The sequence below is a fragment of the Mesorhizobium sp. AD1-1 genome (genome assembly GCF_020164655.1).
GTDB classification, from domain to species: Bacteria; Pseudomonadota; Alphaproteobacteria; order Rhizobiales; family Rhizobiaceae; genus Mesorhizobium; species Mesorhizobium ciceri.
Window position 1 is genome coordinate 113,214 of record NZ_JAIUGP010000004.1, and the last position, 57,671, is coordinate 170,884.

At 63.2% G+C, this 57,671-nt stretch carries 49 protein-coding genes and 1 riboswitch (2 of these 50 cut by a window edge); of the genes, 17 read left to right on the plus strand and 32 right to left on the minus strand.

Annotated features, from left to right (window positions below; translation table 11 throughout):
• Both LB519_RS10245 and LB519_RS10250 read left to right on the plus strand, forming a co-directional pair.
• On the plus strand, positions 1 to 960 hold the final stretch of the coding sequence (locus tag LB519_RS10245; RefSeq protein WP_224619764.1) for a DUF1989 domain-containing protein. It extends 1,410 nt beyond the left edge of the window; 960 of the gene's 2,370 nt are visible here — the last part of the coding sequence; the start codon falls outside the window, past its left edge; its stop codon occupies positions 958 to 960.
• 390 nt (positions 961 to 1,350) lie between these two features.
• Positions 1,351 to 3,060, plus strand: a complete 1,710-nt coding sequence (locus LB519_RS10250) for an APC family permease (RefSeq protein WP_013532912.1) — start codon at positions 1,351 to 1,353, stop codon at positions 3,058 to 3,060.
• Positions 3,061 to 3,128: 68 nt separating this feature from the next.
• On the opposite strand, the gene LB519_RS10255 is transcribed toward LB519_RS10250, so the two are convergent.
• The 4 genes from LB519_RS10255 to LB519_RS10270 form a co-directional block, all read right to left on the minus strand.
• Positions 3,129 to 6,275: an efflux RND transporter permease subunit gene (locus tag LB519_RS10255; protein WP_013532913.1), complete on the minus strand. Its 3,147-nt coding sequence runs from the start codon at positions 6,273 to 6,275 to the stop codon at positions 3,129 to 3,131.
• Between the two features lie 199 nt (positions 6,276 to 6,474).
• A complete protein-coding gene (locus LB519_RS10260) occupies positions 6,475 to 7,626 on the minus strand; it encodes an efflux RND transporter periplasmic adaptor subunit (RefSeq protein WP_013532914.1) in 1,152 nt (383 codons plus the stop codon).
• Between the two features lie 56 nt (positions 7,627 to 7,682).
• Positions 7,683 to 8,288 carry a TetR family transcriptional regulator gene (locus tag LB519_RS10265; RefSeq protein ID WP_013532915.1) on the minus strand — a complete coding sequence of 202 codons (606 nt, stop codon included), beginning with the start codon at positions 8,286 to 8,288 and terminating at the stop codon, positions 7,683 to 7,685.
• A gap of 455 nt (positions 8,289 to 8,743) precedes the next feature.
• Positions 8,744 to 10,384 carry an acyl-CoA synthetase gene (locus LB519_RS10270; RefSeq protein WP_224619766.1) on the minus strand — a complete coding sequence of 547 codons (1,641 nt, stop codon included), beginning with the start codon at positions 10,382 to 10,384 and terminating at the stop codon, positions 8,744 to 8,746.
• Between the two features lie 191 nt (positions 10,385 to 10,575).
• Here LB519_RS10270 and LB519_RS10275 point away from each other — a divergent pair, with 191 nt between their 5' ends.
• Both LB519_RS10275 and LB519_RS10280 read left to right on the plus strand, forming a co-directional pair.
• Positions 10,576 to 11,541: a sugar-binding transcriptional regulator gene (locus LB519_RS10275; protein ID WP_013532917.1), complete on the plus strand. Its 966-nt coding sequence runs from the start codon at positions 10,576 to 10,578 to the stop codon at positions 11,539 to 11,541.
• Positions 11,542 to 11,632: 91 nt separating this feature from the next.
• Positions 11,633 to 13,687, plus strand: coding sequence for a bifunctional aldolase/short-chain dehydrogenase (locus LB519_RS10280; protein ID WP_024502581.1), 2,055 nt, complete (start codon positions 11,633 to 11,635; stop codon positions 13,685 to 13,687).
• Positions 13,688 to 13,740: 53 nt separating this feature from the next.
• Here the strand turns inward: LB519_RS10280 and LB519_RS10285 are convergent, their stop codons facing one another.
• The 4 genes from LB519_RS10285 to LB519_RS10300 all read right to left on the minus strand — a co-directional run bounded on the left by LB519_RS10285 (position 13,741) and on the right by LB519_RS10300 (position 18,378).
• A complete protein-coding gene (locus tag LB519_RS10285; protein WP_224619768.1) occupies positions 13,741 to 14,586 on the minus strand; it encodes an acyl-CoA thioester hydrolase/BAAT C-terminal domain-containing protein in 846 nt (281 codons plus the stop codon).
• Between the two features lie 101 nt (positions 14,587 to 14,687).
• Entirely contained in the window at positions 14,688 to 15,740 is a 1,053-nt protein-coding gene (locus tag LB519_RS10290) for a substrate-binding domain-containing protein (RefSeq protein ID WP_013532920.1), read from the minus strand.
• A 51-nt stretch (positions 15,741 to 15,791) separates the two neighbouring features.
• A complete protein-coding gene (locus LB519_RS10295; protein WP_224619770.1) occupies positions 15,792 to 16,787 on the minus strand; it encodes an ABC transporter permease in 996 nt (331 codons plus the stop codon).
• 79 nt (positions 16,788 to 16,866) lie between these two features.
• Complete coding sequence (locus LB519_RS10300; protein ID WP_013532922.1) at positions 16,867 to 18,378, minus strand: sugar ABC transporter ATP-binding protein; 1,512 nt, start codon at positions 18,376 to 18,378, stop codon at positions 16,867 to 16,869.
• A gap of 135 nt (positions 18,379 to 18,513) precedes the next feature.
• Here LB519_RS10300 and mtnK point away from each other — a divergent pair, with 135 nt between their 5' ends.
• Both mtnK and mtnA read left to right on the plus strand, forming a co-directional pair.
• Positions 18,514 to 19,788, plus strand: coding sequence for an S-methyl-5-thioribose kinase (mtnK, locus tag LB519_RS10305; RefSeq protein WP_127370734.1), 1,275 nt, complete (start codon positions 18,514 to 18,516; stop codon positions 19,786 to 19,788).
• Positions 19,785 to 20,879 carry an S-methyl-5-thioribose-1-phosphate isomerase gene (mtnA, locus tag LB519_RS10310; protein WP_013532924.1) on the plus strand — a complete coding sequence of 365 codons (1,095 nt, stop codon included), beginning with the start codon at positions 19,785 to 19,787 and terminating at the stop codon, positions 20,877 to 20,879. Before mtnK ends, mtnA begins: the two co-directional genes overlap by 4 nt.
• Positions 20,880 to 20,889: 10 nt before the next feature.
• On the opposite strand, the gene LB519_RS10315 is transcribed toward mtnA, so the two are convergent.
• Positions 20,890 to 21,429 carry an Lrp/AsnC family transcriptional regulator gene (locus tag LB519_RS10315; RefSeq protein WP_013532925.1) on the minus strand — a complete coding sequence of 180 codons (540 nt, stop codon included), beginning with the start codon at positions 21,427 to 21,429 and terminating at the stop codon, positions 20,890 to 20,892.
• A 49-nt stretch (positions 21,430 to 21,478) separates the two neighbouring features.
• Between LB519_RS10315 and LB519_RS10320 the strand changes: the two genes are divergently transcribed.
• The 3 genes from LB519_RS10320 to fba all read left to right on the plus strand — a co-directional run bounded on the left by LB519_RS10320 (position 21,479) and on the right by fba (position 24,638).
• Entirely contained in the window at positions 21,479 to 22,648 is a 1,170-nt protein-coding gene (locus LB519_RS10320) for an MFS transporter (protein ID WP_063167605.1), read from the plus strand.
• Between the two features lie 66 nt (positions 22,649 to 22,714).
• Positions 22,715 to 22,857, plus strand: a riboswitch (FMN riboswitch).
• A gap of 77 nt (positions 22,858 to 22,934) precedes the next feature.
• Entirely contained in the window at positions 22,935 to 23,408 is a 474-nt protein-coding gene (locus tag LB519_RS10325; protein WP_224619772.1) for a 6,7-dimethyl-8-ribityllumazine synthase, read from the plus strand.
• A 165-nt stretch (positions 23,409 to 23,573) separates the two neighbouring features.
• Positions 23,574 to 24,638: a class II fructose-bisphosphate aldolase gene (gene fba, locus LB519_RS10330; protein WP_013532928.1), complete on the plus strand. Its 1,065-nt coding sequence runs from the start codon at positions 23,574 to 23,576 to the stop codon at positions 24,636 to 24,638.
• A gap of 57 nt (positions 24,639 to 24,695) precedes the next feature.
• Here the strand turns inward: fba and ftsZ are convergent, their stop codons facing one another.
• The gene (ftsZ, locus tag LB519_RS10335; protein ID WP_224619773.1) at positions 24,696 to 25,730 is read right to left on the minus strand and encodes a cell division protein FtsZ; all 1,035 of its coding nucleotides are present in this window, start codon (positions 25,728 to 25,730) and stop codon (positions 24,696 to 24,698) included.
• Positions 25,731 to 26,213: 483 nt separating this feature from the next.
• Between ftsZ and LB519_RS10340 the strand changes: the two genes are divergently transcribed.
• Complete coding sequence (locus LB519_RS10340; protein WP_013532930.1) at positions 26,214 to 27,569, plus strand: glutamine synthetase family protein; 1,356 nt, start codon at positions 26,214 to 26,216, stop codon at positions 27,567 to 27,569.
• Positions 27,570 to 27,575: 6 nt separating this feature from the next.
• Here the strand turns inward: LB519_RS10340 and LB519_RS10345 are convergent, their stop codons facing one another.
• The 4 genes from LB519_RS10345 to LB519_RS10360 form a co-directional block, all read right to left on the minus strand.
• On the minus strand, positions 27,576 to 28,373 hold the full coding sequence (locus tag LB519_RS10345; protein ID WP_224619775.1) for an aspartate/glutamate racemase family protein: 798 nt from the start codon (positions 28,371 to 28,373) through the stop codon (positions 27,576 to 27,578).
• Positions 28,370 to 29,641: a dicarboxylate/amino acid:cation symporter gene (locus tag LB519_RS10350; RefSeq protein ID WP_263484662.1), complete on the minus strand. Its 1,272-nt coding sequence runs from the start codon at positions 29,639 to 29,641 to the stop codon at positions 28,370 to 28,372. Before LB519_RS10350 ends, LB519_RS10345 begins: the two co-directional genes overlap by 4 nt.
• A gap of 92 nt (positions 29,642 to 29,733) precedes the next feature.
• Complete coding sequence (locus LB519_RS10355; protein ID WP_224619780.1) at positions 29,734 to 30,573, minus strand: substrate-binding periplasmic protein; 840 nt, start codon at positions 30,571 to 30,573, stop codon at positions 29,734 to 29,736.
• A 206-nt stretch (positions 30,574 to 30,779) separates the two neighbouring features.
• Complete coding sequence (locus tag LB519_RS10360; RefSeq protein ID WP_224619782.1) at positions 30,780 to 31,469, minus strand: SDR family NAD(P)-dependent oxidoreductase; 690 nt, start codon at positions 31,467 to 31,469, stop codon at positions 30,780 to 30,782.
• Positions 31,470 to 31,842: 373 nt separating this feature from the next.
• Here LB519_RS10360 and LB519_RS10365 point away from each other — a divergent pair, with 373 nt between their 5' ends.
• Positions 31,843 to 32,958: an anhydro-N-acetylmuramic acid kinase gene (locus LB519_RS10365; RefSeq protein ID WP_224619783.1), complete on the plus strand. Its 1,116-nt coding sequence runs from the start codon at positions 31,843 to 31,845 to the stop codon at positions 32,956 to 32,958.
• Here LB519_RS10365 and LB519_RS10370 read toward each other — a convergent pair.
• The 3 genes from LB519_RS10370 to LB519_RS10380 are packed head-to-tail and all read right to left on the minus strand — an operon-like array spanning position 32,955 to position 36,720.
• Complete coding sequence (locus LB519_RS10370) at positions 32,955 to 33,377, minus strand: GNAT family N-acetyltransferase (RefSeq protein ID WP_063167597.1); 423 nt, start codon at positions 33,375 to 33,377, stop codon at positions 32,955 to 32,957. The genes LB519_RS10365 and LB519_RS10370 overlap by 4 nt on opposite strands.
• Positions 33,374 to 34,765, minus strand: a complete 1,392-nt coding sequence (locus LB519_RS10375) for a sigma-54-dependent transcriptional regulator (protein WP_063167596.1) — start codon at positions 34,763 to 34,765, stop codon at positions 33,374 to 33,376. The genes LB519_RS10370 and LB519_RS10375 overlap by 4 nt, the downstream gene beginning before the upstream one ends.
• Positions 34,762 to 36,720 carry a sensor histidine kinase gene (locus LB519_RS10380; protein ID WP_063167595.1) on the minus strand — a complete coding sequence of 653 codons (1,959 nt, stop codon included), beginning with the start codon at positions 36,718 to 36,720 and terminating at the stop codon, positions 34,762 to 34,764. The genes LB519_RS10375 and LB519_RS10380 overlap by 4 nt, the downstream gene beginning before the upstream one ends.
• Before the next feature lie 169 nt (positions 36,721 to 36,889).
• Between LB519_RS10380 and LB519_RS10385 the strand changes: the two genes are divergently transcribed.
• Positions 36,890 to 38,218, plus strand: a complete 1,329-nt coding sequence (locus tag LB519_RS10385; RefSeq protein ID WP_063167594.1) for a dicarboxylate/amino acid:cation symporter — start codon at positions 36,890 to 36,892, stop codon at positions 38,216 to 38,218.
• A gap of 67 nt (positions 38,219 to 38,285) precedes the next feature.
• Here LB519_RS10385 and LB519_RS10390 read toward each other — a convergent pair whose 3' ends face one another.
• From LB519_RS10390 to LB519_RS10445, 12 genes are all read right to left on the minus strand, one after another.
• Positions 38,286 to 39,314 (minus strand): ROK family protein, encoded by a 1,029-nt coding sequence (locus tag LB519_RS10390; RefSeq protein WP_024502565.1) that lies wholly within the window; start codon positions 39,312 to 39,314, stop codon positions 38,286 to 38,288.
• Positions 39,311 to 40,033: a ribulose-phosphate 3-epimerase gene (locus LB519_RS10395; protein WP_013532941.1), complete on the minus strand. Its 723-nt coding sequence runs from the start codon at positions 40,031 to 40,033 to the stop codon at positions 39,311 to 39,313. The genes LB519_RS10390 and LB519_RS10395 overlap by 4 nt, the downstream gene beginning before the upstream one ends.
• Positions 40,030 to 40,863: an alpha/beta fold hydrolase gene (locus LB519_RS10400; protein ID WP_224619785.1), complete on the minus strand. Its 834-nt coding sequence runs from the start codon at positions 40,861 to 40,863 to the stop codon at positions 40,030 to 40,032. Before LB519_RS10400 ends, LB519_RS10395 begins: the two co-directional genes overlap by 4 nt.
• Complete coding sequence (locus LB519_RS10405; RefSeq protein WP_224619787.1) at positions 40,863 to 41,681, minus strand: sugar phosphate isomerase/epimerase family protein; 819 nt, start codon at positions 41,679 to 41,681, stop codon at positions 40,863 to 40,865. Before LB519_RS10405 ends, LB519_RS10400 begins: the two co-directional genes overlap by 1 nt.
• Positions 41,681 to 42,757 (minus strand): Gfo/Idh/MocA family protein, encoded by a 1,077-nt coding sequence (locus tag LB519_RS10410; protein ID WP_224619789.1) that lies wholly within the window; start codon positions 42,755 to 42,757, stop codon positions 41,681 to 41,683. The genes LB519_RS10405 and LB519_RS10410 overlap by 1 nt, the downstream gene beginning before the upstream one ends.
• An 11-nt stretch (positions 42,758 to 42,768) precedes the next feature.
• Complete coding sequence (locus LB519_RS10415; protein WP_224619791.1) at positions 42,769 to 43,590, minus strand: sugar phosphate isomerase/epimerase family protein; 822 nt, start codon at positions 43,588 to 43,590, stop codon at positions 42,769 to 42,771.
• A 63-nt stretch (positions 43,591 to 43,653) separates the two neighbouring features.
• Positions 43,654 to 44,496, minus strand: a complete 843-nt coding sequence (locus LB519_RS10420) for a carbohydrate ABC transporter permease (protein ID WP_013532946.1) — start codon at positions 44,494 to 44,496, stop codon at positions 43,654 to 43,656.
• Positions 44,497 to 44,501: 5 nt separating this feature from the next.
• On the minus strand, positions 44,502 to 45,398 hold the full coding sequence (locus LB519_RS10425; protein WP_023764771.1) for a carbohydrate ABC transporter permease: 897 nt from the start codon (positions 45,396 to 45,398) through the stop codon (positions 44,502 to 44,504).
• A gap of 138 nt (positions 45,399 to 45,536) precedes the next feature.
• Entirely contained in the window at positions 45,537 to 46,784 is a 1,248-nt protein-coding gene (locus LB519_RS10430; protein WP_024502559.1) for an ABC transporter substrate-binding protein, read from the minus strand.
• Between the two features lie 110 nt (positions 46,785 to 46,894).
• Positions 46,895 to 48,040 carry an ABC transporter ATP-binding protein gene (locus LB519_RS10435; RefSeq protein WP_224619793.1) on the minus strand — a complete coding sequence of 382 codons (1,146 nt, stop codon included), beginning with the start codon at positions 48,038 to 48,040 and terminating at the stop codon, positions 46,895 to 46,897.
• Between the two features lie 89 nt (positions 48,041 to 48,129).
• Entirely contained in the window at positions 48,130 to 49,080 is a 951-nt protein-coding gene (locus LB519_RS10440) for a PfkB family carbohydrate kinase (RefSeq protein ID WP_024502558.1), read from the minus strand.
• Between the two features lie 3 nt (positions 49,081 to 49,083).
• Entirely contained in the window at positions 49,084 to 49,884 is an 801-nt protein-coding gene (locus LB519_RS10445) for a class I fructose-bisphosphate aldolase (protein ID WP_224620040.1), read from the minus strand.
• Between the two features lie 162 nt (positions 49,885 to 50,046).
• Here LB519_RS10445 and LB519_RS10450 point away from each other — a divergent pair, with 162 nt between their 5' ends.
• From LB519_RS10450 to LB519_RS10460, 3 genes are all read left to right on the plus strand, one after another.
• Positions 50,047 to 50,808, plus strand: a complete 762-nt coding sequence (locus LB519_RS10450; protein ID WP_013532952.1) for a DeoR/GlpR family DNA-binding transcription regulator — start codon at positions 50,047 to 50,049, stop codon at positions 50,806 to 50,808.
• 267 nt (positions 50,809 to 51,075) lie between these two features.
• Positions 51,076 to 52,224: a Gfo/Idh/MocA family protein gene (locus LB519_RS10455; RefSeq protein WP_013532953.1), complete on the plus strand. Its 1,149-nt coding sequence runs from the start codon at positions 51,076 to 51,078 to the stop codon at positions 52,222 to 52,224.
• A gap of 10 nt (positions 52,225 to 52,234) precedes the next feature.
• Complete coding sequence (locus LB519_RS10460) at positions 52,235 to 53,188, plus strand: alpha/beta hydrolase (protein ID WP_224619795.1); 954 nt, start codon at positions 52,235 to 52,237, stop codon at positions 53,186 to 53,188.
• On the opposite strand, the gene LB519_RS10465 is transcribed toward LB519_RS10460, so the two are convergent.
• Positions 53,185 to 54,219 (minus strand): LacI family DNA-binding transcriptional regulator, encoded by a 1,035-nt coding sequence (locus tag LB519_RS10465; protein ID WP_224619797.1) that lies wholly within the window; start codon positions 54,217 to 54,219, stop codon positions 53,185 to 53,187. The genes LB519_RS10460 and LB519_RS10465 overlap by 4 nt on opposite strands.
• A gap of 339 nt (positions 54,220 to 54,558) precedes the next feature.
• Here LB519_RS10465 and rsgA point away from each other — a divergent pair, with 339 nt between their 5' ends.
• Positions 54,559 to 55,599, plus strand: coding sequence for a ribosome small subunit-dependent GTPase A (rsgA, locus tag LB519_RS10470; RefSeq protein ID WP_024502554.1), 1,041 nt, complete (start codon positions 54,559 to 54,561; stop codon positions 55,597 to 55,599).
• A gap of 19 nt (positions 55,600 to 55,618) precedes the next feature.
• On the opposite strand, the gene LB519_RS10475 is transcribed toward rsgA, so the two are convergent.
• Entirely contained in the window at positions 55,619 to 56,152 is a 534-nt protein-coding gene (locus LB519_RS10475) for a sterol desaturase family protein (protein WP_027163878.1), read from the minus strand.
• A gap of 173 nt (positions 56,153 to 56,325) precedes the next feature.
• On the opposite strand from LB519_RS10475, the gene LB519_RS10480 reads away from it, so the two are divergent.
• Positions 56,326 to 56,796 (plus strand): NUDIX domain-containing protein, encoded by a 471-nt coding sequence (locus tag LB519_RS10480; RefSeq protein WP_224619798.1) that lies wholly within the window; start codon positions 56,326 to 56,328, stop codon positions 56,794 to 56,796.
• 10 nt (positions 56,797 to 56,806) lie between these two features.
• Here the strand turns inward: LB519_RS10480 and pobA are convergent, their stop codons facing one another.
• A protein-coding gene (gene pobA / locus LB519_RS10485) for a 4-hydroxybenzoate 3-monooxygenase (protein ID WP_224619799.1) crosses the window boundary here: on the minus strand, positions 56,807 to 57,671 show its 3' portion. It continues 308 nt past the right edge of the window; only the last 865 of its 1,173 coding nucleotides appear in the window; its start codon lies beyond the right edge, outside the window; its stop codon occupies positions 56,807 to 56,809.

Genomic DNA, 57,671 nt, shown 5'->3' on the forward strand with positions numbered 1-57,671 from the left:
GATTCCGAAGCGCTGCTGCAATACACGCTGACCCGCGACGTCAAGAAGCTCGGCGTTGGCCAGGTGGTCTATTCGGCCATGTGCTACGAGCATGGCGGCATGATTGATGACGGCACCCTGCTGCGGCTGGGCAAGGACAATTTCCGCTGGATCGGCGGCGACGATCTGTCTGGCGAGTGGCTGCGCGAGACGGCGACAAAACTCGGCCTCAATGTCCTTGTGCGTTCCTCCACCGACCAGATGCACAATGTCGCCGTGCAGGGACCGAAGAGCCGCGACATCCTCAGGGAGGTGATCTGGACCTCGCCGCTGCAGCCGTCGATCGACGAACTCGATTGGTTCCGCTTCGCCGTCGCCCGCATTGGTGGCGGCAACGGCATTCCGGTCGTCGTCTCGCGCACCGGCTATACCGGCGAGCTCGGCTACGAGATCTGGTGCCATCCGCGCGACGCCGAAAAAGTCTTCGACGCCATCTGGGAAGCCGGCCAGCCTCACGGGCTGAAGCCGATGGGACTGCAGGCGCTGGACATGGTGCGCATCGAGGCCGGGTTGATCTTCGCCGGATACGAATTTTCCGACCAGACCGATCCGTTCGAGGCCGGCATCGGCTTCACCGTGCCGCTGAAGAGCAAGACCGACGATTTCGTCGGCCGCGAGGCGCTGATCCGCCGCAAGGAGCACCCGCAGACGAAGCTGGTCGGTCTCGACATCGACGCCAATGTCGACGTCGGCCATGGCGATTGCGTGCATGTCGGCCGTGCCCAGATCGGCGTGGTCACGTCAGGCATGCGCTCGCCGGTGCTGAACAAGACCATCGCGCTGGCCAGGCTCGATGTCACCCATTCGGCTGTCGGTACCGAGGTCGAGATCGGCAAGCTCGACGGCCATGCCAAGCGGCTGCCGGCGCGAGTCGTCGCCTTCGCCCACTACGATCCGCAAAAGACCAAACCGCGTTCCTGACGGCCCTTCCCTCCCAAGACAGTGAGGCCGTGCTGCAGTTCGTGATAGGAATTTTTTCTTGACCTGCTGAGGGCAGCTATGCTACATATTCGTCCATGGTGCTGATTTGCGCCGCGACCCGCCTCCGGCGGGTTTTTCGCTTCCTGACCCTTGGTCCTTTTCCGAACAATCCCACCGCGGCAGTGTGAAGCCGACATGTTTCGCAAGCGTGATGTGCACGGCGCGACAAATCGCTTGACCTGAAAGCGCGCCGGATCAATCTTCACTGTTAAGAAAAAAATGCGACTGAGTGGAAACACCGACAGCCGCCCAAAGCATGCGTCGATGATGAAGCCTCGCGAAGTCGCGGCCGTCACGAACGGGGAACATCAAAATGGGGAACAAAGACATATGAGCACGATAACGACTGTCCTGGAGCCGCTTGCCGAAGGCAAGTTGCACCGAAATATCGACTGGCGCGGCGCCTTCTGGGTGGCGAGCGGCGTGCCGGCCCTGGTCCTGTTCTCGATCGGCGGCATTGCCGGCACGACCGGCACGCTGGCCTTCGCGATCTGGATCTTCTCCATGATCATGGGCTTCCTGCAATCCTTCACCTATGCCGAAATCGCCGGCCTGTTTCCGAACAAGTCGGGCGGCGCGTCGATCTACGGCGCCACCGCCTGGCTGCGCTATTCCAAGTTCATCGCGCCGCTGTCTGTCTGGTGCAACTGGTTCGCCTGGTCGCCGGTGCTGTCGCTCGGCTGCTCGATCGCCGCCGCCTACATCCTCAATGCGCTGGCGCCAGTGCCGCTGTTCACCGAAACCTCACCCGATGTCGTCGCCTATATCGCCGCGCATGCCGGGACGAGTGCCGCCGACGCCATCACAGCGGTGACCGCGGCGGCGACGCCGGCAATCCGCAACTGGACGCTTTACAGCCACACGCTGGGACCGGTCTCGTTCACCTTCAACGCGACCTTCTTCATCGGCGCAGTGCTGATGCTGATCATCTTTGCGATCCAGCATCGCGGCATTCTCGGCACCGCCAATGTGCAGAAATATATCGGCCTCTTGGTCATCATCCCGATGCTGATCGTCGGCGTGGTGCCGATCGTCACCGGCCAGATCAACTGGGCGAATTTTTCGCCGCTGGTGCCGCTGGCCGCAGCCTACGCGCCCGAGCCCGGTGCCTGGAACATCGCCGGCTGGACGCTGGTGCTTGGTGGTATGTTCATCGCCGCCTGGTCGACCTACGGCTTCGAGACCGCCGTCTGCTACACATCCGAGTTCAAGAACCCCGGCACCGACACGTTCAAGGCGATTTTCTATTCCGGCCTTCTGTGCATGCTGCTGTTCATCCTGGTGCCGTTCACCTTCCAGGGCGTGCTTGGCCTCAACGGTATGCTGGCGACGCCGATCGTCGACGGCTCCGGGGTCGCCGACGCGCTGGCCGGCATGGTCGGCGGCGGCGCGCTAGTCCACAGCCTGTTGGTGATGCTGATGATCCTGGCGCTGGTGCTGTGCATCATGACGGCCATGGCCGGCTCTTCGCGTACGCTCTACCAGGGCTCGGTCGACGGCTGGCTGCCGCGCTATCTCAGCCATGTCAACGAACATGGTGCGCCGACACGGGCAATGTGGACCGATCTCGTCTTCAATCTGATCGTGCTGGCCATCGCCTCGGCCGACGCGACGAGCTTCTTCTTCATCCTCGCCGTGTCGAATTGCGGTTACATCATCTTCAACTTCCTCAACCTCAACGCCGGCTGGATCCACCGCATCGACAACGGCCATATCGCACGGCCCTGGAAGGCGCCGAGCTGGCTGCTCGGGATCGGGGCGATCTTCGCCTATGTCAACGCGATCTTCATGGGCGCCGGTGCCAAGGTATGGAACCCGATGGCGCTGTGGGCCGGCCTGATCACGGCAGCGCTGATCATCCCGGTGTTCTGCTTCCGACACTACATTCAGGACAAGGGCAAGTTCCCCGACCACATGCTGGCCGATCTCGGCATGACGGGGGCCGACCTCTCGGTCAAAAAGGCGGGCATGCTGCCCTATCTGACGCTGGTCGCCGGCGTGGTGGTGATGCTGCTCGCCAACTGGTTCTTCGTCATCTGACCTCATAAAAATAAAAAGGATCGGGCGCGCGTCGGCGCGCCCGATCCTTTTCGACTGGCGCGATCGATCTATTCGGCGGCCAGCGCCAGTTGCGGCTTTTCGGCTTCCTGGCTCAGTTCCAGATCGTCCGTCCGTCCCTCCGCCCCGCGCTTCTTCGGCTCCCGGCCGAAGAACAGGGCGTAACCGGCCGGCAGGACCAGGATGGTCAGCACCGTGGCAACCAGAATGCCGCCCATCATGGCGTAGGCGAGCGGACCCCAGAAGACGCCGCGCGAGATCGGGATCAGCGCCAGCACCGCCGTCAGCGCCGTCAGCGTGATCGGCCGGAAACGGCGAACGGCCGAACCGATGATGGCCTCGTAGCGGTCCATGCCCGCGGCGATGTCCTGGTCGATCTGGTCGACCAGGATGATCGAGTTGCGCATGATGATGCCGAGCAGCGCGATGACGCCGAGAATGGCGACGAAGCCGAACGGCGCACCGCTGATCAGGAGCGCCGCGGCAGCACCGATAATGCCAAGCGGACCGGTCGCCAGCACCAGCATCGCCTTGCCGAAGTTCTGCAGCTGGATCATCAAAAGCACGACAATGACGGCCAGCATGATCGGTGCCTTGGCGGCGATCGAAGCCTGGCTTTCCGCCGAATCCTCCGCACCGCCCTGGATTTCGATCTTGTAACCGGGCGCCAGACCCGCACGCAGGTCCTTCATGTCGTTGTACATCTTGGTGACGACGTCGTTGGACTGCACGCCGTCGGGCAAGGTGGCGCGCACGCTGATGGTCGGCAGGCGGTCGCGGCGCCATTCGATGCCTTGCTCCAGCACCGGCACCACCTTGGCCACCTGCGACAGCGGCACGAATCCGCCGAAGTCGGTCGGGATATAGACCGAGTCGACCGAGGACAGCAGGCTGCGGCTGGCATTCGGCTCGCGGGCGACGATGGACACCGTCTCCTCGCCGTCGCGGAAGTCGTCGAGCGGCGCGCCGGACATCGTCGCCTGCAGCATCTGGCGGATGCGCTGCGAGGTGACGCCGAGTGCGCGGGCACGATCCTGGTCGATGACCAGCTTCATCGCCGGAACCGGCTCCAGCCAGTCATCATGCACGGCGCCAAGCAGCGGATCTTCACGGAACTTTGCCTTCACCTGGTCGGCGATGCGGCGCACCTCCTGGCGATCCGGCCCCATGACGCGCATCTGCACCGGCCAGCCGGTCGGCGGACCGAGGAACAGACGATCGACCTTGGCACGGATGGACGGGAAGTCTTGCGCCAGGACGGTGCGCAACTTGACGATCAGACGCTCGCGAGCCGGTTCGTCATTGGCCATGACGAGCAACTGGGCAAAGTTGGGGTTGCTCAGCTGCTGGTCGAGCGGCAGGAAGAAGCGCGGCGCGCCCTCGCCGATATAGGTGGCGATGAAACGCTTGTCCTTGTCGTCCATCATCTTGGTCTCGAGCGCCTTGGCCTGCGCCTCGACTTCCTTGATGCTGGTGCCTTCCGGCAGCCAAAGGTCGACGAGGATTTCCGGCCGCGACGATTGCGGGAAGAAGTTCTGCGGAATGAACTGGAAAGCCCATAGGCTGGTGCCGAAGGTGACCAGCGTCATCACCAGGACGATGATGCGATGGCGCACGGCCCAGCTGACGGTGGCACGAAGCCGGCGGTAGAAACGCGTGTCGAAGACATCGTGATGGCTGCCGGCATGCTTGCGCTGCTTGAGGATCATGTTGCCGAGCCATGGCGTGAAATAGACCGCGACGAACCAGGAGACGATCAGCGCGATGCCGACGACATAGAACAGCGTGCGGACATATTCGCCGGCGGTCGAGGCCGCGAAGCCGACCGGAATAAAGCCGGCCGTGGTGATCAGCGTGCCGGTCAGCATCGGGAAGGCGGTCGAGGAATAGGCGAAGCTCGCCGCCTCGACCTTGACCATTCCCTCCTCCAGCTTGCGCTCCATCATCTCGACGACGATCATCGCGTCGTCGACCAGAAGACCGAGCGCGATGATCAGCGCGCCGAGCGAGATGCGCTGCAGGTCGATGCCGAGCTCGTACATGATGGCGAAGGTCGCGGCCAGCACCAGCGGGATGGCGATGGCGATGACCAGGCCGGAACGCCAACCGATCGACAGGAACGAGACGACGAGCACGATCAGCAACGCTTCGCCAAGCGCATGCATGAACTCCGCCACCGCATCGGTGACGACGCCCGGCTGGTCGGAGATCTGGTCGACGGCAACGCCGTAGGGCAGCGCCTCTTCGAAACGCTTGTAGGTGGCCTCGACATCCTTGCCGACATCGGTAACCTTGAAGCCCTTGGCCATGACGACGCCCAACTGCACGCTGTCGTGACCGTTGAAGCGGTACTTTCGCTGGAACGGATCCTGCAACCCCGAACTCACCGTGGCGATGTCGCCCAGCCTCGTGACCTGACCGCCGGCGCGCAGGCGCAGGTTCCTGATATCCTCGACCTTGCCGACATCGCCCTCGACGGAAATGCGCACCGAGTTGGTGCCGGTATCGACGGAGCCGGCCGGGTCGACATTGTTCTGTCCCTTGATCGCATTCTGCAGATCGGTCAGCGTCAGGCCGCGTTCGGCCAGGGCCTTGGACGAGACGTCGATGTAGAGCTTTTCAGGCTGGTCGCCGATGATGACGGCCTTCTCGACGCCGGGCGTCGTCAAAAGCATGTCGCGCGCCTGGATGGCGAACTTCTTCAGCTCGGGATAGCTGAAGCCGTCGCCGCTGATCGAATGCAGGGTGATGAAGGTGTCGCCGAATTCGTCGTTGAAATAGGGGCCGAGCAGACCTTGCGGCAAGTCACCGGCAATGTCACCGACCTTCTTGCGCACCTGGTAGAAGGCGTCGGTCACCTCGGCGGTGTTGGTGTCGCCCTTGATCTGCACGGTGATGATGGCGCTGCCGGCGCGGGTGAAGGAGCGCACGAAATCGAGATGCGGCGTCTCCTGCAGCTTGCGTTCGATCTTGTTGACGACCTGGTCTTCCATCTCCTGGATCGAGGAGCCCGGCCAGATCGCCTGGACGACCATGACCCGGAAGGTGAAATCGGGATCTTCCTTCTGGCCCATGCGCATCAGGCCGAGCGCGCCGGAAATGATGATCAGGCCGAACAGGAACCGCGCAATGGCGGGATGGCCGATTGCCCAGCGCGACAGGTTGAAGGGCCGCTTCTCTTCCGTGGAATTGGTCATCGACGCTGGTCCATCTATCTAGCGCAACAAAATCGAGGGTTCGTAGTGGCTTCCGGGCGGCAAGGCTCTCCCAGCGGAGAAGCACTCATCGCGGTGGGACGCGAAATCGATGTGGGGGTTACATCAATCGAGCGTCTCGGTCGGGCGCCTGCCGCCCGGAAACCAGCGGCTGCGGGAACGCGCAGCCGGTTGTCTGTCGTCAGCGCACCTGCTTGGCGTCGCCGTCCGCCGCGGATGCCGATTGCAGCGCCGTATCACCGGCGAGCTTCACCTTGAGGTTCTCGGTCATGAATTGCGTGCCGGCGGCGACCACGACATCGCCGGGTTTCAAACCCTCCGCGACACGCACGCCATCGGCGGCGAACTCGGCAACCTTGATCGGACGAGCATGAACGGTGTCGGCGCCACGATCGACGGTCCAGACGATCGATTGGGTGCCTTGCTCGGCCAGTGCGCTCAGGGGGATCGAGACCAGCTGCCGCTCATTGGCCGCCGTGGCTTCGATGCTGGCGGTCATGCCGAGCAGCACACGCGGATCGTTGGGCAGGCTGACGCGGACGGCAAAGGTGCGTGATTGCGGATCGGCGCTGCCGGCGACTTCGCGGACCTTGCCGTCGAGCGCCAGCGCATCGTCCGACCAGAAGCCCGCCTTGACCGCCTTGCCCGGCTTGAATTCGGCGATTTCCATTTCGGGGACGGCGATCAGCACTTCCTTTTCGCCGTCGACAGCGACAGTGACAACCGGCGTGCCGGAACCGACCACCTGGCCAACGTCGGCGCTGACCGTGGTGACGATGCCATCCCTGTCGGCCTTGAGATCGGTATAACCGACCTGGTTCTTCGCCTGAGCCAGTGTCGAAAGGGCGGAATCACGGGTGGCGACCGCTTGGTCATAGGTCAAGGTCGCCTGTTCGAGCTGTGATTTCGGGGCAAAATTCTTGGCAAAAAGCTGCTCGGCACGCTTGCGGGCGAGTTCCACGGTCTCGACCTGCCGCTCGGCGGCATCGAGCGCTGCCTGCGCGCTCTTGACCGAAAGGTCGTAGTCAATGGGATCGATGCGGGCGAGCACATCGCCCGAGGCCACATGCTGGCCGATATCGACGAGGCGCTCGGTGATCTTGCCATTGACGCGGAATGCCAGAGCGCTCTCGGTGCGGGCCCTCACCGACCCGGAATAGGAGAGCGTGCGGGTGTCATGTACCTTCGCGATCTCGACAACCTTGACCGGGCGGATGATATCCTTGACTTCGGCTTTTTCCTGGCTGCAGCCGGCAAGCCCGAGAGTGGCGGTGACAAGCAGCACCGGGCCTACAGCGGGCAACCTGCCGATGATTGAACTGAACGAAGACACGCGCGTACTCCCGAAATGGAGATGAATCGTTGAAACCGGCGCCCGACGGGCGGAGGCTACTTCAAGGCCTTGATTGCATAGTCGACGAGGTCGTCAGGCATTGCCCGGTTGGTCTTGGCAAGGCATTGCGCCACCATCTGCGGATGACACAGGATGACGGTCGCGGCGCCGAAACAGCGAGACGCGATAACCGGATCCTGTTTTCTGAACTCACCGGCCTCGATCCCGTCACGAATGATTTCCGCGAACAGGTCGTGAATGCTGTCGACATGCTTGTCGATCACACCCCAATCCCGTTCGAGGGCGACGATGACCATCTCGTGGACCTTCTGGTCGTCGAGCATGACCTCCATCGTCATCTTGTATTGCGCATGCACGTAGCGCCGGAGCCGCTCCTCGGCGCTGATCGGCAGGCGCGAAATCTCGTAGGCCATCTTGTAGCTGGCGCCGAGCATCCGGCCGCAGACGGCCTGGTGGATTTCGACCTTGGAGGCGAAGAAACGGTAGATGTTGGCCGGCGACATGCCGAGCTCACGCGCAATGTCGGCGACATTGGTCTTGCCGTAGCCATAGTGCCGGAACAGGCGCTCGGCGCAATCGAGAATGCGCGTTACATTTTCCTGTCGGGCGGCTTCGGCGACTATGGTGGCGGCTTCGGACATGATCCTCTATCGATTTACGAGTGACGAATTTTGATTTTCATCACTCGTAAATCGAAAAGAAGGACCTGTCAATGCGGATTCGGTATACACGTACGAATGGTGACAGATGGTGACAGTGAGAAGGTGGAATCGACGATCGCCGTTAGCGGCTGGCCCTGATGAATTCGTCATCCTAGGGCGAAGCAAGGAGCGAAGCGACGCGGCGCAGACCCTAGGATCCATGCCGCGACGTTGGTCAAAGAGTGCGACGGATCAACAGGTTTACACCGGTCAGCGAGCTGTAGCCTGCAGCCGCCATTCTCGACTGTCGGAGCTCGGCCGCAAGGTCACGGCATGGATCCCTGGGGCTGCGGAGCAGCTCCAGGGGTTTCCGCGACGTCGCTTCGCGACTGCTATACCCTAGGATGACGAAGCCCGCGACAAATTGTCGAGGCGAAGCATGGGTGGCGATGCAGCTAAGCCCCCTTGGCCATCTCGCGTAGCCGGAATTTCTGGATCTTGCCGGTCGAGGTTTTCGGGATTTCGGCGAAGATGACCGCCTTCGGCACTTTGAACCGGGCAAGCAGCGCGCGGCAGTGATCGATGATCTCGGCTTCGGTCGCGAGCTTGCCGGGTTTCAGCTCGACATAGGCAACAGGCACTTCGCCCCATTTGTCGTCGGGCCTGGCGACGACGCCGCAAGAGCCAACCGACGGGTGCTTGTAGAGCGCGTCCTCGACCTCGATAGAGGAAATGTTCTCGCCACCGGAGATGATGATGTCCTTGGAGCGGTCCTTGAGCTGGATGTAGCCATCGGGGTGCATGACGCCGAGATCGCCGGAATGGAACCAGCCGCCGGCGAAGGCTTCGTCGCTCGCCTTGCGGTTTTTCAGGTAGCCTTTCATGACGATGTTGCCGCGGAACATGACCTCGCCGATTGTCTCGCCGTCGGCCGGTGTCGTCCGCATCGTCTCGGGGTCCATGACCGTCAGGCCTTCGAGCGCTGCATAGCGCACGCCCTGCCGCGCCTTCCTGGCGCTGCGCTCGCCCTTTTCGAGATCATCCCAGGCGCCGTGCCATTCGTTGACGACCGCCGGGCCATAGGTCTCGGTCAGGCCGTAGAGATGGGTGACGGCAAAGCCGGCATCCGCCATCCCCGACAGCACGGCTTCCGGCGGGGGTGCTGCAGCCGTGTTGAAAGTGACCGTCTGCGGAAATGCGCGCTTGTCCTCGTCCCTGGCATTGATCAGCACCGACATGACGACCGGCGCGCCGCACAGATGGGTGACGCCCTGATCGGCGATCGCATCGTAGATCGGCTTCGGCCGCACCCAGCGCAGACAGACATGGGTGCCGGCCTGGACGGCGAGCGTCCAAGGAAAGCACCAGCCATTGCAGTGGAACATCGGCAGCGTCCACAAATAGACCGCGTGCTTGGCCATGCCGGCATGGATGGTGTTGGTGTAGGCCATCAGGGCCGCACCGCGATGGTGGTAGACGACGCCCTTCGGATTGCCCGTCGTTCCGGACGTGTAGTTGAGCGAAATCGCATCCCACTCGTCGTCGGGCATCGACCAGGCGAAGTCCGCGTCGCCGCCTGCGACAAATGCCTCATAGTCCAGTGAGCCTACCCGCTCGCCCTTTGGGTACGGCGCGTCGGCGGCGTATTCGGGATCGTCATAGTCGATGACCAGCGGCTTGACCCTGGCCAGTTCCAGGGCCTGCTTGACGACGCCGGAGAATTCGCGGTCGACGATCAGCACCTTGGTCTCGGCATGATCGAGTTGGAAGGCGATGACCGCCGCATCGAGGCGGGTGTTGAGCGAATGCAGCACCGCCTTGGTCATCGGCACGCCGAAATGCGCCTCCAGCATCGGCGGCGTGTTTGACAGCATGACGGTGACGGTGTCGCCCTTGCCGATGCCGCGCTTCTGAAGGGCCGAGGCAAGCTTCAGCGACCGCTGCCAGAAAGTGCGATAGTCGATGCGCTGGCGGCCATGGATGATGGCGATATGGTCGGGATAGGTCTTGGCCGCGCGCTCCAGATAGGTGAGCGGCGTCAGCGGCTGATGGTTGGCCGCGTTCTTGTCGAGATCCTGTTCGTAAGGATTGCCCATCCCATGCTCCCCCGCGATTTTCTTTCAGACGTTCTAATCACAGGCTCGGGCCGCGTCACCACAAACGATGCCACGACGGAGCGCATTCGGCACAATGATGAACCAGATTCGGCGCAAGCGGGAGCATCGCAGACCTCTGCCCAGTTTGACTTTTGTCGAGAGCCGTGAATAATGTCAGCTGAGGAGACGGCATGGCGATCCGACCGGCAGAACAACTCATCCACAAGGCCGCCTGGCTCTACTATGCCCATGGCCTGCGGCAGGACCAGGTGGCGAGCCAGCTTAACATTTCCCGTGCCTCGGTCGCCATGTACCTGCGCAAGGCGCGCGAGACCGGCATCGTCAACATCTCGACTTCGACCCAGCTTTTCACCGACGACGTGCTGGCGCGCAAGCTCGAGGATGCGCTGAGCCTCGACGCCGTCTGGATCGCGCCGGAGAATGATCATATTGCCGACCCGTCGACGGAAATCGCCGTGCTGGCGGCGAGCGTCTTTCTCGAACTGGTCAAGAAGGGCGACCGCATCGGCGTCGCCTGGGGCCGCACCGTCTATATGATTGCCGACGTCATGTCCTATGCCGATCTGCAGGATGTCACGGTGGTGCAGCTCTGCGGCAATCTCGGCGCGCCCTATTCCTATCGCCCCGACCAATGCACTATGGAAATCGCGCGGCGGCTCAACGCCAAAGGGCTCAATTTCTACGCGCCGCTGGTGCTGTCTACGGAAGAACTTGCGCGTGCGCTGCGTGCCGAGCCGGTGATCCGGGAACAATTGTCGGGTGTCGGCGAATGCGACCTGGCGTTATACTCGGTCGGCGCGGTCGACGCCGACAGCCATCTGGTCAAATGCGGCGCGCTGACGCCAAGTGAAATGGCGGATCTGCGCAGCCAAGGCGCTGCCGGCGTGATTGCCGGGCAGATCATAGACGCCGAGGGCAAGGTGCTCGACTGCAGTTATAACAGGCGGGTGATCTCCGCCGAGCTTGCATCGCTGCGCGCCATCGCCAGGCGGTTGGTGGTGGTGCAGGAGGACAGCAAGTTCGAACCGCTGCTCGCGGCGATCGCCGGCGGCCTTTGCACGCATCTGGTGGTCGGCGCGCACATGGCGCAGCGGCTCCTGGATCATGCTGCTGCCACGACAGAAAAGGCCTCCTAGGAAATCCCCTCTCCGTCGCCGGCGCATTGTCATCAAAGCGTCGCGGCATTCCTGTTTCACCATCAAAGACAAACAACCGGACGAAGCGAACATGAAGAATTTGTGGAATGACGAAGCAGCCGAAAAACTCGTCGCCGACTACGCGAAAAAGGGTGTCGGCCGCGACCTGGCGCTGCGCGTCTACACGACCCGGCTGCTCGGCGGCGAACCACGGCTGGTCCTGCATGGCGGCGGCAACACTTCTTGCAAGACGACGGCAACCGACCTCGTCGGCGACCAATGGGACGTGCTGTGCGTCAAGGGCAGCGGCTGGGACATGGGCGTCATCGAGCCGCAGGGCCTGCCGGCGGTCAAGCTCAAGCCGCTGCTCAAGGCGCGCGCGCTGAACAGGCTGGCCGACGAGGACATGGTTGCCCTGCAACGCGTCAACCTCATCGATCCGTCCTCGCCCAACCCGTCGGTCGAGACGTTGCTGCATGCCTTCCTGCCGCACAAATTCGTCGACCACACGCACTCGACCGCCATTCTCGCCATCGTCGACCAGGAGGACTCCAAGCCGCTGGTGAAGACGGTTTTCGGCAGCAAGATGGGTTACGTGCCTTACATCATGCCCGGCTTCGACCTCGCCAAGGCGGCTGCCGACATCTTCGACGCCGATCCTGACGTCGAGGGCCTGATCCTCGACAAGCATGGCATCTTCACCTTCGGCGACGATGCGAAGCAGGCCTACGACCGGATGATCCATTATGTGAACGTCGCCGAGGACTATATTGCCGCAAGCGGCAAGCCGAAGGCGGCAAAGGCAGCCTTGCCGGCAAAGCTCGCGACGCCGGCGTCGATCGCGCCGATGCTGCGCGGCGCGGTGGCGGTAGCGCGCGGCGAAGGCCGCTTCGACCGAATGGTCAGCGATTTCCGCACTTCGCCGGCAATTGTCGATTTCATCAATTCAGCCGAGATCGCCGATTATGCCGGGCGCGGCGTCTCGACGCCCGATCTGTCGATCCGCATCAAGACCGGGCCGATGGCGCTGCCGGCGCCCGACGCGGACAAGGCCGGCGACTACAAGGCGGTGATCAAGAGCCATGTCGACGCGTTCGCCAAGGATTATCGCGCCTATTTCGAAACCAACGATGCGCTCGACGACGTCAAGCGCACCATGCTCGACCAGATGCCGCGGCTGACGCTGGTGCCCGGCCTCGGCATGTTCGGCCACGGCCGCACCCTGAAGGACGCGAAGATCGCGTCGGATGTCGGTGAGATGTGGATCGAGGCAGTGCGTGGCGCCGAGGCCGTCGGCCGGTTCCATCCGCTTTCCAAGGCCGACCTGTTCCCGCTCGAATACTGGTCGCTGGAACAGGCCAAGCTCGCCTCCAACAAGCCGAAGCCGCTGACCGGCCAGGTGGTGCTGATCACCGGCGGTGCCGGCGCGATCGGTGCAGCGACGGCAAAGCTGTTCGCCGACAATGGCGCCCATGCCGTCGTCGTCGATCTCGACGCCGAAAAAGCCGCCGATGCAGCGAAGAAAGCCGGCAACAATTCGATCGGCGTCGCCGCAGACATCACCGACCCGGCACAGGTGCGTGCCGCCTTCGACAAAGCGGTCGCCGTGTTCGGTGGCGTCGACATCCTGGTGTCCAATGCAGGGGCTGCCTGGGAAGGCCGCATCGGCGAGCTCGACGATGCGCTTTTGCGCAAGAGTTTCGAGCTCAATTTCTTCGCCCACCAGTCGGTGGCGCAGAACGCCGTGCGCATCATGCTCGAACAGGGCACCGGCGGCGTGCTTCTGTTCAACACCTCCAAGCAGGCGGTCAACCCTGGCCCGAAGTTCGGCGCCTATGGCGTGCCGAAGGCGGCGACGCTGTTCCTGTCCAGGCAGTACGCGCTCGACTATGGCGCGCATGGCATCCGCTCGAACGCCGTCAACGCCGACCGTATCCGCTCGGGCCTCTTGACCGACGCCATGATCGCCAGCCGCTCAGGCGCGCGCGGCGTGTCGGAGAAGGACTACATGTCCGGCAATCTGCTCGGCCAGGAAGTGACGGCGCAGGACGTGGCGCAGGCCTTCCTGCATCATGCGCTGGCCGACCGCACCACCGCCGACGTGACGACCGTCGACGGCGGCAATATCGCGGCAGCGCTGCGGTAGGGAAAACCGGCCGAGACTGACGCAAAACAGGCGAAAGTATTCGGGATCTGCAGCTACAGCAGTTCTCGGATGCCTTCCCACGCCATTCTGCCCAACCGTGATTCGGCCTCGTCATTGCCGCCATGTGCATGCAATGTCGAGCGTGGTGTGTTCTCGCCAGGCAAGAGAATGCGATGCCCCGCATCCGGCGATGACACGAGATGTGTGATCTTGCCTGCTTCGCTGCGCCGCCGAACAATCTCTGTCGCGAACCATAGGGAGGGCCACAGCGCATCGTCGCCGCCTGCGACCAGCAGGATCTCGGCCGATGCGGTCTCAACGGGGATGGTCGCCGCAGCCGCTTCCTGCCTGGAGGTTTTCAAGCAATGTTCGAAGAGTCCCCTGTAGGATACCAAGCCATCCACGTATTCTGGTGTCCAGTTTGGATCCGTCGGCACAAACGGCAGGGGGATTCCGTCGAGCGACCATGAGGATCGTTCAGGCCAGCTGACGCCATCCCGGCCAGCACCAATATTTCCCCAAATCACCGATGACGGGCTGATGGCGACCACAGCGTCGATGCGCGGGTCATGGACCGCCGCAAGCAGTGAGGCCTCGGCACCCTTGGATGTGCCGACATAGACGATGCGGTGGCATCCTGTTTCAAGGAGACAATCGGTTGCCGCGAAGAAGGTTTCGAGGGGAATTTCGCATATTCCGGGAGGCTGGCCCTCACCGCCGAACCATTGCAGGGCCAAAGCCGACGAGCCCTCGTTTGCAAAGAGCCGTGCGCGCCCGACATCGACGCGGCCACTCGACCCACCCAGCACCACGACACCCGTGGTGGCCTGCGGGCATCGAAACAAGGTTCCGGCGACGGCGCCGGACAGGTTTTCCTCGATTGCCGCCTGAGCTTCCATATACGCACCGAACCTTGGGCCGGAGCCTGGCGCCGGCTGCAGATATTCAGCAAAAAGGCCGCCTGCAGCAAGCGGCTGCAGGCGGCCTTCGATAGCGAAAGTTACTTGGCGTTCGGGTTCGGCATCCAGGCCGGCATCGCGACATCGGCGTGGGCGAACTGCGGCAGCTTGGCCGACAGGTCCTCCATGTTCTTGATGTCCTTGTCGATGAGGTCCTTCTGGGTGATCAGTGTCGGCGGCACGACGACGTTGTGGCCGGGGTCTTCACCGGCCAGCAACTGTGCCAGCGCACGCACCGAGACCTGGCCGACGACGGCCGGATTGGTCGCGGCGGTCGCAGCCCAGGCGCTGTCGGGCTCGCGCATCGCAGCGATGTCCGAGGTCGAAATGTCGGCCGAATAGATCTTGATGCCCTTGTTCAAGCCCGCTTCGTCGACAGCGATCTTCACGCCCTTGGCGAATTCGTCATAGGGAGCGAACATCACCTTGATGTCGGGATGCGCCGTCAGCACCGAACGCGCCTGGTTGGCGACGGAGTTGGCGATCGGATTGTCGAGCGTGCCGAACATCGCGACTTCCTTGATGCCGGCATATTTCTTCTTGACGTCAACCCAGGTCTCGTTGCGGCGGTCGAGCGGCGCGATGCCGGCGACATAGACATAGCCGGCATTCCAGCTTTCGCCATTGTCCTTGACCGCCTGCTCGAGCGCGAGGCGGGCCAGGTCGCGATCGGACTGTTCGATCTGCGGGATCTTGGGGTTTTCGACATTGACGTCGAAGGCCACAACCTTGATGCCGGCGTCGACCGCACGCTGCGCGGCGTCCTTCATCGATTCGGTCAGGCCGTGCTGGATGATGATACCCTGCACGCCGAGCGCGATGGCCTGATCGACCATGTCGGACTGAAGAGCCGCATCCTGGCGGCTGTCGAGGACGCGCAGGTCGATGCCGAGCGCCTTCGACTGCGCCTCGACGCCCGAGAGATAGGCCTGGAAGAAGTCGCCGGTCGAGAGATAGCGCACCAGCGCGATCTTGACGCCGGGCTTGTCGAAGGGCGCCGGCTTGTCCGCGGCAAAAGCCGGAAACTGCATCAGCATGGTTGCGCCGGCCAATCCGAGCGCCACCTTCCCCAGAAGTCTTCTTGTAATGCTCACTTTGTTTTCCTCCACTCTTGTTGAACTCGAAAATCCTGTTCCGGTCGAAAGCTATCTCCTGCCCCTGCCCGAAAGCGCAAAGGTGAAGACAAGGGCGACGACCAGAACCACGCCCTTGATGAAATCCTGCGTGTAGTAAGGCGCGTTCATCATCGTCAGGCCTTGCAGCAAGATGCCGACGAACAGCGCGCCGATGGCGGTGCCGAACGCATTCGGCTTGGCGGCACCCAGCACCGCGTAGCCGATCAGCGCCGCGGCAACCGCATCGAGCAGCAGATTATTACCCGAGGCGATGTCGCCGCGTCCAAGCCGGGCAGCGAGCAAAATGCCGCCGATCGAGGCAAAAACACCTGAAATGACGTAAGCCCAGATCTTGTATGCCTTGACAGGCGCACCGGCGAGTTCGGCGGCGCGCTCATTGCTGCCGACGGCATACATCATGCGGCCGAAACGGGTGTATTCGAGGAAGAACCAGATCAGCACGGCGAGCACGAGCAGCACCACCACCGACACTGGAATGAGGTTCGGGATGAAGAAGTCGAAGCGGTGGCGGCCGAGCGCCATGAAGGCGTCGGAGAATTTGCCGTTGGCGACCGAACCGTCCGGCATGGTCATGCCGGTGGCGATCGAGCGGCCTTCGGTTGGAATGCGCTGCAGGCCGACGAGCAGGAACATCATGCCGAGCGTCGCCAGCAGATCGGGCACACGCATGTAGACGATCAGCCAGCCATTGATCAGGCCGACGATGGCGCCGATGAGCAGGCAGACGACGACCGCGACAAGGGCGTTCTGCTCCAGCACCACCATGACATAGGCGGCCGCCATCATGGCTGAGGTGGCGACCGAGCCGATCGACAGATCAAAACCTCCGACGACCAGCGTGGCGGTGACGCCGAGCGCCAGCACGCCGGTGATGGCGACCGACTGGAAGATGAAAACCGCACTTTGCGGCGAAACGAAACCGTCGGCGGCGATCGAGAAATAGGCGACGAGCCCGAACAAGAGCACGATGAAGCCGTAGCGGATGGCGTGGTCGCGCAATGTCATTCGGCGCTCCCGCGCGCTGCTGCCGTTTTTAGCCAATCCGAACCCATGTTCTTTCCATTCCCATTCCTAACGCCCGTGCTCAGGCGGCACTGTGCAGCGGCCCGCCGGCGACCTCGGCCAACAGGCGGTCGAGATCGACATCGGCATTGCGGTGCTCGCCGACGATGGTCTGTTCCGACATGACCAGGATGCGATCGGCGGTCTCCAGCGCCTCGTCGAGTTCGGTGACGAACAGCAGCGTGGCGCGTCCGTTTGCACTGGCCCTGAGCTTGGCGGCGATGTCGCGCCGGGCGGAAATATCGACGCCCTGAAACGGCTCGTCCAGAATGAACAGTCTCGCATGCTGGGCCATCCAGCGGGCGACCATCACCTTCTGCTGGTTGCCGCCGGAGAGCTCCGACATCTCGTCCTTCTCGGAGCGGCAGACGATGCCCAGCTCCTCGATCTGCCGGCGCGCCGTGGCGCGTTCCAGACGGCGCTTGAGAACAGCGAAACGTGACATGCGCTTGTGAAACGGCAGGCTGATATTTTCCTGGATGTTGAAGCCGCCGACGATGCCGTTCTCGCCGCGGTCCTTGGCAACGAGGAACACGCCGGCGGCGATCGCCTCGCCGGCTGTTTCAGGAGCATAAGGCCTGCCGTTCAGCGTCATTGTGCCGGCCAGCGGCTGGCGCACGCCAAACAGCGTCTCGGCAAGCGCCGTCTTGCCGACGCCGACGAGGCCGGTGATGGCAACGACCTCACCGTCGCCGAGCGTCAGCGAGATCGGCCGCGCGCCTTGTGCGATGCGCAGACCGTCTATCTTGAAGACGGCATTGGCTGAATCCCTGACAACAATCCGGTCGAGATGGATCTTGCGGCCGAGCATGGCGTTGACCGCGCCTTCATAGTCGAGCGGTTTCTTGTCGAAAATGCCTGAGATGATCCCGTCCCGCATCGATACGATGCGGTCGGCCAGCCGCCTTATGTCCGACATACGGTGCGAGATGTAGAGGATGGCCACGCCTTGCTCGCGCAGCCTGTCGATCAGGGCAAACAGCCGATCAGCCTCGGCGCTGGAGAGCGATGAGGTCGGCTCGTCGAGGATCAGCACTTTCGGCTTGTGCGCCAGCGCGCGGGCAATCGCCACCATCTGGCGATCGGCCAGCGAAAGATCACTCACCCGCGCCTTCAAATCGATGGCCAGCCCCATGCGGTCGGCAACCGCCTTGGCCTCTCGCCGCACGCGCATTGGATTGAACAGGGTCGGCGCACCGCTGCCGCTCAGCCGGTCCAGCGTCAGGTTGGTGGCGACGTCGAGATCGGCAACGACACCGTCATTGATGTTCTGGTGCACGGTGACGACGCCGGCGCGGATCGCCTCGGCCGGGGTTTTCGGCGCGAAATCCTGGTCGGCGAGCACCATCGTCCCGCCGCCGCGTTCGTAGACACCAGAGATGATCTTGACGAGGGTGGATTTGCCGGCGCCGTTGGCGCCCATCAGCACGGTCACTTCACCGGCATGCAGTTCCAGCGAGACGCCGCCAAGCACCTCGTTATGGCCAAAGGATTTCCTCAGTCCCTCTACGCGGAACACGGCATTGCCGACCATGCGTTCCTCCCTGACATGACGCTATGGGCTGTATCGGCAATTGTCAACACGATTGACAATTGCCAGATCGCTTCCTAGCTTGGCCCGGCCGCCACGCCTCCGTTATGTTGGAAGCGCATATGCGGGAGGATAACGATGACTGAAGAATTGCCGTTCGAAGCCCTGTCGGTCGAAACCCTGGCTGCACGCCTTGGCGGCAACGAGGCGCTGTGCGCGAAGATCGGCAAGGACACTGGCGCCTGGAAGGTCCGCGAGGTCGGCGACGGCAATCTCAACCTGGTGTTCATCGTCGAGGGCGCCAGCGGTGCGGCCGTGGTCAAGCAGGCCCTGCCCTATGTCCGCCTGGTCGGCGACAGCTGGCCGCTGCCGTTGAAGCGCTCCTTCTTCGAGTATCACGCGCTGACCAGGCAAGAGGCGCGCGCGCCGGGCTCGGTGCCGGCGATCCATTATTTCGATGAAGGCCAGGCGCTGATCATCATGGAATATCTTGCGCCGCCGCATATCATCCTGCGCCGTGCCCTGATCGACGGCCGCCAACTGCCGAACATCGCCCGGGATATCGGCCTGTTCATGGCCCGCACGCTGTTTCGCGGCTCCGACCTGCATATGGCCGCCAAGGACCGCAAGGCCGATCTGGCGCTGTTCGCCGACAATGTCGAGCTTTGCGACATCACCGAAAACCTGGTGTTCTCCGATCCCTATTTCGATGCCAAGATGAACCGGCACACCTCGCCGCAGCTCGACGGCCTGGTCGCCGAACTGCGCGCCGACCGCGACCTCAAGGTCGAGGCGCAGCGGCTGAAGCACATCTTCGCCGCCAATGCCGAAACGCTGCTGCATGGCGACCTGCATTCCGGTTCGATCATGGTCACCGACACGGAGACCCGGATGATCGATCCGGAGTTCGCCTTCTACGGCCCGATGGCTTTCGACGTCGGCATGCTGCTTGCCAATTTCTGGATGTCCTTCTTCTCGCAACGCGGCCACGAACAGAAGGGCAAGCGCGACGCCATGCGCGCCTATCTGCTCGGTGTGACGGTCGAGACCTGGTCGGTGTTCCGCGCCGAGTTTTCGCATCTATGGCGCAGCGAGCGCACCGGCATGCTCTACCAAAAGAGCCTGTTCGAGGATCAGGGCGACATCCTTGCCTCAGAGCAGGCGCTCGACCATGTGCTGCACCAGATCTGGACCGACCTGCTAGGCTTTGCCGGCGTCGAAGTGCACCGGCGCATCCTCGGTCTCGCTCACAATGCCGATTTCGAGACCATTGCCGACGAGGATCTGCGCGCCAGTTGTGAAGCAAAGGCGCTGAAATTCGGCCGCCACCTCGCCGTCAACCGGCGCCAGATCCACAGCATCGACGAGGTCAACCAACTGGCCGCGCTGATCGAACAGGAGAGCAGCATTTGAACGTCGGCGACCGCCACTATCGCACCATCTGGCTGAGCGACGACGGGCGTTCCGTCGATATCATCGACCAGCGCTGGCTGCCGCATGATTTCCGCATCGAGAGGATCGGCACGGTTGCCGGCATCGCCACCGCCATCCGCGACATGTGGGTGCGTGGCGCGCCTCTCATTGGCGTCACCGCTGCCTATGGCGTCGCCATGCAGATGGCCGACGATGCGTCGGATGCAGCGCTCGACGCCGTGTGGGAGACCCTGCACGAGACGCGGCCGACCGCGATCAATCTGCGCTGGGCGCTGGACGAAATGCGGCGCTTCCTGCGGCCTTTGCCTACCGAACAACGCGCTGCAGCCGCCTATCGGCGGGCCAGTGAGATCGCCGACGAAGATGTCGGCCTCAACCGCGCCATCGGCGAGAACGGTCTCACCATCATCAAGGCGATCGCGGCGCGCAAGCAGAAGGGCGAGCCGGTCAACATCCTGACCCATTGCAATGCCGGCTGGCTGGCGACGGTCGATTACGGCACCGCGACCGCGCCGATCTACCTGGCCACAGAAGCCGGCATTCCGGTCCATGTCTATGTCGACGAGACGCGGCCGCGCAACCAGGGCGCCCAGCTGACCGCCTGGGAGATGGCCGGGCACGGCGTGCCGCACACGCTGATCGTCGACAATGCCGGCGGCCATCTGATGCAGCGCGGCGCAATCGACATGGTCATCGTCGGTACCGACCGCACCACGGCCGACGGCGATGTCTGCAACAAGATCGGCACCTATCTCAAGGCGCTCGCCGCCGCCGACAACGACGTGCCGTTCTATGTCGCGCTGCCGTCGCCGACCATCGACTGGACGGTGCATGACGGACTGGCCGAAATCCCGATCGAGCAACGCTCGGCCGACGAGGTCTCGCTGGTCTGGGGCAAGACCGCCGCCGGCGAGATTGCCCAAGTGCGCATTTCGCCTGAGACGACGCCGGCGGCCAACCCGGCCTTCGACGTGACGCCGGCGCGGCTGGTGACCGGCCTGATCACCGAGCGCGGTGTCGCCAAGGCCTCGCGCGAGGGCCTGAAGCAGATGTTTCCCGAGCGGGCGTAGCCGCTCGCTTCTAGTACAGAGGCTCGGCCATGTGCTTGGGTGTCGGCCAAGTCTCGGTGATACCCGGCTGCACCGGCCGCTCCAGATAGGTCGAGAGCACCACATAGCTGCGCGTCGAGGTGACGCCCGGCGTTTCGTAGAGGCGCGCCAAAAGGCCTTCGAGGGCCCTGGTGTCTTCGGTGCGGACCTTCAGCAGCATGCAGGTGTCGCCGGCGACGGTATGGATTTCCTCCACTTCGGGATATTGCGAGACCGCCATCAGTTCCGGCGTCTTTCCCCAGCCCCTGGTGTCGATATGGACAAAGGCGAGCAAAGGCTTTTTCACCGCCCGGGGATCGATGATGGTGACCGTGTTGCGGATGGCGCCGCTGCGCCGGAGCCGTTTGACCCGCTCATGCGCTGCCGGTGGCGACAAGCCGACGCGATCGCCGAGTTCGGCGTAGCTGATCGTGGCATCATCGACCAGGACACCTAATATTCTTCGGTCTATCGCGTCGAGATCGCGGGCCGCCGGCCTGTTCTGCAGAATGCCATCTGTTTCTTCATCCATGGCGAAATTCCTGGTTCTCCGCTGAATAGAATACGGCCATTATGCCGATATGTCGAACATTGATCAACTTGCACCATTGACTGCCCGAGCCCCGATCCCGGCGCTTGCCTATCTGTTGACGGGCTGCATCGCGGTCATCGGCTCGAACTCGCTGGTGCTGGGTCCGATTGCACCGGCTGTCGCCTCTTCGTTCGGAACCAGCGTGCCGGCCGTGATGATTGCGGCGGCCGCGTTCGGCCTCGGCACCTCTGCCAGCGCGCTGTTCCTGGCGCGCTACATCGACCGGCTCGGTGCTCGCAGAATGCTGCAGGGCGCACTGCTGCTGTTGGCACTGGCGCTGGTCGCCAGCGCCGCGGCACCCACGGTGATCATGCTGGTCGCCGCACAGCTGCTGGCCGGCATCGCCGCCGGCGTCGCCATGCCGGCGATCTATGCCAGCGCGGCGGCCATCGCCCCACCGGGCAGGGAGAGCGGCACGATCGGCGTCGTGCTGACCGGATGGACGCTCAGCATGGTCGCCGGCGTCTCGCTGTCGGCCGTGCTTGCCGATCTTGTGCATTGGCGCGCCGTTTTCGTGGCGGTCGCGGTGCTTGCGGCCCTTGCATGGATGGGACTGACAGTGACGTCGCTCAGCGACACCAGGAAGGCCGGACCGGCGCCCGCCCCGCTGGAAGCGCTCGGCATTCCCGGAATCTTGCCGCTGCTGGTCGCGTGCGCGGCCTTCATGACTTCGTTCTACGGCGTCTATGGCTATCTCGGCGACCATCTTCATGTCGGGCTTGGACAGCCGGTGAGTGCCAATGGCCTGGCGGCGCTTGCCTACGGCATAGGCTTCGGCACCGCTGCTCTGCTCGACGGCGTCATCGACAGACTGGGTGCGCGGCGCGTCATGCCGTTTGCCTATCTTCTTGTCGCCGTCGTCTACGTCGCGATGGCGGCGACGAGCGACAGTTTCGGGCTGACCTTGACCATGGTGGCAATCTGGGGACTGGCCAATCATTTCGGCCTGAACGTCCTGGTGATGCGCCTGTCGGCGCTCGATCCGTCGCGGCGCGGCACGATCATGGGGCTGAACAGTGCGGTGACTTACCTCGCGGTCTTTGTCGGCACCACCAGCTTCGGGCCGCTTTATTCCAACTTCGGCTTTGCTGTCTGCGTGATGGTTGCAGCACTGCTCATGCTGATCGCCGCATCGGCGGCGGCGTGGCGCACGCGGTAGTCGAACGTGCTTGGCCCAACCTTCTCACGGTTGACAGCAGCGTCCTGCCCTTTCATACAAAGCCGTTAATGTTCTCAGGGCGGGGTGAAAGTCCCCACCGGCGGTAAGGGTTTCTACCCAAGCCCGCGAGCGCTTTCCAATCGGAAAGGTCAGCAGATCCGGTGTGATTCCGGAGCCGACGGTTACAGTCCGGATGGAAGAGGACGAAACGGAAGCCGGCCCGCTTTTTGCGGGCTTAATCCGTATCGTGCGTCCTGATTCTGGTTCGAAACGGAAGGATGGACCCATGAATCAGCATTCCTATAAAGACTATGAAACGACCCGCATCGCCGTTATCCGCGCGCGCTGGCATGCCGACATCGTCGACCAGTGCGTACAGGCCTTCGAAGCTGAACTGGCCTCTCTGGGAGGCGAACGCTTCACCGTCGACATTTTCGACGTGCCCGGCGCCTATGAGATCCCCCTGCATGCCAAGACCCTGGCCGGGACCGGCCGTTATGCCGCGATCCTCGGCACGGCCTTTGTGGTCGATGGCGGCATCTACCGGCATGAGTTCGTCGCAAGTGCTGTCATCGACGGCATGATGAACGTGCAGCTGTCGACCGGCGTGCCGGTGCTGTCGGCGGTGCTCACCCCGCACAACTACCACGACAGCGCCGAGCACCACCGCTTCTTCTTCGAGCACTTCACCGTCAAGGGCAAGGAAGCGGCGAACGCCTGCGTGCAACTCCTGGCGGCGCGGGACCTGATCGCGGCCTGAGGTCGTCAAACTGGCCGGATTTCAGCCCTGCAACAAGAATTGCGATCGAGAAGCGCTCCGAAGGTTGCGGTTCCCTTGAAATCCCGCCAGAAGCATCAAGGGCCGACCGGGCAAACCGGCCGGCCCGCGACGTTGCGCTTGAAACCAGATACGGGAGACTATTGGGTGGCTCGCATAACACTGAGACAATTGCTCGACCACGCCGCCGAATACGGCTATGGCGTGCCCGCTTTCAACATGAACAACATGGAACAGGGCCTCGCCATCATGGAGGCCGCCGAGGAGACCAAGTCGCCGGTCATCCTGCAGGCTAGCCGCGGCGCGCGCGCCTATGCCAATGACGTGGTGCTGGCCAAGCTGATCGACGCGCTGGTCGAAATCCATCCCGACATTCCGGTCTGCATGCATCTCGACCATGGCAACAACGAAGCCACCTGCGTCACCGCGATCCAGTACGGCTTCACCTCCGTCATGATGGACGGATCGCTGAAGGAAGACGGCAAGACGCCGGCCGACTACGCCTACAATTCCGGCATCACCAAGCGCGTCGTCGACATGGCGCATTGGGGCGGCGTGTCCGTCGAAGGCGAGATCGGCGTGCTCGGCTCGCTCGAGAGCGGCGGCGGCGAGCAGGAAGACGGCCACGGCGTCGAAGGGGCGATCAGCCACGACCAGCTTTTGACCGATCCCGAACAGGCGGTCGAGTTCGTCAAGGACACCCATGTCGATGCGCTGGCGGTTGCCATGGGCACCAGCCATGGCGCCTACAAATTCTCGCGCAAGCCGGACGGCGCGGTGCTGGCCATGAACGTCATCGAGGAGATCCACCGCCGCCTGCCGAACATGCACCTGGTCATGCACGGCTCGTCCTCGGTGCCCGAGGATCTGCAGGAGATCATCAATAAATATGGCGGCCAGATGAAGCCGACCTGGGGCGTGCCGGTCGAGGAGATCCAGCGCGGCATCAAGCACGGCGTGCGCAAGATCAACATCGACACCGACAACCGCATGGCGCTGACCGGCGCCATCCGCAAGGTGCTGACCGAGAACCCGAGCGAGTTCGACCCGCGCAAGTATCTGACACCGGCCATGGCCGCCATGCGCAAGCTCTGCAAGGAGCGCTTCGAACAGTTCGGCACCGCCGGCAACGCGCAGAAGATCAAGCCGCTGCCGGTCGCCGAAATGGCCAAGCGCTACAAGTCGGGCAGTCTGGACCCGAAGTTCGGCTGAGCTGAACGCTGGTATCGAGGGCAGGAGCGCGGCAGCGCCCTGCCCGTTTACCGAACACTATTGAAGCGTCCGCGCCGGCTGACCGGCGTGGTCGCGCGCGATGCCGGCGTCGGCATCCTCGGCGCCAAAAGCACGGTCGAGGCCCGTCGCCACGACCGAGACCCTGAAGCGGCCTTCCATGCCCTTGTCGAAGATGGCGCCAACGATGATGTCGGCATCCTCGTAGACCTCTTCGCGAATGCGGGTGGCGGCCTCGTCGACTTCAAACAGGGTCATGTCCCTGCCGCCCGATATCGAGACCAGCACGCCCTTGGCGCCTTTCATCGACACTTCGTCGAGCAGCGGGTTGGCGATCGCGGCTTCGGCCGCCTTCATCGCGCGGCCTTCACCGGAAGCCTCACCGGTGCCCATCATGGCGCGGCCCATGTCGCGCATCACGGATTTGACATCGGCGAAGTCGAGATTGATCAGGCCTTCCTTGACGATGAGATCGGTGATGCAGCTGACGCCGGCATAGAGCACCCGGTCGGCAATGACGAACGCATCGGCGAAGGTGGTCTTGGCATCGGCGATCCTGAACAGGTTCTGGTTCGGGATGACGATCACCGTGTCGGCGCTCTCGCGCAGCCGCTCGATGCCTTCTTCGGCCATCTGCATGCGGCGCCGGCCTTCAAAGGTGAACGGCTTGGTGACGACGCCAACCGTCAGGATGCCGGCTTTGCGCGCCGCCTGGGCGATGATTGGAGCCGCACCGGTTCCCGTGCCGCCGCCCATTCCGGCGGTGACGAAACACATATGTGTGCCGGCCAGATGATCCATGATCTCGTCGAGCGATTCCTCGGCCGCGGCGCGACCGATCTCGGGAAGCGATCCGGCGCCCAGCCCTTCGGTGACATGAGCGCCAAGCTGGATCAGCCGCGTCGCCTTGGACATGGTCAGCGCCTGCGCGTCGGTGTTGGCGGCGATGAATTCGGTACCCTGAAGCTGCTCGGCGATCATGTTGTTGACGGCATTGCCGCCGCCGCCGCCGACGCCGATAACGGTGATCTTGGGTCTCATCTCGGAGATTTCGGGCTTCTTGAGCTCGGCCATGCCTGTTTCTCCTTCGTCAATTGCGCGCGCTTCACGACCCACCCGCAGACTGCCTTGGGCATATTGCAATCGAGCGGCATGACGCGAATCAGTCCGTTGCGATGGGTACCCCAAAAAGCCAGACAGCGGCCAGAGGTGCAAGTGCATGCGAGGTCAAGATTTGTGATGACCGTTTTGCACAGCGTGGCTCGGGCGCTGCGTGCGCCGGATCTTACCGCAGCGAGCTCGCCGATCCCGCCGATAGCGGCTGCGCGCTGGTTTACCGGCTCGTGCTTGGCATTCCGCCCTCCAACCTCTATGTTGCGATCGCAGATCGCGCAATTGGTTTTGAAATGCCTCCCGACATACCAGCTAGTGACTTGAAAAAATAAGGAAAAGCGCTTGGCGACAGCCACGTCTGTTTTCCTAAAACTCACCAGCTATTTTTACCAGGGACGTGCGGCCGGTCAGGCTGCGGCACCTTCGAAAACCAGAGGTTTTAAATTGAGCGATGCAATTGCGGACGTTTTGAACTGGCTTGAAAGCAGAACCGACATCCAGAGCCTGAGGGCGGCGGTGTGCGACCTCAACGGCATCATGCGCGGCAAGCGCATTCCCGTCGAGCAGGCAAGAAAGGCGCTGGAAGGCAAGCTGCGCATGCCTTTTTCGCTGATCGGACTGGATGTCTGGGGCGAGGACATCGAAGGCAACAGCCTGGTTTTCTCGACCGGCGATGCCGATGGCCTGTGCCAGTGGACCGGGCGCGGCATTCTGCCGGTGGCCTGGACGGCGCATCCGACGGCACTTGTCCCGCTGTGGCTTGCCGACGAAAGCGGCGCGCCCTATCTCGGCGACCCGCGACGGGCGCTGGCCCGCATCCTCGATCGTTACAAGGCCCTGGGCCTGACCCCGGTCGCGGCAACGGAACTCGAATTCTACCTCGTCGATCCGCAATCGCAGCGGCCGGTCGGCCCTGTCTCGCCGGTGACCGGACGCCGGCTCGATTCCGACGCGGCGCTGTCGATCGACGAAATCGACGATTTCGAATCCTTCATCCATGACGTCTACGAGGCTTGCCGGACGCAAGGCATTCCCGTCGACACGGCCATCGCCGAAAACGGCGTCGGTCAGTTCGAGATCAATCTGAACCATGTCGCGGACGCGTTGCGGGCGGCTGACGATGCGGTGCTGTTCAAGCGCACGGTGAAGGGCATTGCCCGCAAGCACGGCTTTGCCGCCTGCTTCATGGCCAAGCCCTATGGCGACCGGGCGGGCAACGGCTTTCACGTTCATTTCAGCCTGGTCGACGGTGAAGGGCGCAACGTCTTCGACGACGGCACCGACCAGGGCTCGGAGACCATGCGCCATGCAGTCGGTGGCCTGCTTGCGGCAATGGCCGAGAGCACGCTGGTATTCGCGCCGCACTTCAATTCGTACCGCAGGCTGCGCCCAAGATCCTATGCGCCAACCGCGGTCGCCTGGGGCTATGAGAATCGCATGGTCGCGATCCGCATTCCGGGCGGGCCGACCGCTGCTCGCCGTATCGAGCACCGCGTATCGGGAGCCGACGCCAACCCCTATCTGGTGCTCGCGGCCATATTGGGCGCCGCGCTGACCGGCATCGAAAGACAGTTGTCGCCAGGTGATCCGATCGGCACAGACGGCCAGGGACTTCCGCCGGCAAAGCTGCCGCCGGACTGGGCATCCGCGATCGCCGCCTTCGAGAGCGGGACGCATGTGGCGGAGATTTTTCCAGCCATCCTGCGCGACTCCTTTGTGGCCTGCAAACGCCAGGAGCTGAACACGTTCGCGCTCAATGTCAGCGATTTCGAGATCGAGACATACCTCGAGAGCGTCTAGATCGGGTTACGCCAGTACGGCCAAGCTGGCGCGCATCGGCCAATCATGTCCTGGCGGCCGCGATACGGTCGGCAGGCCTCGGGCTTCCTGCGTACAGAACCCTAATCGCGTCAGGCAGGCTCGCGCCAGGGCCGCATTGCTGTCGATGACGACCAATCCATTCACGTCGTTGAGGCTGGCAGCCACCACCGACAGTTCGGTGCAGCCGAGCAGGGCGGCATCGGCGCCGGCCGCTTGCGCGATGTCGAGCGCGCGCTCGGTTTCAACCGCCGCATCCACGATCGAACCCGCCTTGACGAGGCCGATCGCGCTGTCGACGCACGCCTGAAATTCGGTGTTCGAGGGAAGGCAGAGCTCAAATCCCGCCGCCGACATCCTGTCCTGATAGAAGCCGGAGGCCAGCGTGCCTTGGGTGGCGAGAACAGCAACCCGGCCCCGCTCCAGGCTACGACGCGTCTCCGCCACCACGGCGTCGCCGATATGGATGATTTCCGCGCGCGAATTCGCCGCCAGTTGGTCGTACCAATGATGGGCGGTGTTGCACGGCATCGCGACGCAGGCGACGCCGAGCGCATTGAGCGTCGCGACCGCGGCTTTCAAAGGCGCCAGCGGGCCGTCATGGCCGGCAAGGATGGCTTCGGTCCTGTCGGGCAGCTGCGGTACGCTGAGGATCACGGCAGGCACATGTTCGTTGTCTCTGAACGCCTGGGTCATCCGGGTCAATTTGAAGTAGAAGTCAGCCGATGCAAGCGGCCCCAGGCCGCCGATAATGCCGAGCTGGGGACGGATGCTGTCGTCGATCATCTGGCAGGCTCGGCTTCGAGCTGTTCCGAGACGTTTTCAGGCTGTGCCGCCTCCCTGTGGCTGGGAGCGATCATTGCCGTACTCGCTGCGACGGTGCAGACGCTGGCCAGCGTCATGAACGTGTCCACGGCCGCATCCACCGCAACGAACAGGGCGAACGCCGCCTCGAAGGGAAGCTTCAGGTAGCCGCAGACGATGGACATCTGCGACAGGATGAGCAGGCTGCCCATGCCGCCGGTGGTGAGGGCGAGAAGCGCCGAGATGATGCCGACGAGCACGAGGTCGGGGACTGCAAGCGGATGGCCGTAGAGCTGGGCGATGAACAGCGCACCCGAAGTGTAGAGCAGCGCCGGGCCTGTGCGCAGCAATGCCGCCTGCAGCGGCACCAGCAGTTCCACGACCACCAGGCTGAACCGCAGGCGCTCGCTCAAAAGGTTGATGACCCATGGCAGCGAGGCGACCGTAGAGCGTGTGGTGATGGCCACCATGAGAAGCGGCTGGCAGGTCTTGATCGTCGTCCAGTAGCTTCGTCGCGACCGGATGGCGATAATGGCAAAGGCCCCGGCAACGAATATGAGGCAGGAAAGACCCATCACCAGCAGGTAACCGCCCATCAGCGTGAGCGGCTTGGTTCCGGTCGACGCGGTCTGGTCCGCGATCAGGATGAAGGTTGCAAAGGGCAACCCCCAGATGAACCAGTTGGTCAGCACCGTACAGGCCCTGTAGACCGCGTTGAGCGCCTGCGTCAGGCTCATGGACGAGGGCTGGGGAATCTTCCCCATCGCGAGCCCGAAAAGCAGGCAGAACAGCAGAACCTGGATGGTCTGTCCCGAGGCCAGCGCATTGAAGACGTTGTTCGGCACCAGGTCGAGCAGGATCGAATGCCCGCCGCTGGGATCCCCATTGGAGGGCGGCGGCTGGAACGGGAAGGCGAGATCGGTGGACACGCTGCCTTGCGAATTGATGAACTCGCCAAGCTCGATGCGCGACTGGGGATTCTCGATCTGGCCCGGCTGCAGGATCAGCGACAAGGTGCCGCTCACCAGCACGGCCAGGAACGACACGACCAGCACGGCCATACCCACCTTACCGAGGTAGCGGACCGATTTCGGGTCCTGGACCATCGCCGTGATGGAGAAGATGACCGATGAGACCAAATAGGGCAGGACGACCATCTTGAGGAAATTCAGGTAGAGTTGTGCGACAGGGCTGATCGCATGGGCAAAGTCTGGATAGTAGAGGCCGCACAGGATTCCTGCAGCAATCATCGCAATCGTCGTCACCGGCGATCGCAAGATACGCCTAGCCGCGAGGCGCCAATCGAAAGGCAGGGGTCCGGCTACGTCGGAGATGGCCATTGTCAGGCTTTGCTCCCCAGGCGATAGCGGGCGATGATCTCGTCCGTGTTGAGAATCTGCTGACCCCGCGCGAGGTCAAGATACAGATCGACAAAGGCCGCGAGATGCGGATTGTCCGGCCGCACGCCGACTGCGATCGTATCGACCTTGTCAGTCAGCGTGATGGAGCGCGCTACGACTGTCATCGACGGATCGTCGACCATCAGCTTCTTGATCTCGAAATCATCGCGATAGGCCATGTCGATCGTCCCGTTTCGGATCGCATCGATGATCAGATCCCAGCTTGCCAAGCGATGGATTTGCGCATGTGGGAAAGTCGTGGCCGCATAAGTGGCGAAGGAAGAGCCCTCGATCACGCCGAGATCGCCTGAGAAATCACGGACAATCTGTTCTGGCGGCTTGCCTTGCGCGATACGCGCCAGGTTGAGGCGGTTGGCGATCAGCCCTTGCCGCAGCATGGCGTAGGGGCGGGAATAGATGATCGACCGGCCGCGCTGAAGCGTCCTGCTGAGCTTGCCAATCGCCATGTCGGCCTGTCCGGAACTGACCTGTCTGACGATATCGTCGAACGTTGCGGCGGATCGGTCGAACACCGGCTCGACCCCAAGCGCCGCGGCGAAGCCGTGGGCCAGTTCCATGTCTATGCCATTGTCCCCCGATCCGTCGGCCGGGAAGAACGGATTGGAAGCGAAGGCCGGCATTGCGATGCGCAAGACATCGCCGCTCGCGATCGGCGTTGGGGCGTTCTCCGACTGCTGTCCTGGAGTGTTGGCCGCCTGGGCTTGCGAGATCAGCAACCCGCCGCTCCCGGCCGCAAGCAGTGTACGACGTGTAACCGGCATACGCGTTCTCAATTAGACCGGGAAAGCCAGCAAGATGCACAACCGACGTTAAACAAACGTATATATTACACTGCGCTTTTTTATGTATCGGATAAGCAGCTCAGAGTCACAAAATATTAGTATCACCTAATGTAAAAGGAGTGGCGGAAGGATCGCGTTACTTCCCGCCAGGCGATCAGTTGGCCCCTAGGCGATCAGCTGCACTGTCAAAACGTCTCTGCCCAGGGCCGCAGCTCAAGCTCCGAGCTCCAGGCGCTGCGATGCTGGCGATGGGTTGTAAGATAGGCCTCGGCGATGGCGTCCGGCGATAGACGGCGGTCCGGCCGGTCGGGATCGGCCACCTGTCCGGGCGGCTCGATCTGGCCGTCGATGATGAAGTGGGCGACGTGGATGTTCTGCGGAGCGAGCTCGCGGGCCATGGACTGCGCCAGGCCGCGCAGGCCGAATTTCGGCATGGCGAAGCCGGCTGAGCCGGGAAATCCCTTCACGCTGGCGGTGGCGCCGGTGAACAGGATCGATCCGGAACCCCGCGCCAGCAGCCGGCGCGCCGCCTGCTGGCCGACCAGGAAGCCGCCATAGGCGCCGACCAGCAATGCCTGTTTGACCGCTTCGGCATCGAGCTCGGCGATCGGTCCGCGGGTGCGCGCGCTGGCGTTGAACACTGCAAGCGCCAGCGGGCCGGCCTTGTCTGCGGTGTCGAACAGGCTGGCGACGGACGCAACGTCGGCAACATCCGTCTCGACGGCCAGCGCCTCGGTTTCGTCGGTCAGAGCGCTGAGCTTCTCGACATTGCGGGCGGCCAGAACCACGCGAAAGCCTTCCCGGGTGAGAAGGCGCGCAAGCGAGGCGCTCAGACCAGCGCCGGCGCCTGCAATGACGGCCACATCGGATGCCATGATTTTTCACTCCTTGCGGATTTCGGCGGAAGCGTTCGCCAGATCAGGCAAGGTCGCGCCTTCGGGGCTGACAGGCAAGAGGTGGCATCTCGGCGGTTGTTGAGCCAGACACGGCTGCAGAACCGACGTTGCGCGGTCCAGCATCGCCTGTGGCGCTACGAAGGCCGTTCGGTCTTCAGCACCGAGACCGCCACTTCGACAGTGGCAAGGCTTGGACCTTGCCCGCCAACCGGATTCATCCGACCGATATTTTGACGGTAGAATCGTCAGGCTTCGCAAAGCTATCGGTGATCTCATCGATGGGGACTGGAGCATGGTCCCGAAAAGTGGGAAACGGTTTTCGGAAAAGATCATGCTCAACGAGGAAACGACTATGGAACCAATCTGGGCCGTCGGCCTGATGACCGGCACGGTGCTGGACGGCAACATCGACGTCGCGCTGATCAAGACCGATGGCGAGCAGATCGAGGATTTCGGCACCTATCGGCTGATGCCCTATCCCGCGTCGATCCGCTCGCTGCTGGAAGAGACGCTGACGGAGGCGCGGGCGTGGAATTTCGTCGGGCCGGAGCCGGCGATCTTCCGCACCGCGGAGGATGCCCTGACACGCGCGCAATCGGCGGCCGTCAAGGAGTTGGTCGAAGGCTGTGGCATGACGATGGCCGATATCGGCATTGTCGGTTTTCACGGCCAGACCGTTCTGCATCGTGCGCCGCAGGTTGGACGGCTGGGCCAGACCCGGCAGCTCGGCGACGGTGAGCTGATGCATGCCATACTGGGCACCAAGGTCGCATACGATTTCCGCTCGGCCGACATGCGCGCCGGGGGGCAAGGCGCGCCGCTGGCCGCGGTCTATCACACCGCGCTGATGCGCAGCGCCGGTGCCAATGGCGAGGTCGCCGTACTCAACCTCGGCGGCGTCGCCAACATCACCTGGTGGGACGGCGCTGACAATGTCGTCGCCTTCGACACCGGCCCCGCCAACGCGCCGCTCAACGATTTCATCAAGTCGAAGGGGCTCGGCGAGATGGACCGCGACGGCGCGCTTGGCCGGGCGGGAACGGTCGACGAGGCCCGGCTCGCCAAGCTGCTGCAGCACCCTTATCTGAGCAAAGCCTACCCGAAATCGCTGGACCGTTTCGACTTCGGTGCCGCGATGGCGGACGGCCTGAATGCAGAGGATGGTGCGGCCTTGCTCACCGCGTTCACCGCCGGCGCCGTCGGCAAGGCACTCGACCTCTTACCAAGCCGGCCCAAAAAGCTGGTGGTCAGCGGCGGAGGTCGCCATAATCCGACCATGATGGCGATGCTGGCCAGCCGCGCCGGCGTCGAGGTGGTGCAGGCCGAGAGCCTGGGCTGGAGCGGCGACGCGGTGGAGGCGGAATGCTTTGCCTTCCTCGCGGTTCGCGTGCTGCGCGGCCTGCCGATCAGTTTTCCGAGCACGACCGGCGCACCGCGGCCGATGCAGGGCGGAAAACTCGCCGGTTAAGCCAGTTTCTTCTGCAGGAAGATGCGGCTGCGGCCGACGGGGAAGTCGGCAAGTGTTCCAAAGGGCTGATAACCCTGGCGCTGATAGACCTTGGCGGCATTCGGATTGAAGGTGTCGATCCAGGCGTTTTGACAGCCGCGCGCCACCGCTTCATGTTCGGCCGCGTCCAGCATCTTGCCGGCCATGTGCTGGCCACGCAGCCGCTCATCCACCCAGAGCCATTGCACATAAAGCCATCCCCAGGCGGTGTAGCCGGAAATGCCGGCGACGACCGCGCCGGCGTCGTCGCGCACGAACACCGCAAGCGCATGCCTTTCGGACGCGCCGACATCGCCGTCGTTGAACGCCGTCAGCCTTTCGCTGAGAAAAGTGAGGTCTTGCGGCGAGGGATTTGCCGTCGTTTGCAGTGTCGTGTTCATCGCTTTTCCGAGATGGGTTGCGTATCGGCATCGCCGCCATTGCGAAATTCGGACGCGGCAATGCCGTAGCGCTTGAGCTTGTCATAAAAGGTCTTACGCGGCACGCCGAGCACGTCGATGGCGGCGCGCACGTCGCCGCCATGGTCGCGTAGCGCATCGCGGATCAGTTGCGCCTCATAGTGGCCGACCCGTTCGGGCAATGCTGCCGCAGGCTCCGGCGAATGCGCGCGAACCGTTTTCATCTCCTCGTCCGGGCCGAGACCGAGCGCGACGCGATCGGCGAAATGGGCGAGCTCGCGCACATTGCCCGGCCAGTCATGCGACTGGAGATGATCGCTGACGGCTGCATTCACTTTGGCGACAGGCCGGCCAAACCGTTCGGCCGCCTTGCCGAGGAAATGCCCGAACAGCATCGGGATATCGCCGCGGCGTTCACGTAGCGGCGGAATGCGCAGCGTCACCACGTTGAGGCGAAAATACAGATCCTCGCGAAAATCGCCGCGCTGGTCCGGCCGCCCGAGATCGACCTTGGTCGCTGCGACGACCCTGAGATCGATGCGCCGTATCTCGTTCGAGCCAAGCGGCGTGAGGCTGCGCGTTTCGAGCACGCGCAGCAGCTTGACCTGGAGCGCAGGCGGCATGGATTCGATCTCGTCGAGAAACAGCGTGCCGCCGCTCGAATGCTCGATGCTGCCAATCCGCCGCCGCTGCGCGCCGGTGAACGCGCCAGCCTCGTGGCCGAACAACTCGCTCTCTATGACCGTCTCCGGCAGAGCGCCGCAATTCAGCGCGACGAAGGGTTTTGCGCGCCGCCGCCCCCATCGGTGCAGGAGGTCCGCCACCACTTCCTTGCCGGTTCCCGTTTCTCCCTCGACCAGCACATCGACATCCATGTCGGCGATCTGGCGCAAGGTCTCGCGCAACCGCTTGATGGCAGGCGCCTCGCCGATCAGCGGCAGGCCGTCGGCGGCCAATGCCGCGGCTTCGCGCAGCCGCCGGTTTTCCATCACCAGCCGCCGCTTCTCACTCGCCCGTTTCAGCGCCTCGACAAGGCGTTCTCCGGCATAGGGTTTCGGAATGAAATCGTAAACGCCGTCCTTGAGCGCGGCCACAGCGAGATCGACGTCGCCATGCCCGGTAACCAGGATCACCGGTATATCCGCGTCGATCGCTTTGATGCGATCGAACAGCTGCAGACCATTCATGCCTGGCATGCGGATATCGCTGACGACGACGCCCTCGAAATTCCTGTCGACGACGGCAAGTGCTGCCTCGGCGGCGTCGAGTGCGACCACCGTGAAGCCGGCAAGCTCGAGCAATTGCGTGGTGGCGTGAAGGAGGTCCGCATCGTCGTCGACGAGCGCGACCAGCCCTGATCCGTCTGTCATTCAATTCGCCTCAAATCGATGGTGAAGGATGCGCCGCTGCCATTGCCGGGATCGAGCCGCAGCGTGCCGCCCAATTCCTGGGCGATCTCCTGCGAGATCACCAGCCCCAGGCCAAGCCCCTTCTCCTTGGTGGTCTGGAACGGCATGAACAGATTGCCGGCCGCCTCCGGACCAAGGCCGGGTCCATTGTCGCGCACCGAAATCAGCACTCGATCACCGCGCTCGGCGAGTTCGATCTCGATGCGCGGATCGGGCTGGTCCTTCATCGCGTCCAATGCATTTTGCAAAAGATTGACCAGGATCTGCTCCAGCCGGATGCGGCTCGCCATGACCACCGGCGAGGCATTGCCGCGCGGCCTGACGATGGTGACGCCGGAATCGCGTATGCGGCCTGACAGCAGCGACAGCGCGCCGTCGATCGCCTCGCGCACCGGCAGCGGCGAAGCGGCGACGCCCGGCCGGCGGGCGAAAGTGCGCAAGGTGCCGGTGATCGCGCCGATGCGTTCGGTCATCGAAACGATCGATGTCAGATTGCCGCTGGCCGATCCGGTCTTGCCGCTGTCCAGAAAACGACCTGCATTCTCGGCATAGGTGCGGATGGCGGCGACCGGCTGGTTGATCTCATGCGCCACGCCGGCGGCGATCTGGCCGAGGATGGAAAGCCGGTTGGCCTGGGCGAGATCGTCGCGCAGTCGGCGGACCTTGGCTTCGGCATTCTCGCGCTCGGCGATTTCGCCGGCAAGTGCGGTGTTGGAGCGCGTCAGCTCGGCCGTTCGCGTGCTGACCCGGCTTTCGAGCTCGGCATTCATGCGCGCCAGCGCTTCCTGCCGCAGCCTGCGCGTTCGCCGGCGCCGGGTCAGCACGTAGGCAATCAAGCCTAGAAGCAGCAAGCCCAGGAGCGTGGTCAGGCGCGCCGTATTGGCGGCCGAGGAGAGAGCAGCGTCGGCGGGCGTCAGCAGCCACAGACGCCAGCCTGGGACTGCACCGGGCAAATCCTGCACCACCTCGACGAACTGGCGTGGTTTTCCGGCGTTGTCGATCGTCGCCAGGCCATCGCCGGCGCCGCGTCTGAACGGCAGCGGCTCGAAGGCAGCATCGGCCAATTGCAGTTGCTCATGGGCGGCGGCCACGTCCTCGGCCGACAGTGGTGCCAGCGCACGAAACCGCCAGTCGGGCTGGCTGGTGGCCAGCACGACGCCTCGTTCATCGGTGACAAAGACAAGGAAACCGCTGGAACGCCAATTTGCCTCGACGCCGTCGAGCTCGACCTTCAACACCGCAACGCCAAGCGGCTTGCCGTTATCGTCGACGCGGCTCGAAAGGTAGAGTCCCGGCCGTCCGCTGATCGTGCCGAGGCCATATTGGCTGGCAGCACCTTTCGCCATCGCCTCCTGAAAATAGTGCCTGAAATTATAGTCGATGCCGACAAAGCTGGTCGGTTCGCCGGCATTGCTGGCTGATATGGCGATGCCTGCCGTATCGATGACATAGATGGCGGAGGCCGAGGCATCGCCGGCAATCGCCTTGAGCTTGTCGTTGAGGGCCGCTTCTTGCATCTTCCCGGCCCGGCGCAGCGCGCCCCGCACAGCATCGTCGCGGGCCAGCACCAAGGGAACCAGGCGCTGCTTTTCGATTTCGCCGGTCAGCGTTCCCGCCGCCAGCGGCAGAGCGGCAAGTGCTGTGTCGCGCAGATTGTCGGCCGCCTGGCCGGAGGCGATGCGCCCGGCGATGGCGATCGCGCCAGCCAGGACGGCAAGGGCTGCGACCACGGCAAGCCAGCGGCCGTCGCGCAGCCGGGCCACCGCCTCGCGCAGCAACTCACGGCCGGCAAACCCTTGGGATTCGCTATCGGTGCCTGCCTGCGGCGTCTGCCCTCTCCCTTTTCTTCGCGGCTTTCCGGTCAGTGTAATGCGAAAATCCGCCCAGGCAAACGCCACTTGTGCGGAAATCCGCACAAGTATTGTCCGCGCGACCTCTGACAAAGGCGGAAATCCGCGATTCCGGCCTTTCCCCGATCTGGCACGACGCTTGCAAAACTGTTTTCAGCGGCGTGCGACCGGAGCGCCGCGATGGGAGAAGTCACGCAGGCGATCCGTTTTCGCCCATCCGGCCAGGGAGAGTTCGATGCACATCGCAGACCAATCAGGCGCGCTTGCCGCGCAGCGCAAACCTTTCTATGCCCAACTCTACGTGCAGGTGCTCGTCGCGATCACCGTCGGCATCCTGCTCGGCCATTTCTATCCGTCGGTCGGCGAGAGCATGAAGCCGCTCGGCGACGCCTTCATCAAGCTGGTCAAGATGATCATCGCCCCGGTCATCTTCCTGACCGTGACAACGGGCATTGCCGGCATGAGCGACCTGCAGAAGGTCGGGCGTGTTGCCGGCAAGGCGATGCTCTATTTCCTCACCTTTTCGACGTTGGCGCTGATCATCGGCCTTGTCGTCGCCAATGTCGTGCAGCCGGGCGCCGGCTTCAACATCGACCCGGCGACGCTCGACGCCTCGACCGTCAACACCTACGCCGCCAAGGCGCACGATCAGTCGGTCACCGGGTTCCTGATGAACATCATCCCGTCGACCATCGTCGGCGCCTTCGCCGACGGCGACATCCTGCAGGTGCTGTTCTTCTCGGTGCTGTTCGGCATCGCGCTGGCGCTGGTCGGCGACAAGGGCATGCCCGTGCTCAACTTCCTGCAGGCACTGACGACGCCGATCTTCAAGCTGGTCAGCGTGCTGATGAAGGCCGCCCCCATCGGTGCCTTCGGCGCCATGGCCTTCACCATCGGCAAATACGGCATCGGCGCGGTCATCAATCTCGCCATGCTGGTCGGCACCTTTTACGTGACGTCGTTCCTGTTCGTGTTCATCGTGCTGGGTGCGGTCTGCCGCTACAACGGATTCTCCATCCTGTCGCTGATCCGCTACATCAAGGAAGAGCTGCTTTTGGTGCTGGGCACCTCCTCGTCGGAGGCCGCCCTGCCCTCGCTGATGGAAAAGATGGAGAAGGCCGGCGCCAAGCGCTCGGTGGTCGGTCTGGTCATACCGACCGGCTATTCCTTCAACCTCGACGGCACCAACATCTACATGACCTTGGCGGCGCTGTTCATCGCACAGGCGACCAACATCCACCTGTCGATGGGTGACCAGATCCTGCTGCTGCTGGTGGCCATGCTCTCGTCCAAGGGTGCCGCCGGCATCACCGGAGCGGGCTTCATCACCCTTGCCGCCACGCTGTCGGTGGTTCCGGCGGTGCCGGTCGCCGGTATGGCGCTGATCCTCGGCGTCGACCGCTTCATGTCGGAATGCCGGGCGCTGACCAACTTCGTTGGCAATGCCGTCGCCACGCTGGTGGTGGCGCGCTGGGAAGGCGAACTCGACGAGGCCAAGCTGGCGAGGGCGCTGGCGGGCACGGCTGATGACAGCCTGCCGGCGGATGTCGTCCCCGCCGAGTAACCACGCGTGGCTTATGCGTAAAAGGCCGGAGGCATGCTGCCTCCGGCCTTTGTCATGCAGTCGCACGTCAGACGGTACCGATCTTGCTCAGTGGTGTGTCCGGATATGTGCTTGGGCCGACAGGCATGCGGGCTGCCAAAGTGCCCTCGTCGTCGAACAGCACAAGGCTGGCGGCGCCGACGAGCCCGGCATGGCGGCCGAGCTGTGCTGGAACGACCGGTACGTCGCGATAGGCGCGCATGGCCCGCTGCCTGATGGTTGCCTCGATGGTCGGCGCCATCAGGTCGAGCCCATTGGCGATGCCGCCGCCGACGACCAGCACATCGGGCGAATAGAGATGTAACAGGTTGGTGAAGCCGACGCCCAGCCAGCGGGCTTCCTCGTCCAGCAAGGCCGAGGCAAGATCGTCGCGCAGCCGTGCCGCCTCGACGACATGGCGGCCGGTCACCTCCGCATCCGCTGACAGGCGCCGCAAGGCAGAGCCGTCGCCGGCCGCCGTGGCGGCGGTGGCGCGGCGGCCGAGCGCGGTTCCCGAAGCGATGGCCTCGAAGCAGCCGATGACGCCGCACACGCAACGCTCGCCCTCATTGGTGATGGTCATGTGACCGATCTCGGCGGCAAGGCCACGGCGGCCATGCAGGATGCGCCCATCGACGACGACACCGCCGCCGATGCCGGTCGACACCGTGACAAAGACCAGCGAGCGAGCGCCATGGCCGGCGCCGAAGCGCCATTCGCCGAGCGCCGCGGCATTGGCGTCGTTCTCCAGACGGACCGGCAGGCCGAGCCGCCGCTCGAGGATGTCGGCAAGCGGTACATCCAGCCAGCCGGTGAGTGTCGGCGGGCCGACGGCGATGCCGGCCAGCGGATCAAGCGGTCCCGGCGCACCGACACCGACGCCGACGACCGACAGTGCCGGGGCTTCGGCATGGACGGTCGCCGCCAGCGCCTCGATCTGGCCGATCACCACGTCTGGACCGGCCTGCGCCTGCGTCGGCACCGCCGCGAATGCCAGGATCTTGCCTTCGCGGTCGACCAAGGCGGCGCGAAGCTCCGTCCCGCCAAGATCGATCGCAAGGGCGGCTTCCGTTGTCATGCCGCGACCTTCAAGCCGTGCAGCCAGCCGATGCGGCCGGCGAGGTCCTTGTCACCGAAGGCGAGCGAACCGAGAACCACGGTTTCGGCGCCGGCGGCACGCAGCAACGGCACGGTCTCGTGGCGGATGCCGCCGTCGGCGGCCAGAACCACTTGCGCCTCACGGCCGGCCTTTCTCAGGATAGCGCGGGTAGCGCCCAGCCTGTCGCAGGCCTTGTCCGACAGGCTCTGTCCCTTGACGCCGATTGCGGTTCCAAGAAGCGTTACGAAGGCGACTTCCGGGACGAAGGCCGTCACCGCTTCCACAGGCGTCTCCAGCCTGAGCACGACGCCCGCCTCGGCGCCGAGCTCCCGCGCCAGCCGCACGGCGCGCAATCCCGCCTCGCCATTCTCGGCATGGACGCTGATCATGTCGGCGCCGGCTTCGATGAACTGGCGCGTCTGCGCCTCGACGATTGCTTCATCGACCATCAGGTGGACATGGATCGGCTTGGCCGTCAGCCCGGCGATGCGGGCGACGAGGTCGGGGAAGAACAGGAAGGACGGGGCGAAATGACCGTCCGCCACATCGATATGATGAAGATCGACATAGGGTTCGATGCGCTTCAAGTCGTTCTCGAAATTGGCAAGATTGGCAGACCAGAGCGAGAATTCGGCGATCATGCGATCGCGTGGCAGTTCGGCGATGGCGGCCGGGCCGGAGAGAGATTTCGAGATCATGATTGGTCCTGCTTGTCAAAATTTGTGTTGAGAAAGCTGCCGATGGCGGCGCGGATTTCGGCGAAATGACGCTCCTTGTCGGTGGCCTTCGGCGTCACCTCGACAAAGGCGGCATTGGGGATGGTGTCTGCAAGGCTGCGCGCGGTGGCCAGCGGATGGACGAGATCGATGCCGCTGCCAATGACGAGTGTCGGGAGCGCGAGGCCGGCGGCCGCTGCCCGCGTCACGCCGGCCCCATCGTTTGCGATTGCTCGCATCACCTCGGCGAAAACATTCGCGTTCTCGCGCGCAAAAAAGCCAAGCAAGGACGCGAGATTGTCCGGCGCTTCGGTGCGAAACCATGTGGCAGTCGCGGAGGCCGCGAAGGCATCGCGCGCGTCATCCAGCGGACGGCTGAGGATGAGCTCCGCCACTTCCACGTAAGGGCGCATGTTTTGCGGTGCCGCGTCGAAAGCCCAGGCAGGGCGAACAAGCACGAGACCTGTGACCCTATCCGGGTGCCGGGCCGCAAGCCGCAAGGCGATTGCCGCGCCCATCGAGATGCCGCCGGCGACGAAACGGTCGAGGCCGGCGGCATCGGCGGCAGCCAACACGTCGTCGGCGAACATCTCGATCGAAAAAGGACGCTTGCTGCCGACGCCGGAGCCGCCCTGAGCGCGACATTCGACGGTCAGTCGGCGGTATGAAGGACCATCGGGAAAGTTCTGCGCCACTTGTGCCGCATCACCGCCGAGGCCGTGCTGGAAGACGACGGGAGGCCTGCCCTGCCCCGTGTCGAAGACACGAAGCGATGCATCGTCGCGAAGCAGGATCGCCGGCGCGGCGCCCATCAGAGGAATCCCCGCAGAAAGGCTGCGACGCCGGGGGCTTCATCGGCGGACAGCCCGTGGGTGACGAGCGATCCGTCGAAGCCCGCTGCCTTCAGCCGTGAAACAAAATGCGGAAAATCGACGATGCCTTGTCCGGCGGTGGCAAAGCGGCCGTCACCAGAGCGATCCTTGGCGTGCGCCATGGCGATATGGCCGGCAGCCTCGTCGATCGCGGCGGCGACGATGGCGCGCGCTTCGTGTGGCGTCGCGTGCTCGAACAGGTTCGCCGGATCGAGCACGATCTTCAGATGCTTCGTTCCCATTTCGGCGATCAGCCTGATCGCGTCCCTGGCCGAGGTGACGATGTTGGCCTGCTCGGGCTCGATGCCGAGATCGACGCCGGCGTCTTCGGCAAGCGCCAGCGCTTTCTCCATCTCGGCGGCCATGTCGGACCAGGCGGCCGGCGTGCTATTGTCGGGATGATACGCCCATTGATCGGCGGCATTGCGCGAGCCGGTGCAGAGCGTGACCAGCGGAATACCGAGGGCCGCCGCCGTCTCGATGACGACGGCAAGACGGCGAAGACCGTCGTCGCGCACAGCCTTGTCGGGATGCGCCATGTTGTAGGTGCCCGACAGCGCGGCCAGCGAAACGCCTGACGACCGCACTGCGGCACGGACGGAAGCGATGGCATCCGCCGGCACGACATCCGGCATCGACGGCAGGCCGGCGCAGGCGAGATTGAACTGCGTCGTCTCATAGCCAGCCTGCTTAACCGCCGCCAGCACGGCAGCCGGCTCTGTGCCGGCAAATGTCTTGGCGAAAATGCCGAGACGCATCAGAACGCTCCCGAAACCGAGGCGAGTTCGACCCGTTCACCTGTCTCGACCGAACGCGCGATGGCGACCATGGCGCGGATCGAGGCGATACCGTCCTCGACATTGGCGCCGCGCATCGGCGTGCCGTTCAGGACTGTATCCGCTAGGCCTTCCAGTTGGCGGCGGAAGAAATGACCGTCGGCGCCGAGCGGCTTGTGGGCGGTGGCGGTCTTCTCGTAAAAGATCTCGACCTCGCTGGCGCGGAAGTACCAGGGGTTGAAGGTTTTCGCGATGACGGAGCCGTTCTCGCCATAGAGCTGAAAACCTTCGTGCCAGTCCATGCGCACGGCAACCGTCAGGTCGAGATGGCCGAGCGCGCCGCTGGCGAATTCGGTCTCGACGAACCAGCAATAGGCGCCGAATTTCTCATTGAGGCGGGCGCGCACGGCAACGATATCGCCGCACAGGAAACGCGCCGTATCGACGAGATGCGAGCCGTGCGCCAGCATGAAATATTGCCTGAGATCAGCCTTGGGATTGCCGGTCGGCTTCTTCGCCAGCTTGCTGGTGACCGGCAGCGGCTGAATGGCATCGGTGTTGGTGTAGCGATGGGTGGAATCGCAGTACCAGGCCTTCAGCGCCAGCACCTCGCCGATCTCGTCGCGCACGAAGTCGCGCGCCGCCTCCAGCGCCGGGTCGAAGCGCTTCATATGCCCGACCTGCAGCACCTTGCCCGAGCGCCTGACCGCCTGGGCCAGCGCCTCGCCTTCCTCCACCGAGGTGCCGATCGGCTTTTCGCACAGGACATGCTTTCCCGCATCGAGCGCCTTGATCGACATCGGCACGTGATAGGCGTCCGACGTGGCGACGATCACCGCTTCCAGTTCGGGATCGGCGAGCATGGCGTCGTAGTCGGCATACATCTTTTGCGGCTCGTAGGTGGCGCCCATGCGGGCGAGCAGATCGGGTGCCGCGTCGCAGATGGCGTAGAGGTCGGCATTCCCAGCCTTCACGCAGGATTGCAGATGCGCGAACTGCGCGATGGGGCCGCAGCCGAGCACACCGACCCTGAGGCGTCTGTCCTGTTTCTTGATCATCGTCTCGTTCTTCAGGCGCCCAAGCTGCGCATTGTCTGGCGGTTGGTTTTTACCGCGCCGGCGGGATCGGCGGCGGCCGTTTCGGATTCCTCCTCCAGCACCAGCCAGCCGTTGAAGCGCGGTGCGGTGTTGGCGATCTCGATCACCGCCGGCGTGTCGCAGATGCCCTTGCCCAGCATCGCCCAGGTGCCGTTGGCATCGACGTCCTTGAGGTGGATGTAGCGGATGCGGTCGCGGTAGGTGCGCAGCGTATCGGACATGTCGTTGTGGCCGCGCAGTATATGGCCGGTATCCGGTACCCAGCCGACCAGGTCGGGGTCGAGCAAGGCAAAGATCGCATCGTAATCGGCGCGGTCGAACAGCAGCGTGTTGTGGTGCGAGCTGGGATGCACCGCAACCTGGACCCCGGCCTTGCGTCCGATCTCGCCGGCGTTGTTGTAGACATCGGCCGCGATGGCGAACTTATCCTCACGCGGGCCGTCGGACACCACCGTCGCCGAGCCCATCGACACCAGCGCATTCGGGAAGGCGGCGGCGAAATCGATCCAGCGTTTGGCGGTTTCGAGGTCGGCGCCGATCTCCTCCTTCGACGTAAAGCCACTGTCCGAGCCAAAGGCGAAGGAAACCAGCGTCAGCCCCGACGCCTTCAGCGCGGCGGCGAACTCCTCCGGCTTGTTGCCATAATGTCCGATCATGGTGTCGGTGATCTCGATGCCCGCATAGCCACCGTCAGAGATCGCCCTCAGCAGATCGTCGGGGCCGCCGGTGAACCGGTCTCCCAGCATTTCCCAGGTGAAGGTCTGGCAGCCGACTTTGAGGTCTTTCACGTTCATCCTTTCAATCCTTGATACCGCTTATTGATTGATGCCACCCTGCGTCGCCGTGGGATGAACATCCTACTTGACCGAGCCCGCGGTCATGCCGGCGAGGAAGTACCTCTGGGCAACGAGGTAGATGAGCAAGAGCGGTAGCGAGCCGAGCACGCTCATCGCCATCATCTGGTTCCATTCGAAGGCGTGCTGCCCCATCAACAGCTGGATGCCGATCGGGACGGTTCGCATGGACGTCGATTTCGTCAGCGTCAGCGCAAAGAGAAATTCGTTCCAGCACAACAGGAAGGTGTAGACCGACGTCGCCACGATACCAGGCAGTGAAATCGGGACAATCACCCGCCAAAGCGCGGTCCAGCTGCTGCCGCCGTCGACAGCCACGGCTTCATCGAGATCGCGGGGCAAGGTGTTCAGATATCCCGTCATCAGCAGGATCGCGTAGGGCAGCGTAAACACCAGGTAGGTCAGGATCAGCGCGACGTAGGTATCGAAGATACCGTATGAGACGACAAGCCCGAAGAAGGGGATCAAAAGTGTGATCGGCGGAATCGTCTGCGTGCTGATGATGATTGTGTTCAGGCTGCCCTTGCCGCGGAAATTGAAGCGGCTGAACCCGTAGGCCGCCAGCAAGGCGATCAGCACCGTCAGCACGGTCACCGCTCCCGCCACGAAATAGCTGTTGAAGAAGAAGCGCAGCTTTACCGGGTCGCCAAGGATGGCTGCATACGCTTCCAGCGTGAACGCCTTTGGCAGGATGGTTGGCGGCAGGGCAAAGATTTCGGTATTCGATTTGAACGAGCTGCTCAGCATCCAGTAGATCGGGAATGCCGCGAAAAAGAGCCCCGCTGCAAGCGCTACATGGAGCGCCACGGTGATCAGCCTGTCTTTCGGCGTATGCCTTTTCCTCATGGTGATTACCGAGCCTTTTGATAGCGAATATAGAACAGCGTCAGGCCGAGAGAGATCAGCAGGATGACCACGGCGCTGGCCGAAGCCTGCGACAGGTTGTAGCTCGAAAATGCCAGCTTGTACGTGTAGGTGCTGAGGACCTCGGTCGAGTAGATCGGGCCACCGCCCGTCGTTATCCAGATTAGCGGGAAGACCTGCATGGTCCAGATGAAGTCGAGCAGCGAGATGCTGATGATGATCGGCATCAGCTGCGGAATGGTGATGAAGATCAGCTTCTGGTAGGCTTTCGCCCCGTCGATATCGGCGGCCTCGTAGAAATCCTTGGGAATGCCCTGCAAACCCGCGAGCAAACTGACCATGAAGAGCGGGTAGCCCGCCCAGATATTGGCAAAAGTGACTGCATGCAGCGCGGTCTCAGGCGAGGAAAACCATTCGACCTTGGAACCGATGATGCCGATTTGCATGAGAATACTGTTCACGACACCGTTCGGCTCAAGCAGGAGGCGCCAGATCACGGCGATGATCACCGCGGTGAACAGCCAGGGCAGTATGTAGAGCACGCGCAGAATATTGCGCAGCGTCGGATTGATGCGGTCGCTGTTCAGCATGAGCGCGAAGACCATGCCGATGGTCATGTGGAAAATGACACTCATGCATGTGAAGTAGAGCGTGTGCCACAGCGAAGCCCAGAACACGGGGTCGTCGAAGATCGCCTGGTAGTGCTTCAGTCCGGCAAAGGATGGGTCACGACGCAGCACCGCGCTGTTCTGGAACGAGTAGGCAATCACCGTCACCATCGGCAGCAGCATCAGGAGCCCGATTATGAGCAGCGAGGGCGACAGATAGAGGTAGGGTGCGACCGCTCGTTTGAGCTTGTGGTGGGAGCGCTTTTGCCGGGTCATGTGCCAACCTTGGGATACGCCTTCAAGGGAAGGTAAGCTTTCAAAAACAAGTCCACTCAGAATGCCGATCCGTTGTTGCCGGGTGGCCTGCCCGAAGTCAGGTCACCCGGTCGAAGACAGCAAACGGGAACAGGCCGATCAGAATTTCGCCATCCAGCCCTTCTGAGCGGCGGCGGCGGCTTGTTCCGGAGACTGCTCGCCGGCGAGCATCTTCTGGGCTTGCACGTCGAACTGGGTCATCAGGTCTTCAGCCACCGGCAGGCCCGTGAACTCATTGGCGAGATGACCGGTCTTGAAGATTTCAAAAGCCTTGCCGAAAGCCTTGTCCGAGGTCACGAAATCGGGCTTGGCGTTGACGTTGCCCGGGAAGGCGTTTGCAAGCGACACGAGCTTGGCGTTGACCTTTTCACTCATCAGATACTGGACGAGTTTCCAGGCCTCTTCCTGATGTTTCGAAGCCGCAGAGATGCCGATGCCCCAGGAGGCATAGGGAAGGCCGCGCTTGCCGGTATAATTTTCCACGACAGGGACCGGAATGAGGTCGAAGTTCAGCTTGGGATTGCGCTTGCGGATGAGGTTCACATGCGCGAGCGAGTCGATCATCATCCCGACCCGGTTGTTGACGAACTCCTCGACCTTTTCCTGCTCGGTCTTGGTGGCGATGCCGGGCGAGATGGTGCCGGCGTCATTGAGTGATTTGACGAAAGTGAGCATATCCACCACCGGTTTGCCCTCAAGGTCCGGCTTGCCGCTCGCCATCATCGACTGGCCCGAAGCCCAAACCCACGACATCATGTCGTTCTGGACGCCGGATGGCGTTTGCAGCGACAGGGGCAGCACCCAGCCATACTGGTTCTGGTCGGCGTGCGTCATCTTCTTGGCGGCTTCGAGAAACTCCGCACGGGTCGACGGCAGCTTGGTCACGCCCGCCTTGGCGGCGAGGTCCAAATTCACGAAGACCGGATAGACGAACGAAGCCACGGGAAACATCACGGCCTTGCCGTCCACCTTGATGATATCCGCGACCTGGCTCTTGTCGAAACCGCTTGCATCCATCATCGGATTCATGTCGGCGAGTGCGCCCTGCGCATTCAGATTGTTCACCCAGGCGCCGTCGAGACCGACGACGTCGCTGAGCGTTCCGGTTGCAGCACCAACCGAGATCTGGTCTCGCGTGGTGGCGTAGGGGCCGCTGACCAGCGTCACCTTGATTCCGGGGTTTGCCGCCTCGAACTCATCCATGATTGACCTGAGCGAGCCAGCCGGCAATTCGGGCTCCCACCATTGGGTGAATTCCAGCGTCGTATCCGCCATGGCGCCGGTTGCGCCAAGCAACCATGCGGCCGCGGCTATTTTCAGCATCGCGGATTTAATACGAAACGTCATTTTCTCCTCCTTCTTTATATTCGCCCGCACAATGCGGCCGATCGTCTGATTATTCAGAAGTCTTCTTACGCAGGCGCCTCACCCTCGCCCGCGGGTCTTATCGCTGATATTCAGATTGCCAGATGCGTCTCGGGGTCGAAGAAATGGAGCTTGGCATCATCCAGGGCCAAGCTGATTTCCGAGCCGGAGCGGACTGTGCTGACCGGTTCGAATTTCGCCACCGCATTCGACGCCAGGCCGAAATCCTGCACCGCGTCAGGGTCGCCGGAGTCCACCCGGACCGCGTCGATGTTGAGATGGACGATTTGTTCGGATCCGAGTTCTTCGATCGAGGTCACCTTTGCCGGTATCGTCTGATACTTGCGGCCGGATTCGAGCCTGCTGTCATAGAGATCCTCCGGTCGTATCCCGAACACGACCTTGCGCCCCGCATACGACCTCAAGCCCGGCCTGCGCACGAAGGCTGCATCCTGCAGCCGGATGGCCAAGGCGCCGGACATCAGTTCGTCGCCCGTCAGGGTTGCCTCGAAAAGATTCATCGAAGGAGACCCGATGAAGCCGGCAACGAAAGCGTTCACCGGCGATTCATAGAGTCTCTTGGGTGCGTCGACCTGCTGCAGCACGCCGCCTTTCAACACCGCGACCCTGTCGCCCATCGTCATGGCTTCGGTTTGGTCGTGGGTCACATATATGGTCGTTACGCCGAGCTGCTTTTGCAGACTGGTGATTTCGGCGCGCATTTGAACACGCAGTTTCGCGTCCAGATTGGAAAGAGGTTCGTCCATGAGAAAGGCTGCCGGCTCGCGCACCATGGCGCGGCCCATGGCAACCCTTTGACGCTGTCCGCCTGAAAGGTTCGCGGGTTTGCTGTCCAGCAGAGACGTCAGTTGAAGGGTTTTGGCGATCTCGTCCACGCGCTTTTTGCGCTCGGCCTTCGGCTTGCCTGCCAGCCGCATCGAAAAGCCGATGTTTTCGAACACGGTCATATGCGGATAGAGGGCGTAGCTCTGGAAGACCATCGCGATGTCGCGATCCTTGGGCGGCATGTCGACGACGTCGACCCCGCCGATCCGGAGACTGCCGCTGGTGACGTCCTCCAATCCCGCGATCATCCGCAACGCGGTGGATTTGCCACAGCCGGACGGCCCGACGAGAATCAAGAACTCGCCGTCCTTGACCGACAGGTTCAATTGGTCGATTGCGTGAAAATTGTTCCCGTATGTCTTGCAGATATTCTCAAGAACGACTTCTGCCATATTCCTCCCTCCACAAGTCTAAGCCGTTGATTCTTATGATTGTCCTCGGCTTACGCTCACCTGCGAAATTTTTCCTCGGATAGTTCGGGCTATGTTCCGGTATCAAGCCGCGCATATTTCAGTTCGACTGCCGACGGCGCGTTCGTCGATGCCAGGAGTTCCTTGACCTGGTCGTCGGTCGGAAGCGCCTCGCGCCCGCCCCGCCCCGTTATCGAAAGGGCCGCCGCCGCGGCCGCGAATGCGACCCGGCCTGCGGTGTCGGCCCCGCGCGTCAATGCAAGGGCATAGGCGCCATGAAAGCAGTCACCGGCGCCGGTCGAGTCGACGACGGCAACCCGGTGCGGAGGCAGGTGCCAGAGCCCTGTCTCGTCGCGTCCGCGATAGAAGACGCCTCTGCCGCCATCCGTCAGAACCACGGCGGACCGCGACGGCAACCACAATGCATCGAGTATCTCGGCCGGAGCCTGGCGGCCGGTGGCGGTCCGCGCGAAGCCGAGCGGAAGAATGAGATGGTCGCAGAGCCCGATCAGTCTCTCGGTGGCCGGGCCGTGGCTCCATTCGACATCGCCGAGGATCGCAAGGCCGAGATCGCGAGCCCGAGCCACGACATCCAGCGACCCGATCCCGTAACTGTCGACGATCAGGACAGTCGCGCGGCTGAGAACCTCGTCCGGAAAGTCCGGCGCGGTGCCCAGCATCGCTTCGTCGTCATACGCGATGAACCGCTCCCCGTCCGAACCGACGGTGATCCGCGAGCGCACCGGGCGCGCGTGCGGGTGGCGCGGCGCGAACGCGGTTTCAACGCCGCTCGCAACGAGATCGCACAACACGGCGTCGTCGGCGGCACTGCCCAGCCATCCGACGAACCCGGCGCTTCCGCCGAGCCGCGCGACGGCGGCAAGTGCCGTCGCGACGTTTCCCCCGAAAGCTCGGGCACTTTGCAAAACCTTCCCCTTGCCCGCCGACAACGGCTGATCGACATAGACGATGTCGTCGATCGCAATAGCTCCGAAGCCGAGGATTGAAGGGACGGCGGGCATCGTTCAGGCACCCGCCTTCGCCAAGGCGTCTTGCGCCGAAAGGCCGTCATGGATGACGCCCCGAAAGGCGATCGCTGCCTTTTCCGGATCGCCGTGCCCCCAGAGATTGCGGCCCACCACGGCACCGCGCGCGCCGGCACGGATGGCGTCCGCCGTCTGCTGAAGGGCGCCGAGCAGCGTGTCGGTCTTCGGACCTCCGGCGATCACAACCGGCACCGGGCAGGTCCGAACGGTCTCTCGAAACGACTCGAAATCGCCCGTGTAACCGATCTTGATCACATCGACGCCGGACTCGTAGCCGATGCGTGCCGCATAGGCGATCTCGTCGGGGGTGAAGACGATTTTTGCCCCGTCGGTGAAATCGCGAGGGTAGATATGCGCCACCACCGGCATGCCGTAACGAGCCGCCGCGTTCACCGAATCGGTCAGCCAGCGTATGTATTTTCCCTCGGTCGCGCCGCGCACTGGAATGGCCACGGCCAACGCATCGGCGCCGGCGCGCACCGCATCCTCGGGCGTTGCAATCAGTTCACTGATGCGATCGTCTGGGGTGAAGCAGCCGGCTTGGATCACCAGGGAAGCCTTGCCCGCATATTGCGGCCACAGATGGCGCGCGGTGCCAGGCTGGATGCTGACGTAGTCGGGTTTGCCTAGCATGACGCGTGCAAGCGCACCCGGCAGGTCGGCAAGACCTCCTTTGCGCACGTCGCCATAGCCGACAAAGTGGTCGACCGCGCCGCCAAAAAGATTCCCCGATGGATGTGAGAAGAGGCGCGCCAGGCGCACCTTGGTTCCGAGGCTCATGAATCCAAAACTCTCCAATTGATTGATTTCAAAATCCTGGACCCAGTGTTTGCGAAAGAAATAACAAATGCAATCTTTCGAAAGCTTTCGAATTCGCCTATTTTTGGTAGAGTGAACCGACGCCAGGGCGATCGCTTGGCGCATGGGGGCAAGGACAGGCCAATGTTGTCAGAGCAGAGACGCCAATCGATCCTGGGTGAAGTGCAACGCAGCGGGCAGGTTCGCATCAAGGACCTGTCAGACGATTTTGGCGTGTCGGAAGTCACGGTGCGCTCCGACCTCGAGATACTGGATCGCAAGGGACTGCTGACCAAGACCCGCGGAGGCGCGGTGACCCGGACCACGGATTCGACCACGGCCGCGTTCGCCCGGCGGATGCAAACAAACCTCGATGCAAAGAAACGCATCGCCCGAGCAGCGATAGACCTGTTCGAGGACAACCAATCGGTCATCTTCGATGGCGGCTCGACATTGATGCAGGTTGCCATGCTGTTACCGCCGCTCAGCAATGTCGTGGTCGCGGCCACGGCGATGAATATCGTGCAGCATCTGATGCATCGGCCCGGGCTCGACGTTCACATGATCGGCGGCCGGGTCTATCCGGACACGGTAAGCACGCTGATCACCGATGCCGACACGGCTCTCGGCGGCTTGGTAGCGCATCAGGTCTTTGTTGGAGCGCATGCGATTGACTCGTCACTGGATGTGGTCGACGTGAACGAAGACATGGCGCGAACCAAGCGAAACCTCGTGCGCATGGCCCGGCGCGTTGTCCTCCTTGCGGATTCGAGCAAATGGGGCGTCAGCGGAACCTCCAAGGCCTTTTCGCTGTCGAGCGTCGATGTCGTGATCACCGACGATGGCCTGTCCGGCCCAATACGCAGCCAGCTTGATAGGACAGGGGCCAAGGTGATCTATGCCTGACCCCGTCGAGGTCCCTGGCCGCGGCGGAAATATCCGATGCGCGCATGACCCACGGCATCCGCATCGGCGGTCGGCCGTTTTTTCATGTCGGTCATTTTCTCCTCCCAGGACTGGCAGCCTCCCGATATCGCGCCAGCATTTTCGCATGTTGTATAAAAATTTTACGCGCGTCAATATTTAAAATGTTGTATAGCCCTTTGCGAAGGCGATCCGTTACTTCTGGGCGGATTCGGCAGACGGTGACCGCGTTGGGAGGTACGATCGAAAATGCACGGGATATCAACGACGAAACTCGGGATCGGCGTCATCGGATGCGGCAATATCTCGATGACCTATTTGCGCAATGCCGCTCTCTTCGGCGGCATCGAGTTGCGCGCCTGCGCCGATATCTCGGCCGACATGACGGCGCTGCGGGCGAAGGAATATGGCATACGGGCACTCGGCGTCGATGCACTGCTGGCCGACCCCGAGATCGATCTCGTCCTCAACCTGACCATTCCGGCGGCGCATTTCGACATTTCGTTTGCCGCCCTTTCGGCCGGCAAGCACGTCTTCACCGAAAAGCCGCTCGCCACCTCGGCCGCCGATGGACGGCGCCTGGTCGACGAGGCGCGGTCGCGCGGGCTGCTGCTCGGCTCGGCGCCCGACACCTTCCTTGGTGCAGCCGGACGCCGCGCCCGCCGGCTGATGGATGACGGCGCCATCGGCCGCCCGGTCACCGGCACCGCCTTCATGATGGGCCGCGGCATGGAGCACTGGCACCCCAACCCGCAGTTCTACTACCAGCCAGGCGGTGGCCCGGTGTTCGACATGGGCCCCTACTATCTGACCATGCTGGTCAATCTGCTCGGCCCGGTCGAACGCGTCATGGCGATGGCGACGCGCGGCCAGGAGGAGCGGCTGATCACTGCCGAAGGGCCATTCAAGAACACCACATTCAAGGTCGGCACGCCGACCAATGTGCTGTCGCTGCTGGAGTTCCGCTCCGGCGCAACCGTCACCTTCGGCGCCTCGTGGGATGTCTTTCGCCACTCCAACCATCCGATCGAACTGCACGGCACGGAAGGCTCGCTGCGCCTGCCCGACCCCGACACGTTCGGCGGCACCGTGTCGCTGTCGAAACGCGGCACCGACTGGAGGGATTTCGCCAGCGAAGGCGAACTCTATGGCGCCCGCAACTGGCCTTATGCGGCGCCCGATCGCGCCAATTACCGCATGCTCGGCGTCGCCGATCTGGTGCGCTCGCTTCAGACCGGCAACACGCCACGCGCCTCCGGCAATCTGGCGCTGCATGTACTGGAGATCATGGAGGCTATCCTGCGCTCCGGTGAAACACAGGGCTCGGTCGCCATCGCGGGCGATGTCGTCCAGCCGGCCCTGCTGACCGAGGAAGAGGCGAGCGATCTGCTGGCCTGAGGGTATGATCATGACGCTCGATCCGGATGCGCTGCGCGTCCTCGACATGGCTCGTGCAGCCGGCGGCAAGCCATTCGAGACCGGCAGCGTGGCGGCGGCGCGAGCTGCCTACAACGCCTCGTTCCCGACGCTGCAAGGTGAGCATGAGCCGGTCGCGACGACCTTTGAACAGCAGATCGACGGGCCGAACGGCCCCATCACTGTCCGCATCCATCGCGGCATCGACGCACTGCCGAGCGGGGCGCCGGCGCTGCTCTATCTGCATGGCGGCGGCTGGGTCATCGGCAATCTCGATTCACATGACGAGATCTGCCGCCTGATGGCCAATCTCGGCAACGCCGTCATTGTCTGCCCCGACTATCGCCTGGCCCCGGAGCACAAATTTCCCGCCGGGCTCGAGGATTGCCTGGCGACACTTCGCTTCATGGCCGAGAATGCCGTCGACCTGGGCATCGACAAGGTGCGCATTGGTGTTGCCGGCGACAGCGCCGGCGGCAATCTTGCCGCAGTGCTGGCGCTGCTCGCACGCGATGGGCTCGCTCCACCACTTGCGACGCAGATCCTGATCTATCCCAACACCGACGCGCGGCAGACATCGGACAGCTACCGGCGTTTCGGCGACGGCTTCGGCCTTACCGCGACGACCATGGCATGGTTCCGCGACCATTATGTGCGAACGCCCGACGATATCATGGACTGGCGCGTCTCGCCCTTGCTGGCGCCTGATCTTGCCGGCGTCGCGCCAGCATTCGTGGCGCTTGCCGGCTGTGACATCCTGGCCGACGAAGGGGCAGCCTATGCGGCGCGCCTGCAGGCCGCGGGCGTGCCTGTGATCCTGCGGCACTGGCCGGGCCAGATCCATGGCTTCGTCTCGATGGGACGCCATATTCCCGCCGCCCGGCAAGCGGTGGTCGAGGCGGTGACGGCCTGGCGCCACTTCGAGGGATCGACGTCGACCGGTTAGGCCGACTGACGCATCACCAGGGCGGCACCGAGCTTGACGGTGCGCGCCATGCCCTGCTTCGGCGGATCGGCCTCGTCCAGCAGGGCCAGCAGGATCTCGACGCTGCGGCCGGCCATGGCGGTGAAATCCTGCGCCATGGTGGTCAGCGCCGGACAGGTGTAGCGGCTCAGCGGATGGTCGTCGTGGGCGGCAACGCGCAGATCGCAATCGGGCCTGCGGCCGACCTTCAGGCCGCGCGAGTACGCGGCCGCCATCACGCCAAAGGCGAGACGATCGTTGGCGCACAGGATGGTGCGGCCAGGCAAGGTCCCGGCCTCCAGCATTTTTTCCGTCTGCTCGTAGCCGATGCGTTCGAAGTCCCAGGTGTAATCGCGCGCGGCCTCGATGACGACCGGCTTGAAGCCGGCGGTCTCCATCGCGACGATGTAGCTCTCCTGGCGTTCGCCGGAGTTGTGGTTGACATGCGGAATGTCGAGATAGACCGGCGGTTCGCCCGAGCGACAGAGATAGTCGACGATGGTCGACACGCTCTGCCGGTTGTCGTTGCCGACGAACGGCGTATCGCCCTCGATATAGGTGTCGAAATAGACGATCGGAATGTCCTGCCCGAGCTTGTCGAAGACGCTGCGGTCGGAGGCAAGGCCGAGCGGGGCGATAATCGCGCCGGCCACCTTCAGCGACAGCAGCGTCCTGACCGACTCCGCCTCCAGCTTCGGCGAACCATGCGAGGAGATGACGATCGGCCAGTAGCCTTCGTCGCGGCAGCGAAATTCGATGCGGCTGACCATCTCGGCGTAGAACGGATCGGTGATCGTCGGCACGACGATGCCGATGTTGCGGGTGCGCTTGCGGTTGAGGTTGCGCGCGAAAAGGTTCGGCTGATAGTCCGAGGAACGCAGGGCGGCTTCGATGCGCGCCCGCGTCGCCGGCTTCACGCTCGCCGGATCGTCGAAATATTTGGACAGCGTCGGGCGCGACACGCCGCATGCCTGGGCGAAGTCGTCCATCGTGCGGTGCGTCTTCTCCGCCATCGATATATTCCTGATCCCCTGCCAACGATCGGCCCCGCCCACAGTCATGCGACCGTTGACCGGATGCGACAATGCTTGACGGAACTTATTCAGTCAATTTTCACAGTTCCCAATAGAACGCAAAAATATTCCATGCGTCAAATTATTTGTTAACGCTTCAAAACTGATGGCGTCATGGACTTCATTGTCAGTTCGACGAAGGGCTGCAGAAGCTTGCCGCTCAGCCCTCGGCTACGGGCCTGCTTGCCAAATGTCGCCATGCCGCCCATACACGGCTTGGAAATCACCCCACCCCGTTCGCCCCCCCTGCCAGGGATACCGTCCAATGTCCGTGACGCCGTGGTCAAAGCCGTGACGGATCACTCCACGCCATCGCTCGCCAGCCTGGGCTGGACCGAATTTTTCGGCGACCAGCTCGAGCCCGGCGAAGCCAATCTTGTCCCGACGCGGATCGCCACCGTCCACCGCGATCGCCTGACCGGCCTGTCCCAGGCAGGGCCGGTCGATCTGACGCTGGCGGCGCAGGCGAACACCGGTGACTATGCCGTCGGCGACTGGGTTCTGGTCGATGGGCATGAACACCTTGTGAAGCGCCGCCTGACCCGCAAGACGGTGCTGGAACGCCGCACCCAGGGCGGTGGCAGGGTGCCGCAGCTTGCCGCGGCCAATGTCGACACGCTGTTCATCGTCACCTCGTGCAATGCCGACTTCAATCCCGCCCGGCTCGAGCGCTATCTGGCGCTGGCCAACGAGGCCGGAACGACGCCGGTGATCCTGCTGACCAAGGCCGATACCGCTGAAGACGCCGAGACCTACCAGAAGCAAGCTGCGGCGTTGCAGCGTGGATTGCCGGTGGTGATGCTGAACCCCCGCACATCGGATGCGGCAACCGTCCTGGCTGCCTGGTGCGGTGTCGGCCAGACGGTGGCGCTGATCGGCTCCTCCGGCGTCGGCAAATCGACGCTGGTCAACACGCTGGCCGGATCGGCGCAGCAATCGCCGCAACAGACCGGGGGCATCCGCGAGCACGACTCCAAGGGACGCCACACCACCACGTCGCGATCGCTGCATTCCATCGCCGGCGGTGGCTGGGTGATCGACACGCCGGGCATGCGGACGCTGCAGGTCAGCGATGTCGGCTACGGCATCGACACGCTGTTTGCCGAAATCACCGAGCTTGCACCGCTCTGCAAGTTCCGCGACTGCACGCATGTGCACGAGCCGGGTTGCGCGGTTCAGGCTGCCTTGAAGGCGGGGACGCTCGACCCGGAGCGCCTTGCCCGCTGGCGAAAACTGTCCGACGAGAACCAGAACAACACGCCGGTCCAGAGCGGGCCTCGCGGAGCCAAGACTTCCGGCGGTCGCGGAAAGAGGCGCTGAACGGCGAGGACTGAGGACTTCAGAGCTGCGCCGTGCCGAAAACGCGATCCCAGAATGCCGAAGTCACACCGAAATTGGCCGTTTCGTCGATGTGGTGATGCACCGCATGACGGCGCTTGAGCGTGTAGAGATAGCTCGGATGCGCCGGGTGCCAGTGATGGATCATGTGGTGGATGCTGATGTACCACAGATATCCCAGCATCAACCCGCAGCTCACCGCGCTCGCCGTGGCGAAATCTGAGACCACCCAAACGGGCACAAACGCGACCAGCGCATGCACGCCGAGACTGAGCCAGGTTGGCGTGCCCACAGAACTGCGTTCCTCGACATGGTGACGGTCGTGCAGGTCCTTGACGTAAGGAATATGGTGAAGAGCGAACCTGTGCAGCACATACTCGATCAGCGTCCAGAGGCCGAGACAGGCGAGGACAGTGCCGATCCAGCCTGGCGCACTCTCTTCGCCAGCCTCGAGCAGCCCGGCCACTGCCAGCACGGCGATCACCAGCGGATACACCACGAAGTCGCTATAGTAGCCAATAAGACCGAGTTGCATCGTCACCTAGCCTTCGAGCCGCCAAATAAGCGATGGTATCAGATTGCCGGACTCGTGACCGAGGTGCAATGCAGACGCGCCTGACATAGCGTCGCAATCCCCTAGTGCAAGGTTCGCATCAACGATTCAAGGACCGTCGGCAGGCTGCCGGCTTCGCAAATGGACGTACAAAAATGGTAAAACGCAGTGCGGGATTGCTGATCTATCGCCGCAGCGATGGCGATCTCAGGGTGTTGCTGGTTCACCCGGGCGGGCCGTTCTGGGCGAAGAAGGACGATGGCGCCTGGTCGATACCGAAGGGTCTCGTCGGCGAGGACGAGGATGAGTTGACGGCAGCGCAACGCGAGACCGAGGAAGAGCTCGGCGTCAGGGTCGACGGCACCTTCGCGCGGCTTGGCGACTACAAACAACCCGGTGGCAAGATCGTCTCGGCCTGGTCTGTCGAGGCGACCATCGACATCGACGTGGCCGCCATCAAGAGCAACATTTTCACCATGGAATGGCCGCCAAGGTCAGGATCCCTGAAGGAGTTCCCGGAGGTCGACAGAGCGGGCTGGTTCACCTTGCCCGAGGCCGAGGTGAAAATCCTCAAGGGGCAGCGCCCGATGCTTTTGGATTTTGCCAGGCAGCAAGGCGCCGGATGATCCGCAGCCCTCAATAGGGCAGGCCGACATAGTTTTCCGCGAGCGCGGTCGATGCGGCACGCGACTGCACGAGATAGTCGAGCTCGGCCTCCTGGATGCGCTGGCCGAACTCGCCGGTGTCGGGAAAACGATGCAGCATCGTCGTCATCCACCAGGAAAAGCGAACCGCCTTCCAGACCCGTGCCAGCGCCTTTTGCGAATAGCAGTCGATGCCAGCCGCGGATTTGTCGCGATAGAAGTCGCACAAACCCGAGAAGAGATAGCGCACGTCGCTGGCAGCGAGGTTCAGACCCTTGGCGCCGGTCGGCGGCACGATGTGGGCGGCGTCGCCGACCAGGAACAGCCGGCCGAAGCGCATCGGCTCGGCAACGAAGGAGCGCAGTGGCGCGATCGATTTCTCGAAGGATGGGCCGGTGACGACGCTTGCCGCCGTCTGCTCGGGCAAGCGGCGGCGCAGCTCGTCCCAGAAGCGCTCATCCGACCACGCCTCGACACGGTCGCCCTCGGGGCACTGCACATAGTAACGGCTGCGGTGCGTCGAGCGCATCGAGCACAGGGCAAACCCCCTTTCATGATTGGCGTAGACCAGTTCGTGATCGGCCGGCGGCACTTCGGCCAGCACGCCGAGCCAGCCGAACGGATACTGCCGCTCGAAGATTTTCAGCGCACGCTCGGGCACCGATTTGCGGCTGACGCCGTGATAGCCGTCACAGCCGGCAATGAAGTCGCAATCGATGCGATGCGTGACCCCGTCCTTGTCATAGGTCGCGAAAGGTGCGGCGCCGTCGAAATCGTGCAACGCGACATTTGCCGCCTCGTAGATCGTGGTCAGTCCCTCCGCATCGCGCTTGTCCATCAAATCGTGCGTCACCTCG

Coding starts and splice junctions, on each gene's coding strand:
- LB519_RS10390 (WP_024502565.1), bottom strand. CDS start 39,314: ATGACAACGGAAGCCGCCCTTGCGATCGATCTTGGCGGGACGGAGCTT.
- LB519_RS10325 (WP_224619772.1), top strand. CDS start 22,935: ATGAATCAGCATTCCTATAAAGACTATGAAACGACCCGCATCGCCGTT.
- LB519_RS10265 (WP_013532915.1), bottom strand. CDS start 8,288: ATGTCCGAAGCCGCCACCATAGTCGCCGAAGCCGCCCGACAGGAAAAT.
- LB519_RS10440 (WP_024502558.1), bottom strand. CDS start 49,080: ATGCCCGCCGTCCCTTCAATCCTCGGCTTCGGAGCTATTGCGATCGAC.
- LB519_RS10385 (WP_063167594.1), top strand. CDS start 36,890: ATGCACATCGCAGACCAATCAGGCGCGCTTGCCGCGCAGCGCAAACCT.
- LB519_RS10250 (WP_013532912.1), top strand. CDS start 1,351: ATGAGCACGATAACGACTGTCCTGGAGCCGCTTGCCGAAGGCAAGTTG.
- LB519_RS10395 (WP_013532941.1), bottom strand. CDS start 40,033: ATGATCTCGAAATCTCTCTCCGGCCCGGCCGCCATCGCCGAACTGCCA.
- LB519_RS10280 (WP_024502581.1), top strand. CDS start 11,633: ATGAAGAATTTGTGGAATGACGAAGCAGCCGAAAAACTCGTCGCCGAC.
- LB519_RS10425 (WP_023764771.1), bottom strand. CDS start 45,398: ATGACCCGGCAAAAGCGCTCCCACCACAAGCTCAAACGAGCGGTCGCA.
- LB519_RS10255 (WP_013532913.1), bottom strand. CDS start 6,275: ATGACCAATTCCACGGAAGAGAAGCGGCCCTTCAACCTGTCGCGCTGG.
- LB519_RS10345 (WP_224619775.1), bottom strand. CDS start 28,373: ATGATCGACGACAGCATCCGTCCCCAGCTCGGCATTATCGGCGGCCTG.
- ftsZ (WP_224619773.1), bottom strand. CDS start 25,730: ATGGCCGAGCTCAAGAAGCCCGAAATCTCCGAGATGAGACCCAAGATC.
- LB519_RS10430 (WP_024502559.1), bottom strand. CDS start 46,784: ATGACGTTTCGTATTAAATCCGCGATGCTGAAAATAGCCGCGGCCGCA.
- LB519_RS10405 (WP_224619787.1), bottom strand. CDS start 41,681: ATGCGTCTCGGCATTTTCGCCAAGACATTTGCCGGCACAGAGCCGGCT.
- LB519_RS10275 (WP_013532917.1), top strand. CDS start 10,576: ATGGCGATCCGACCGGCAGAACAACTCATCCACAAGGCCGCCTGGCTC.
- LB519_RS10270 (WP_224619766.1), bottom strand. CDS start 10,384: ATGGGCAATCCTTACGAACAGGATCTCGACAAGAACGCGGCCAACCAT.
- LB519_RS10465 (WP_224619797.1), bottom strand. CDS start 54,219: ATGGCGGAGAAGACGCACCGCACGATGGACGACTTCGCCCAGGCATGC.
- LB519_RS10295 (WP_224619770.1), bottom strand. CDS start 16,787: ATGACATTGCGCGACCACGCCATCCGCTACGGCTTCATCGTGCTCTTG.
- LB519_RS10285 (WP_224619768.1), bottom strand. CDS start 14,586: ATGGAAGCTCAGGCGGCAATCGAGGAAAACCTGTCCGGCGCCGTCGCC.
- LB519_RS10445 (WP_224620040.1), bottom strand. CDS start 49,884: ATGAGCCTCGGAACCAAGGTGCGCCTGGCGCGCCTCTTCTCACATCCA.
- LB519_RS10420 (WP_013532946.1), bottom strand. CDS start 44,496: ATGAGGAAAAGGCATACGCCGAAAGACAGGCTGATCACCGTGGCGCTC.
- LB519_RS10355 (WP_224619780.1), bottom strand. CDS start 30,573: ATGCCGGTTACACGTCGTACACTGCTTGCGGCCGGGAGCGGCGGGTTG.
- LB519_RS10370 (WP_063167597.1), bottom strand. CDS start 33,377: ATGAACACGACACTGCAAACGACGGCAAATCCCTCGCCGCAAGACCTC.
- LB519_RS10400 (WP_224619785.1), bottom strand. CDS start 40,863: ATGGGCGCCGCGCCGGCGATCCTGCTTCGCGACGATGCATCGCTTCGT.
- LB519_RS10300 (WP_013532922.1), bottom strand. CDS start 18,378: ATGGTCGGCAATGCCGTGTTCCGCGTAGAGGGACTGAGGAAATCCTTT.
- LB519_RS10360 (WP_224619782.1), bottom strand. CDS start 31,469: ATGGCATCCGATGTGGCCGTCATTGCAGGCGCCGGCGCTGGTCTGAGC.
- LB519_RS10350 (WP_263484662.1), bottom strand. CDS start 29,641: ATGATTGCTGCAGGAATCCTGTGCGGCCTCTACTATCCAGACTTTGCC.
- LB519_RS10415 (WP_224619791.1), bottom strand. CDS start 43,590: ATGAACGTGAAAGACCTCAAAGTCGGCTGCCAGACCTTCACCTGGGAA.
- LB519_RS10475 (WP_027163878.1), bottom strand. CDS start 56,152: ATGCAACTCGGTCTTATTGGCTACTATAGCGACTTCGTGGTGTATCCG.
- LB519_RS10365 (WP_224619783.1), top strand. CDS start 31,843: ATGGAACCAATCTGGGCCGTCGGCCTGATGACCGGCACGGTGCTGGAC.
- LB519_RS10320 (WP_063167605.1), top strand. CDS start 21,479: ATGTCGAACATTGATCAACTTGCACCATTGACTGCCCGAGCCCCGATC.
- LB519_RS10375 (WP_063167596.1), bottom strand. CDS start 34,765: ATGACAGACGGATCAGGGCTGGTCGCGCTCGTCGACGACGATGCGGAC.
- LB519_RS10435 (WP_224619793.1), bottom strand. CDS start 48,040: ATGGCAGAAGTCGTTCTTGAGAATATCTGCAAGACATACGGGAACAAT.
- LB519_RS10460 (WP_224619795.1), top strand. CDS start 52,235: ATGACGCTCGATCCGGATGCGCTGCGCGTCCTCGACATGGCTCGTGCA.
- LB519_RS10410 (WP_224619789.1), bottom strand. CDS start 42,757: ATGATCAAGAAACAGGACAGACGCCTCAGGGTCGGTGTGCTCGGCTGC.
- LB519_RS10480 (WP_224619798.1), top strand. CDS start 56,326: ATGGTAAAACGCAGTGCGGGATTGCTGATCTATCGCCGCAGCGATGGC.
- LB519_RS10455 (WP_013532953.1), top strand. CDS start 51,076: ATGCACGGGATATCAACGACGAAACTCGGGATCGGCGTCATCGGATGC.
- LB519_RS10315 (WP_013532925.1), bottom strand. CDS start 21,429: ATGGATGAAGAAACAGATGGCATTCTGCAGAACAGGCCGGCGGCCCGC.
- mtnK (WP_127370734.1), top strand. CDS start 18,514: ATGACTGAAGAATTGCCGTTCGAAGCCCTGTCGGTCGAAACCCTGGCT.
- LB519_RS10450 (WP_013532952.1), top strand. CDS start 50,047: ATGTTGTCAGAGCAGAGACGCCAATCGATCCTGGGTGAAGTGCAACGC.